The sequence below is a fragment of the Bradyrhizobium sp. genome (assembly GCF_004799405.1).
Taxonomy (GTDB): domain Bacteria; phylum Pseudomonadota; class Alphaproteobacteria; order Rhizobiales; family Xanthobacteraceae; genus Bradyrhizobium.
The window spans coordinates 1-55035 of the sequence record NZ_SSMW01000008.1 but is presented as its reverse complement, the minus strand read 5'-3'; the positions used below and the strand labels follow the sequence as shown (position 1 = coordinate 55035).

General features: G+C 63.5%; 60 protein-coding genes and 2 pseudogenes (1 of these 62 only partly in view). 36 read left to right on the top strand and 26 right to left on the bottom strand.

Features of this window, described 5'->3' with window-relative positions:
* Together E7813_RS02145 and cynS are read left to right on the top strand one after the other, a co-directional pair.
* A protein-coding gene (locus E7813_RS02145; RefSeq protein ID WP_291570382.1) for an ABC transporter ATP-binding protein crosses the window boundary here: on the top strand, positions 1–71 show its final stretch. Its footprint begins 868 nt before the window's first position; the window shows 71 of its 939 coding nt (coding positions 869–939); the start codon falls outside the window, past its left edge; its stop codon occupies positions 69–71.
* A gap of 62 nt (positions 72–133) precedes the next feature.
* Positions 134–622 (top strand): cyanase, encoded by a 489-nt coding sequence (gene cynS, locus E7813_RS02140; RefSeq protein WP_291570380.1) that lies wholly within the window; start codon positions 134–136, stop codon positions 620–622.
* A gap of 70 nt (positions 623–692) precedes the next feature.
* Here the strand turns inward: cynS and E7813_RS02135 are convergent, their stop codons facing one another.
* On the bottom strand, positions 693–1013 hold the full coding sequence (locus tag E7813_RS02135) for a DUF1476 domain-containing protein (protein ID WP_291570378.1): 321 nt from the start codon (positions 1011–1013) through the stop codon (positions 693–695).
* A gap of 307 nt (positions 1014–1320) precedes the next feature.
* Here E7813_RS02135 and purC point away from each other — a divergent pair, with 307 nt between their 5' ends.
* Genes purC through purQ form a run of 3 tightly spaced genes read left to right on the top strand, consistent with a single transcriptional unit; the run spans position 1321 to position 3054 of the window.
* A complete protein-coding gene (gene purC, locus E7813_RS02130; RefSeq protein ID WP_291570376.1) occupies positions 1321–2088 on the top strand; it encodes a phosphoribosylaminoimidazolesuccinocarboxamide synthase in 768 nt (255 codons plus the stop codon).
* 8 nt (positions 2089–2096) lie between these two features.
* A complete protein-coding gene (gene purS / locus E7813_RS02125) occupies positions 2097–2339 on the top strand; it encodes a phosphoribosylformylglycinamidine synthase subunit PurS (protein WP_213245996.1) in 243 nt (80 codons plus the stop codon).
* Between the two features lie 13 nt (positions 2340–2352).
* Positions 2353–3054: a phosphoribosylformylglycinamidine synthase subunit PurQ gene (purQ, locus tag E7813_RS02120; protein ID WP_291570375.1), complete on the top strand. Its 702-nt coding sequence runs from the start codon at positions 2353–2355 to the stop codon at positions 3052–3054.
* Between the two features lie 50 nt (positions 3055–3104).
* Here the strand turns inward: purQ and E7813_RS26100 are convergent, their stop codons facing one another.
* The 3 genes from E7813_RS26100 to E7813_RS02110 are packed head-to-tail and all read right to left on the bottom strand — an operon-like array spanning position 3105 to position 4106.
* Positions 3105–3452, bottom strand: a complete 348-nt coding sequence (locus tag E7813_RS26100) for a GNAT family N-acetyltransferase (RefSeq protein ID WP_363331145.1) — start codon at positions 3450–3452, stop codon at positions 3105–3107.
* On the bottom strand, positions 3404–3580 hold the full coding sequence (locus tag E7813_RS02115; RefSeq protein ID WP_291570373.1) for a hypothetical protein: 177 nt from the start codon (positions 3578–3580) through the stop codon (positions 3404–3406). The genes E7813_RS26100 and E7813_RS02115 overlap by 49 nt, the downstream gene beginning before the upstream one ends.
* A gap of 4 nt (positions 3581–3584) precedes the next feature.
* Entirely contained in the window at positions 3585–4106 is a 522-nt protein-coding gene (locus tag E7813_RS02110) for a PaaI family thioesterase (protein ID WP_291570371.1), read from the bottom strand.
* A gap of 181 nt (positions 4107–4287) precedes the next feature.
* Between E7813_RS02110 and purL the strand changes: the two genes are divergently transcribed.
* On the top strand, positions 4288–6495 hold the full coding sequence (gene purL / locus E7813_RS02105) for a phosphoribosylformylglycinamidine synthase subunit PurL (protein WP_291570369.1): 2208 nt from the start codon (positions 4288–4290) through the stop codon (positions 6493–6495).
* Positions 6496–6747: 252 nt separating this feature from the next.
* Here purL and E7813_RS02100 read toward each other — a convergent pair whose 3' ends face one another.
* Complete coding sequence (locus E7813_RS02100; protein WP_291570392.1) at positions 6748–7950, bottom strand: acyltransferase; 1203 nt, start codon at positions 7948–7950, stop codon at positions 6748–6750.
* Between the two features lie 172 nt (positions 7951–8122).
* Between E7813_RS02100 and E7813_RS02095 the strand changes: the two genes are divergently transcribed.
* On the top strand, positions 8123–8296 hold the full coding sequence (locus tag E7813_RS02095) for a DUF1328 domain-containing protein (RefSeq protein ID WP_291570367.1): 174 nt from the start codon (positions 8123–8125) through the stop codon (positions 8294–8296).
* A gap of 19 nt (positions 8297–8315) precedes the next feature.
* Here E7813_RS02095 and E7813_RS02090 read toward each other — a convergent pair whose 3' ends face one another.
* Complete coding sequence (locus E7813_RS02090) at positions 8316–8675, bottom strand: DUF427 domain-containing protein (protein WP_291570365.1); 360 nt, start codon at positions 8673–8675, stop codon at positions 8316–8318.
* A 182-nt stretch (positions 8676–8857) separates the two neighbouring features.
* Here E7813_RS02090 and E7813_RS02085 point away from each other — a divergent pair, with 182 nt between their 5' ends.
* Together E7813_RS02085 and E7813_RS02080 are read left to right on the top strand one after the other, a co-directional pair.
* A complete protein-coding gene (locus tag E7813_RS02085; protein ID WP_291570363.1) occupies positions 8858–9094 on the top strand; it encodes a BolA family transcriptional regulator in 237 nt (78 codons plus the stop codon).
* A 20-nt stretch (positions 9095–9114) separates the two neighbouring features.
* Positions 9115–10317: a low temperature requirement protein A gene (locus E7813_RS02080; protein WP_291570362.1), complete on the top strand. Its 1203-nt coding sequence runs from the start codon at positions 9115–9117 to the stop codon at positions 10315–10317.
* Positions 10318–10343: 26 nt separating this feature from the next.
* On the opposite strand, the gene egtD is transcribed toward E7813_RS02080, so the two are convergent.
* Together egtD and egtB are read right to left on the bottom strand one after the other, a co-directional pair.
* Positions 10344–11315, bottom strand: a complete 972-nt coding sequence (egtD, locus tag E7813_RS02075) for an L-histidine N(alpha)-methyltransferase (protein WP_291570361.1) — start codon at positions 11313–11315, stop codon at positions 10344–10346.
* Between the two features lie 47 nt (positions 11316–11362).
* Positions 11363–12637, bottom strand: coding sequence for an ergothioneine biosynthesis protein EgtB (gene egtB / locus E7813_RS02070; protein WP_291570360.1), 1275 nt, complete (start codon positions 12635–12637; stop codon positions 11363–11365).
* Positions 12638–12917: 280 nt separating this feature from the next.
* Between egtB and grxD the strand changes: the two genes are divergently transcribed.
* Both grxD and E7813_RS02060 read left to right on the top strand, forming a co-directional pair.
* On the top strand, positions 12918–13256 hold the full coding sequence (gene grxD / locus E7813_RS02065; RefSeq protein ID WP_291570358.1) for a Grx4 family monothiol glutaredoxin: 339 nt from the start codon (positions 12918–12920) through the stop codon (positions 13254–13256).
* Positions 13253–13801: an O-acetyl-ADP-ribose deacetylase gene (locus E7813_RS02060; RefSeq protein ID WP_291570391.1), complete on the top strand. Its 549-nt coding sequence runs from the start codon at positions 13253–13255 to the stop codon at positions 13799–13801. The genes grxD and E7813_RS02060 overlap by 4 nt, the downstream gene beginning before the upstream one ends.
* Here E7813_RS02060 and E7813_RS02055 read toward each other — a convergent pair.
* The gene (locus E7813_RS02055) at positions 13798–14406 is read right to left on the bottom strand and encodes a hypothetical protein (RefSeq protein WP_291570356.1); all 609 of its coding nucleotides are present in this window, start codon (positions 14404–14406) and stop codon (positions 13798–13800) included. The two genes, E7813_RS02060 and E7813_RS02055, sit on opposite strands and share 4 nt — an antisense overlap.
* 183 nt (positions 14407–14589) lie before the next feature.
* Between E7813_RS02055 and E7813_RS02050 the strand changes: the two genes are divergently transcribed.
* The 3 genes and pseudogenes from E7813_RS02050 (at position 14590) to E7813_RS02035 (ending at position 17943) form a co-directional block, all read left to right on the top strand.
* Positions 14590–15873 carry a serine hydrolase domain-containing protein gene (locus E7813_RS02050; protein ID WP_291570354.1) on the top strand — a complete coding sequence of 428 codons (1284 nt, stop codon included), beginning with the start codon at positions 14590–14592 and terminating at the stop codon, positions 15871–15873.
* A complete protein-coding gene (locus E7813_RS02045) occupies positions 15854–17149 on the top strand; it encodes a serine hydrolase domain-containing protein (RefSeq protein WP_291570352.1) in 1296 nt (431 codons plus the stop codon). Before E7813_RS02050 ends, E7813_RS02045 begins: the two co-directional genes overlap by 20 nt.
* A gap of 18 nt (positions 17150–17167) precedes the next feature.
* Positions 17168–17943: pseudogene (locus E7813_RS02035) on the top strand (class I SAM-dependent methyltransferase).
* A gap of 107 nt (positions 17944–18050) precedes the next feature.
* Here E7813_RS02035 and E7813_RS02030 read toward each other — a convergent pair.
* From E7813_RS02030 to murI, 5 genes are all read right to left on the bottom strand, one after another.
* Entirely contained in the window at positions 18051–19118 is a 1068-nt protein-coding gene (locus E7813_RS02030; RefSeq protein WP_291570350.1) for a threonine aldolase family protein, read from the bottom strand.
* 200 nt (positions 19119–19318) lie between these two features.
* The gene (gene rpsD, locus E7813_RS02025) at positions 19319–19936 is read right to left on the bottom strand and encodes a 30S ribosomal protein S4 (protein WP_291570349.1); all 618 of its coding nucleotides are present in this window, start codon (positions 19934–19936) and stop codon (positions 19319–19321) included.
* 224 nt (positions 19937–20160) lie between these two features.
* Positions 20161–20931: an acyltransferase gene (locus E7813_RS02020; protein ID WP_291570348.1), complete on the bottom strand. Its 771-nt coding sequence runs from the start codon at positions 20929–20931 to the stop codon at positions 20161–20163.
* Between the two features lie 180 nt (positions 20932–21111).
* Entirely contained in the window at positions 21112–21894 is a 783-nt protein-coding gene (locus tag E7813_RS02015; RefSeq protein ID WP_291570347.1) for an aldolase/citrate lyase family protein, read from the bottom strand.
* Positions 21895–21974: 80 nt separating this feature from the next.
* On the bottom strand, positions 21975–22772 hold the full coding sequence (gene murI / locus E7813_RS02010) for a glutamate racemase (RefSeq protein ID WP_291570346.1): 798 nt from the start codon (positions 22770–22772) through the stop codon (positions 21975–21977).
* Between the two features lie 136 nt (positions 22773–22908).
* Here murI and E7813_RS02005 point away from each other — a divergent pair, with 136 nt between their 5' ends.
* Positions 22909–23499, top strand: coding sequence for a cytochrome b (locus E7813_RS02005; RefSeq protein WP_291570390.1), 591 nt, complete (start codon positions 22909–22911; stop codon positions 23497–23499).
* Here the strand turns inward: E7813_RS02005 and E7813_RS02000 are convergent.
* Both E7813_RS02000 and purB read right to left on the bottom strand, forming a co-directional pair.
* The gene (locus tag E7813_RS02000) at positions 23468–24007 is read right to left on the bottom strand and encodes an MOSC domain-containing protein (protein WP_291570345.1); all 540 of its coding nucleotides are present in this window, start codon (positions 24005–24007) and stop codon (positions 23468–23470) included. The genes E7813_RS02005 and E7813_RS02000 overlap by 32 nt on opposite strands.
* A gap of 7 nt (positions 24008–24014) precedes the next feature.
* Positions 24015–25322 carry an adenylosuccinate lyase gene (purB, locus tag E7813_RS01995; RefSeq protein ID WP_291570344.1) on the bottom strand — a complete coding sequence of 436 codons (1308 nt, stop codon included), beginning with the start codon at positions 25320–25322 and terminating at the stop codon, positions 24015–24017.
* 403 nt (positions 25323–25725) lie between these two features.
* Here purB and E7813_RS01990 point away from each other — a divergent pair, with 403 nt between their 5' ends.
* From E7813_RS01990 to E7813_RS01980, 3 genes are all read left to right on the top strand, one after another.
* Positions 25726–26322, top strand: coding sequence for a TetR family transcriptional regulator (locus E7813_RS01990; RefSeq protein WP_291570343.1), 597 nt, complete (start codon positions 25726–25728; stop codon positions 26320–26322).
* 118 nt (positions 26323–26440) lie between these two features.
* The gene (locus E7813_RS01985) at positions 26441–27181 is read left to right on the top strand and encodes a metallophosphoesterase family protein (protein ID WP_291570388.1); all 741 of its coding nucleotides are present in this window, start codon (positions 26441–26443) and stop codon (positions 27179–27181) included.
* A gap of 3 nt (positions 27182–27184) precedes the next feature.
* Positions 27185–28636, top strand: coding sequence for a bifunctional serine/threonine-protein kinase/universal stress protein (locus E7813_RS01980; protein WP_291570342.1), 1452 nt, complete (start codon positions 27185–27187; stop codon positions 28634–28636).
* Here E7813_RS01980 and rpe read toward each other — a convergent pair.
* Entirely contained in the window at positions 28633–29334 is a 702-nt protein-coding gene (rpe, locus tag E7813_RS01975) for a ribulose-phosphate 3-epimerase (RefSeq protein WP_291570341.1), read from the bottom strand. The two genes, E7813_RS01980 and rpe, sit on opposite strands and share 4 nt — an antisense overlap.
* A 259-nt stretch (positions 29335–29593) precedes the next feature.
* Between rpe and E7813_RS01970 the strand changes: the two genes are divergently transcribed.
* Complete coding sequence (locus tag E7813_RS01970; protein ID WP_291570340.1) at positions 29594–30370, top strand: EF-hand domain-containing protein; 777 nt, start codon at positions 29594–29596, stop codon at positions 30368–30370.
* A 67-nt stretch (positions 30371–30437) separates the two neighbouring features.
* Here the strand turns inward: E7813_RS01970 and E7813_RS01965 are convergent, their stop codons facing one another.
* The 6 genes from E7813_RS01965 to E7813_RS01940 all read right to left on the bottom strand — a co-directional run bounded on the left by E7813_RS01965 (position 30438) and on the right by E7813_RS01940 (position 36570).
* Positions 30438–31433: a P1 family peptidase gene (locus tag E7813_RS01965; RefSeq protein ID WP_291570339.1), complete on the bottom strand. Its 996-nt coding sequence runs from the start codon at positions 31431–31433 to the stop codon at positions 30438–30440.
* A 64-nt stretch (positions 31434–31497) separates the two neighbouring features.
* The gene (locus E7813_RS01960) at positions 31498–32616 is read right to left on the bottom strand and encodes a branched-chain amino acid ABC transporter substrate-binding protein (RefSeq protein WP_291570338.1); all 1119 of its coding nucleotides are present in this window, start codon (positions 32614–32616) and stop codon (positions 31498–31500) included.
* Positions 32617–32745: 129 nt separating this feature from the next.
* Positions 32746–33492: an ABC transporter ATP-binding protein gene (locus tag E7813_RS01955; protein WP_291570337.1), complete on the bottom strand. Its 747-nt coding sequence runs from the start codon at positions 33490–33492 to the stop codon at positions 32746–32748.
* Complete coding sequence (locus tag E7813_RS01950) at positions 33489–34322, bottom strand: ABC transporter ATP-binding protein (protein ID WP_291570336.1); 834 nt, start codon at positions 34320–34322, stop codon at positions 33489–33491. The genes E7813_RS01955 and E7813_RS01950 overlap by 4 nt, the downstream gene beginning before the upstream one ends.
* Entirely contained in the window at positions 34319–35623 is a 1305-nt protein-coding gene (livM, locus tag E7813_RS01945) for a high-affinity branched-chain amino acid ABC transporter permease LivM (RefSeq protein WP_291570386.1), read from the bottom strand. Before livM ends, E7813_RS01950 begins: the two co-directional genes overlap by 4 nt.
* Positions 35624–35655: 32 nt before the next feature.
* Positions 35656–36570: a branched-chain amino acid ABC transporter permease LivH gene (locus E7813_RS01940; protein ID WP_291570335.1), complete on the bottom strand. Its 915-nt coding sequence runs from the start codon at positions 36568–36570 to the stop codon at positions 35656–35658.
* Between the two features lie 268 nt (positions 36571–36838).
* Between E7813_RS01940 and E7813_RS01935 the strand changes: the two genes are divergently transcribed.
* Positions 36839–36961, top strand: a complete 123-nt coding sequence (locus tag E7813_RS01935) for a hypothetical protein (RefSeq protein WP_291570334.1) — start codon at positions 36839–36841, stop codon at positions 36959–36961.
* 216 nt (positions 36962–37177) lie between these two features.
* Complete coding sequence (locus E7813_RS01930; protein ID WP_291570333.1) at positions 37178–37708, top strand: hypothetical protein; 531 nt, start codon at positions 37178–37180, stop codon at positions 37706–37708.
* On the opposite strand, the gene E7813_RS01925 is transcribed toward E7813_RS01930, so the two are convergent.
* Positions 37677–38069: a carboxymuconolactone decarboxylase family protein gene (locus tag E7813_RS01925; RefSeq protein WP_291570332.1), complete on the bottom strand. Its 393-nt coding sequence runs from the start codon at positions 38067–38069 to the stop codon at positions 37677–37679. The genes E7813_RS01930 and E7813_RS01925 overlap by 32 nt on opposite strands.
* A 47-nt stretch (positions 38070–38116) precedes the next feature.
* The gene (locus E7813_RS01920) at positions 38117–39475 is read right to left on the bottom strand and encodes a 3-carboxy-cis,cis-muconate cycloisomerase (RefSeq protein WP_291570331.1); all 1359 of its coding nucleotides are present in this window, start codon (positions 39473–39475) and stop codon (positions 38117–38119) included.
* A 178-nt stretch (positions 39476–39653) separates the two neighbouring features.
* Here E7813_RS01920 and E7813_RS01915 point away from each other — a divergent pair, with 178 nt between their 5' ends.
* The 10 genes from E7813_RS01915 to E7813_RS01870 all read left to right on the top strand — a co-directional run bounded on the left by E7813_RS01915 (position 39654) and on the right by E7813_RS01870 (position 48717).
* Positions 39654–40100, top strand: coding sequence for a carbon monoxide dehydrogenase subunit G (locus E7813_RS01915; protein WP_291570330.1), 447 nt, complete (start codon positions 39654–39656; stop codon positions 40098–40100).
* Positions 40101–40254: 154 nt separating this feature from the next.
* Positions 40255–40740, top strand: coding sequence for a (2Fe-2S)-binding protein (locus tag E7813_RS01910; RefSeq protein WP_291570329.1), 486 nt, complete (start codon positions 40255–40257; stop codon positions 40738–40740).
* Positions 40741–40779: 39 nt separating this feature from the next.
* Positions 40780–41586 carry a xanthine dehydrogenase family protein subunit M gene (locus E7813_RS01905; protein WP_291570327.1) on the top strand — a complete coding sequence of 269 codons (807 nt, stop codon included), beginning with the start codon at positions 40780–40782 and terminating at the stop codon, positions 41584–41586.
* 37 nt (positions 41587–41623) lie between these two features.
* On the top strand, positions 41624–42532 hold the full coding sequence (locus E7813_RS01900) for a MoxR family ATPase (RefSeq protein ID WP_291570325.1): 909 nt from the start codon (positions 41624–41626) through the stop codon (positions 42530–42532).
* Between the two features lie 127 nt (positions 42533–42659).
* Complete coding sequence (locus tag E7813_RS01895) at positions 42660–43859, top strand: VWA domain-containing protein (protein WP_291570322.1); 1200 nt, start codon at positions 42660–42662, stop codon at positions 43857–43859.
* A gap of 11 nt (positions 43860–43870) precedes the next feature.
* Positions 43871–44200: an XdhC family protein gene (locus E7813_RS01890; protein WP_079543614.1), complete on the top strand. Its 330-nt coding sequence runs from the start codon at positions 43871–43873 to the stop codon at positions 44198–44200.
* Positions 44197–44889, top strand: a complete 693-nt coding sequence (locus E7813_RS01885) for an XdhC family protein (RefSeq protein ID WP_291570316.1) — start codon at positions 44197–44199, stop codon at positions 44887–44889. The genes E7813_RS01890 and E7813_RS01885 overlap by 4 nt, the downstream gene beginning before the upstream one ends.
* Complete coding sequence (locus E7813_RS01880) at positions 44886–46514, top strand: molybdopterin-binding/glycosyltransferase family 2 protein (RefSeq protein WP_291570314.1); 1629 nt, start codon at positions 44886–44888, stop codon at positions 46512–46514. The genes E7813_RS01885 and E7813_RS01880 overlap by 4 nt, the downstream gene beginning before the upstream one ends.
* Before the next feature lie 115 nt (positions 46515–46629).
* Positions 46630–47019: a DUF4189 domain-containing protein gene (locus tag E7813_RS01875; protein WP_291570312.1), complete on the top strand. Its 390-nt coding sequence runs from the start codon at positions 46630–46632 to the stop codon at positions 47017–47019.
* A gap of 918 nt (positions 47020–47937) precedes the next feature.
* A complete protein-coding gene (locus E7813_RS01870; protein WP_291570310.1) occupies positions 47938–48717 on the top strand; it encodes a dienelactone hydrolase family protein in 780 nt (259 codons plus the stop codon).
* A gap of 48 nt (positions 48718–48765) precedes the next feature.
* Here the strand turns inward: E7813_RS01870 and E7813_RS01865 are convergent, their stop codons facing one another.
* Positions 48766–50304 carry a L,D-transpeptidase gene (locus tag E7813_RS01865; RefSeq protein WP_291570308.1) on the bottom strand — a complete coding sequence of 513 codons (1539 nt, stop codon included), beginning with the start codon at positions 50302–50304 and terminating at the stop codon, positions 48766–48768.
* 435 nt (positions 50305–50739) lie between these two features.
* Between E7813_RS01865 and E7813_RS01860 the strand changes: the two genes are divergently transcribed.
* From E7813_RS01860 to E7813_RS01840, 5 genes and pseudogenes are all read left to right on the top strand, one after another.
* Entirely contained in the window at positions 50740–51093 is a 354-nt protein-coding gene (locus E7813_RS01860) for a hypothetical protein (protein ID WP_291570306.1), read from the top strand.
* Between the two features lie 312 nt (positions 51094–51405).
* Positions 51406–52512, top strand: coding sequence for a hypothetical protein (locus E7813_RS01855; protein ID WP_291570304.1), 1107 nt, complete (start codon positions 51406–51408; stop codon positions 52510–52512).
* A 79-nt stretch (positions 52513–52591) separates the two neighbouring features.
* Positions 52592–52951, top strand: coding sequence for a hypothetical protein (locus tag E7813_RS01850; protein ID WP_291570303.1), 360 nt, complete (start codon positions 52592–52594; stop codon positions 52949–52951).
* Between the two features lie 116 nt (positions 52952–53067).
* Positions 53068–53475: pseudogene (locus tag E7813_RS01845) on the top strand (DUF2000 family protein); the annotation flags it as partial.
* Between the two features lie 174 nt (positions 53476–53649).
* Positions 53650–54813 carry an LLM class flavin-dependent oxidoreductase gene (locus E7813_RS01840; RefSeq protein ID WP_291570301.1) on the top strand — a complete coding sequence of 388 codons (1164 nt, stop codon included), beginning with the start codon at positions 53650–53652 and terminating at the stop codon, positions 54811–54813.
* Positions 54814–55035 lie beyond the last annotated feature (222 nt).

Below are 55035 nucleotides of genomic sequence, written 5' to 3'. Positions count from 1 at the left end.
CCGACGCGCGACATGAAGAATCACAGCAGGCGTCATGGCCGGGCTTGTCCCGGCCATCCACGTCTGCGTAAGGCGAGAAAGACGTGGATGCCCGGCACAAGGCCGGGCATGACGAGCGCAAGGGAGACCACACATGAAACGAACCGACCTCACGGAAAAGCTGCTCGACATCAAGCGCGAGAAAGGCTGGAGCTGGAAGCACATCTGCGAAAAGATCGGCGGTTATTCCGAAGTCCTGATCGTCGGCGCCATCCTCGGCCAGATGAAATTGACGAAACCGCAGGCGGCCAACGCCGCCGAACTGTTCGGGCTGTCGAAGTCCGAAACCGCGATGCTCAACGAGGTGCCGATGCGCGGCGAGGGCACCCCGATGCCGCCGACCGATCCCCTGATCTATCGCTTCTACGAGCTGGTGATGGTCAACGGGCCGGCCTGGAAGGCGCTGATCGAGGAGGAATATGGCGATGGCATCATGTCGGCGATCGATTTCGACATGGTGATGGAGCGCCTGCCCAATCCCAAGGGCGACCGCGTCAAGATCACGATGTCGGGCAAATTCCTGCCGTACAAATATTACGGCGCCAGCGGCAACGTGCCGGAGTATGGGTTCAAGGAGGGGTAAATAGGTGGACGCCATCCTTCGACGCGCGAGCCGACTTCGGCGAGCCTCGAAGGATGCTGTCGCGCACGCCTCACTTCCCCGCTTTCAGCTCCACGACGGCCTGCGCCATCAACTCACCCATCTTCAGGCCAAGCTCGGCGTCTGTGATGGCAATGCCTTTGGCGCCGAGATCGGCAGTCACCTTGCGGACCACGCCGTTGCCGCCTTCCTCGAAATCAGCCGCCACCACGTCTTTGGCGTAGGCGCTGGCGGCGTCGCCGGAGATGCCGAGCTTCCCGGCTACCCATAATCCGAGCAGCCGGTTGCGGCGGGCCTCGGCCTTGAATTTCTGCTCCTCGTCCAGCGCGAACTTCTTCTCGAAACCTTCTTCGCGCTTGTCGAATGTGGTCATATCAAGGGTTCCCGTCTCGGTGCCGAATCGGTGATGGCGGCCGCGTTGCGGCTGCCTGCTTCCATGCCTAGATAGCGAGAGTAAATGGTTAAAACAACGGCGGAAAAGCCGCAGGCCGAGCGGTAAAACTCGGTCCCGATCGGCCGGATCGATTGTGCTGGATAGGCCAATCGGTTAGGTTGCCCTCAGGCCCGGTTCTTGTTCTGTTTTCGGTTCCTGGCCTTCACGGCAGCTCCGTCGTGGGTCGTATCCTTTGTCATCGGAGCACACCAAATTCATGGATTTCAACAACACACGGTACATCCCTATGAGCCGTCGACGCCGCATTTATGAAGGCAAGGCCAAGGTCCTTTACGAAGGACCGGAACCGGGAACCCTGATCCAGCACTTCAAGGACGATGCGACCGCGTTCAATGCCAAGAAACACCAGGTGATCGAGGGCAAGGGCGTCCTCAACAACCGGATTTCGGAGTACCTGTTTCAGCACCTCAACGACATCGGGGTGCCGACCCACTTCATCCGCCGCCTCAACATGCGCGAGCAACTGATTCGCGAAGTTGAGATCGTGCCGCTGGAAGTGGTGGTGCGGAATGTGGCGGCGGGATCGCTGTCGCAGCGCCTCGGCATCGAGGAAGGCACCCAGCTGCCGCGCTCGATCATCGAATTCTATTACAAGAACGACCAGCTCAATAACCCGATGGTCTCCGAGGAGCACATCACCGCGTTCGGCTGGGCGACGCCGCAGGAAATCGACGACATCATGGCGCTGGCGATCAGGGTCAACGACTTCCTCACCGGGCTGTTTCTGGGCATCGGCATCCGTCTGGTCGATTTCAAGATGGAATGCGGCCGGCTGTTCGAGAACGAGATGATGCGAATCATCGTCGCCGACGAGATCTCGCCGGATTCGTGCCGGCTGTGGGACATCAAGTCGAACGAGAAGCTCGACAAGGACCGCTTCCGCAGGGATCTCGGCGGCCTTCTGGAGGCCTATACCGAGGTCGCCAAGCGCCTGGGCATCCTGATGGAGAACGAGCGTCCCGCGGGCTCCGGTCCGGTGCTGGTCAAGAGCTGAGGTTGACTGTGAAAGCGCGCGTCACCGTCACGCTCAAATCAGGCATCCTCGATCCCCAGGGCAAGGCCATCGAAGGCGCGCTGAAATCGCTCGGTGTCGACGGTGTCGCCAGCGTGCGCCAGGGCAAGGTGTTCGACATCGAGCTTTCCGGTTCCGACAAGGCCAAGGCCGAAGCGGCGCTGAAGGATGCCGCCGACAAGCTCTTGGCCAACACCGTGATCGAGAATTACCGGGTTGAGGTTCTGAGCTAGGCACGACGCGCCCATGAAATCCGCCGTTCTCGTCTTTCCCGGAATCAATCGCGAGCGCGACATGGCGCGAGCGCTGCGGCTGGCGTCGGGGCATGAGCCCGCGATGGTCTGGCACGCCGAAACCTCGCTGCCCAAGGGCACCGATCTCGTGGTGGTGCCCGGCGGATTTTCCTACGGCGACTACCTGCGCTGCGGCGCCATCGCCGCGCGCGCGCCTGTGATGGATGCGGTGCGCGGTTTCGCCAAAGGCGGCGGCCTTGTGCTCGGGGTCTGCAACGGCTTCCAGATTCTGTGCGAGTCTGGCCTGTTGCCCGGCGTGCTCATGCGCAACGCGCGGCTGAAATTCATCTGCCGCGACGTGCACCTGCGGGTCGAGCGCTCCGATACGCCGTTCACCCGCGGCTACAATGCAGGCCAGGTCATCCGCGTGCCGATCGCGCATGGCGAGGGCAATTACGAGGCGGATGAAGAGACGCTGAAGCGTCTCGAAGGCGAAGGACGCGTGCTCTACCGCTATAGTTCCGCCGAGGGCGCGATCGACGAACGCTCCAACGTCAATGGCGCCTCGCACGCGATTGCCGGCATCGTCAATGACAAGGGCAACGTGCTCGGCATGATGCCGCATCCGGAAAACCACGTCGAAGACATCATGGGCTGCACCGACGGCCGCGGCCTGTTCGCAGGCCTCGTGGCGCATCTGCAGCGCGCGGCGTAGCACCGGACGCGCGCCATCGAGTAACGCCGCGCCTCAAGGAGTTGGTGTCGTCAGCCGCTTTTCCATGAAGATGCTGGTCGCGACGGCCTCCCGGGACATCGCCGTGTAGTCGCCGAATGCCGTGCAGGGCCGAAAGCCGGCCCGTCCATAAAATCGCAATGCCGCCGCCTGCCGTTCTCCCGTCTCCAGGCGCAGGACGACAGTCCGGCGGCGCGCGCCTCGGTCTCGATCCGCGCCAACAAGGCCTGCGCCACGCCGCGTCCACGCACCGCCTCGCGCACATACATGCGCTTCACTTCGGCGAAATCAGCAAACAGGGCCATCCCGCCGCAGCCAACGGCAGCGCCGTTCAGCCGCGCCAGGAAGAAAAGAATGTGCGGCTGGAACAGCGCCTGCAACGCCAGCCCGTGCCGCTGCTCGGGCGGGTATTGGCCGCAAGCACCTGGTCGAGTTCGCCGATCAACAGGCGAACGTCATCGGTTGCCGTCGTCATCCGCTCGATGTCGACACCGGCGCGCTCGTTCATCCAATCACCCCACGCCGCCCTCCGATCCAGGCGGTGCTTGGCCGGCGTCGTCGCTTGCTGCCCGCGGCGTTCGCCGCTTGACCCGCTTGATGGTGCCGGAAAACGTGAACAGCGGCCGCTCGCCGGATTTGAGCAGGCCGCGCAGGAAGGTCATCGAGCCGCCGGCCCGCATGATTTCGCACGTGCCCTCGATCAACTCGCCCGCGCGCGCCGCGTCGAGGAATTCGCAGGCAAACGAAACAGTTACGCCCGGTCCCTGCAGTATCGGTGAAGCCACCGCGAACAGGCAGTAATCCGCGAATGTCATGAAGGCGCCGCCATGAACGTTGCCTGTGCCGTTGAGATGCTTCTTCTCGACCCGGAACGCGCAATGGATGCGGCCGTCGTCTTCCATCCGGTGCCAGAACGGCCCGTTGTTGGTCTCGAAATTGTCGCGGTTCCAGGTCCGCCACCCACTGAATTCGCCCTCGGTACCGACGTGCAGGTCGGGGCGGTTGAGGAATGCGTTTTTGGCGAGGTCGTCCACGCGCTGTGGCCCTTGGGTTGAGTGTGCTGGGCCCTTAAATCCGATCCGCCCGCGATGTGCAAACCGCCATCGCCCATCGTGCTCCCGCAAATCTATGGACAGCCGGAAATTGCGCCATAAAAGGCCTTTTCCAGCCCTTCCGATCTCCCTAATAAGAGACCTTGATCGCGCAAGAAGCCTCATGAACCAGCCGCAAATCACCCCGGAACTCGTCGCCAGCCATGGCCTGAAGCCGGACGAATACGAGCGCATCCTCAAATTGATCGGCCGGGTGCCGAGTTTCACCGAACTTGGGATTTTCTCGGCGATGTGGAACGAGCACTGCTCGTACAAGTCGTCGCGGCTGCATTTGCGCGGACTGCCGACCAGGGCGCCGTGGGTGATCCAGGGACCGGGCGAGAATGCCGGCGTCATCGACATCGGCGACGGCCTGGCGGTCGTGTTCAAGATGGAGAGCCACAACCATCCGAGCTACATCGAGCCCTATCAGGGTGCCACCACCGGCGTCGGCGGCATTTTGCGCGATGTGTTCACGATGGGCGCGCGGCCGATCGCTTGCCTCAACGCGCTGAGTTTTGGCGCGCCGGAACACCCCAAGACACGCCATCTGGTTGGCGGGGTCGTCGCCGGCATCGGCGGCTACGGCAATTCTTTCGGGGTGCCGACGGTCGGCGGGCAGGTGCGTTTTCACACCCGTTATGACGGCAACATCCTCGTCAATGCGATGGCGGTCGGCCTTGCCGATACCGACAAGATTTTTTACGCGGCGGCGTCGGGCGTCAACATGCCGATCGTCTATCTCGGCTCCAAGACCGGCCGCGACGGCATTCACGGCGCCTCGATGGCGTCGGCCGAATTCGACGACGACTCCGCCGAGAAGCGCCCGACCGTGCAGGTCGGAGATCCCTTTGCGGAAAAGCTGCTGCTGGAAGCCTGCCTCGAAATCATGCAAGCCGATTGCGTGATCGCGATTCAGGACATGGGCGCGGCGGGCCTGACCTGCTCGGCGGTAGAGATGGGCGCCAAGGGCGATCTCGGCGTCGATCTCGACCTTGACGCGGTGCCGACCCGCGAAACCGGCATGAGCGCCTATGAGATGATGCTGTCGGAAAGCCAGGAGCGCATGCTGATGGTGCTCAAGCCCGAGAAGGAGAAGCAAGCCGAGGCGATCTTCCGCAAGTGGGGACTGGATTTCGCGGTGGTCGGCTACACCACGCCGAGCAAGCGCTTCGTGGTCAAACACGGCGGCGACGTGATGGCCGATCTGCCGATCAAGGAACTGGGCGACGAGGCGCCGCTGTATGACCGGCCGCATGTGGCAACGCCGCTGTTGCCGGTGATCCATGCGCGCGAGGTGAAGCCGCCGCTGGGAATTCCGCAAGCGCTCGAAAAACTGATCGCGACGCCCGAGCTTTGCTCGAAGCGCTGGGTGTGGGAGCAATACGACCACGTCATCCTGGGCAATACCGTGCAGCGTCCCGGCGGCGACGCGGCGGTGGTGCGGGTGCAGGACGGGCCGAAGGGGCTGGCGCTGACGGTCGACGTGACGCCGCGCTATTGCGAGGCCGATCCGTACCAGGGCGGCATGCAGGCGGTGGCGGAAGCCTGGCGCAATATCACCGCGGTCGGCGGCCGGCCGCTGGCGATCACCGACAATCTCAATTTCGGCAATCCGGAGCGGCCGGAGATCATGGGCCAGTTCGTCGGCTGCCTGAAGGGCATCGCGGAAGCCTGCCGCGCGCTCGACTTCCCGGTCGTGTCCGGCAATGTCTCGCTCTACAACGAGACCAACGGCCGCGGCATCCTGCCGACGCCCTCGATCGGCGGCGTCGGGCTGCTCGACGATTTCACCAAATCCGCCACGCTGGCGTTCAAGGCGGAAGGCGAGGCGATCCTGCTGGTGGGCGAGACCCAGGGATGGCTCGGCCAGTCGGTTTACCTGCGCGACATCTGCAGCCGCGAAGAGGGCGCACCGCCGCCGGTCGACCTCGCCGCGGAAAAGCGCAACGGCGATGTGGTGCGCGGCATGATCCGCGCCGGTACCGCAACCGCCGTGCACGACGTCTCCGATGGCGGGCTGCTGGTTGCATTGGCGGAGATGGCCATCGCCGGCGGCATCGGCGCGCAGCTTTTGGCGGGGCCGGAATCGATCGTGCCGCATGCCTATTGGTTTGGCGAAGATCAGGCACGCTACATCGTCACGATGCCCGTCGAACAGGCAGGGCTGGTGCTGGCGAAGATGAAGGGCGCCGGTGTGCCATGCGTGCGTATAGGCACCACCGGCGGCGATGCCATCGCTATTGCCGGCCAGAGCGCGGTGCCGGTCAGGGCGCTGGCAGCGGCCTTCGAGAGCTGGTTTCCGGACTATATGGGCGGCAAGGCGTTCTGAACGAAGCTTGCCGTCAGGGCAGGTCTGAAACCATCACGAGCATCGTGAGGCTGATCGCGGTGGCGATCAAAATAGCGGATAATCCCATTCGAGCGTCCTTTCATGCTGGCCTTGGACACACCTCCCGGGAAAACCGATGCAGTTTTGATGCCAACTGTCCGAACACGATCCCGAAAAATCGGACCGGTTTTTCGAAAAACATCATGGCTGAACAAAAAGATAGCCGACGAGCCTGCGAAGCAGGATCAGATTCTAGAGCACATGGGTGGCGCCCGGGATCTTCCGCAAGGCCGCGGTTGCGGCCCAGCTCAAGGCCAGCGTCAGAATGAAGACGACGACCGCCTTGAGGATCGCACTCACCTGCATCACCGGCGCCAACGCGAAGTCGTGCAGCGCGTATTGCAGCCACAGCACCGGGATGTAGTGGATCAGGTAGATGCCATAGGCGCTGTCGCGCAGGGGATCGAGGATGCTCGAGCCGTCATTGTCGAAGCGCAGGAACAGCGCGAGGACATTGAGTGTCTGCGCCGCGCTGTAGCACGCGAATGCCAGCGAATAGGCCGTCTCCCACCACAACGGCTGATGGTTCACGTCGGGAAGCACCGAGTGTTTGATGTAGATCAGGCCGATGATGCAGCCATAGGTGGCGATGGTCGCCGCGAGCCATAGCGGCCAGCGCCGCGCCAGCCCGCCATCGCCGGCCAGCACCCCTTCGCCGAAGCCCGCCGCGCCGATGCCGACGCCGGCAAAGAAATACAGCAAATAAAGCAGAATGCGGCTGGCCTGGATCGCGAGCGGGCCGGCCGTGAACCAGCGCGATGCGCCGAAATAAAGCACCGGGGGGACATAGACGACGATTGATCCGATCAGCAGCGCCCAGAAGAACAATCCGGGCCGCGCAAAACTGGCGCGCGACAGCCGGCCGATGGCTTCGACGCATCCGGGGGCTGCGAGGTACACACCGGCGGCGATCACATCGAGCGCCAGCAACACCCAGACAAACCAAGCCGGTCCGCTTGGCCAGGGTCCGACGGTGACCGTCTTCCACCAGAATTCCGCAAAACTGTTTGCGCCGGATACGCGCAGATCGACCGCGTAATAGGCCACCGGCATCAGGATCAGCGCGCAGACGATAAAGGGCAGGCCGAGGCGCCACCAGCGGTCGCGCAGGAACCAGCCGGTTCCCTTGCGCTGCAGGCTGGGCCAGACAAACAGCCCCGACAGGAAGAACATCGCCTCCATGAAGAAGCTGTCGTTGAACGTCACCACGCCGTCGAAGCCCAGGAACGACTGGGGGTCGGTATGGCCGAAATAGGTGTAGGCGATCACCGAATGGTGGATCAGCACCAGCATGGTGATGAAGGTGCGGGCGCGGTCGAGCGCCGCGTTGCGCGCTTTGGCTTTTGGCGCGGCCCGCGTCTGCGCGGGCGCCACTGAACTGGAAATCGAGGTCATCAGCACGCCCGGCGGGGTGTTCTTCCCGATGTTGCCGCCGGGAACCCGATTCAGCAAGGGCAATTGTGGCGATGGCGCGCTTTCACCGCGATGGAACCAGCGCCATTGCTCGAAGTTAGATCAGCGATAAAGCACCGCCGATTCCGCGGGGCGCGAGGCTGGAGAGCGAGCGATGACAATCCTGAAATGGGCGCTGATCTTCTTCCTGGTGTCGGTTGTCGCCGGCATTCTCGGCTTCACCGGCCTGTCCGCCGCGTCGGCGGATATCGCCCGCTTCCTGTTTTATGTGTTCGTCGTGATCTTCCTCGTCCTGCTGATCCTCGGTCTCACGATCTTCAGGATATGACGAAAAACACAAGCGGCCCTCAGGCCCCTTCCTCGATCTTGACCTTGTCGGGATAGAACGCCAGGTGGCCGGAGATTTCCGCCATCGCCGGGAACGGCGTCTCATAGGTCCAGATCGCGTTTTCGATGGTCTTGCCGTCGGCCTTGATGCTGAAATAATTCGCATCGCCCTTGTAGGGGCAGTGCGTCACCCGCTCGGTGCGCGCCAGCAGGGCCAGATTGGCGTCCTGGCGCGGCACATACTGCACGGCCGGGTAGCTTGCTTCCTTCAGCGACAAAGCGTGGGTGGTGTCGGCGATCACGACGCCGCCAGCCGTGACGCGGACGCGCCTGGGGTTCGCCGTAATGGTGATGGGATGGTCGGGACCGGGAAGTTTCATGGTCACTCCTTCTTTGGTCAGCCCGTTGTGATCGCAAGGCACGATCCGGCCGCTTCGATGACGATTGGACCCCGATATAGTGCGAGAAAGCGTGACCTAGAAGGGCGTTCACGCTAAAGTTCCGGCACCGCCCGTGGCGAGGTCGCCACGATTAGAAACGCCGGTCTGGAGAACTGTTCGAAATGCCGATGGACGCCCGCGATATCGAATCGATGATCAAGGCAGCGATACCCGACGCCGAGGTGACGATCCGCGATCTCGCCGGCGATGGCGACCATTATGCGGCGACCGTGATTTCGGAATCGTTCCGCGGCAAATCCCGCGTCCAGCAGCACCAGATCGTCTACCAGTCGCTGCAGGGCCAGATGGGCGGCGTGCTGCACGCGCTGGCGCTGCAAACCGGGGTACCGGAGGGGTAGGTCCTCCGGGATACAGCGCGATGGCCGGGAACAACGAACGCGGCGCGCTGTTTCGCGAAATTCTGCCGCATCAGCACAGCCGCGTCACCTATGCCGAATTGCTGTTCGACCTGGTGTTCGTGTTTGCGGTAACGCAGATTTCGCACACGCTGCTGGGCCGCTTCACCCCGCTCGGCGCGCTGCAGACGACGCTGTTGTTCCTCGCGGTCTGGTGGGTGTGGGTTTACACCTCGTGGATCACCAACTGGCTCAATCCCGAACTGACCCCGGTGCGGGTGCTGCTGTTCCTGCTGATGCTCGGCGGCCTCGTGCTCTCGACTTCGATTCCAAAGGCCTTTGAGTCGCGGGGGCTTTGGTTTGCCGTGGCCTATGCCGGCATGCAGGTCGGCCGCACCATCTTCCTGTTGGTCTCGACCCCGCCGGGCCGGACGCTGGCGCGCATGAATGCGGTCCGCATCCTGGTCTGGCTGTCGATGTCGGCCGTGTTCTGGATCGCGGGCGGCTTTGCGCAAGGGTATCCGCGGCTGGTGCTCTGGTCGGTCGCGCTCGGCATCGAATATCTCTCGCCGGCGGTGAGGTTCTGGATCCCGAAATACGGCGCGTCCTCGGTGGCGGACTGGGTCGTCGAGGGCGGCCACATGGCGGAACGCTGTGCCGGATTCATCATCATCGCGCTCGGCGAATCCATCGTGGTGATCGGTGCGACCTTTGCCGATCTGGCCTGGACCCGCGATACCGTCGTTGCGTTCATGTCGGCCTTTATCGGCGCGCTCGCGATGTGGTGGATCTATTTCCACAAAGGCGCCGAGGCGGGCTCCGAGCAGATTTCAAACTCCGCCGAGCCGGGCCGGCTGGCGCGGTTGGCCTACACCTACCTGCATCTTTTGATCGTGGCCGGCATCATCCTGTCCGCCGTCGCCAACGAACTCGTGTTGACGCATCCGGCCGACCATTCCGATCCGAAGACGGTGCTCTGCGCGATCGGCGGGCCGTTGCTATTCCTGCTCGGAACCATCCTGTTCAAGCACAGCATTCGCGGCTGGCTTCAACCCTCGCATGGCGCCGGCATCGTCGCGCTCGGCGTATTGGCGTTTTTCGCAAGCGCGCTTTCGCCGCTGCTGCTGTCGGTCCTGACCACCGCGATCATGATCGTGGTCGCGGCCTGGGAGTCGATCTCGCTGAAGTCGGGCGCGGCCGGGCCGCCTCGATCCCAGGAGGCCTGAGCACGAGGAAACCTGGTTCGGGAAACTCAGTCGGCCGCCGCCAGCGCGTGAACCGAAAACATGCTGTTGTCGTCGGTCCACGATTCCCGCGTCTTCCAGCCCGAACCGCGCGCCAGCGCGGTGAACCGGTCGAGGCTGTATTTGTAGCTGCTCTCGGTATGGATGGTTTCACCGGCGCGGAACGAAAAACTCCGGCCGAGGATTCGCACGCTCTGCGTCTTCCTGCTGATCAGATGCATTTCGATGCGGTGACGGTCGCGGTTGTAGATCGCGCGGTGGGTGAACGCGGAAAGGTCGAAATTGCCGCCCAGTTCGCGGTTGATGCGCTCCAGCACATTGAGATTGAAGCGCGCGGTGACCCCGGCGGCATCGTTATAGGCCTCATACAAGACGCGCTCGTCCTTTTCGAGATCGACGCCGATCACCATCTGCGCGTCCTTGCCCAGAATGTCGCGGGCGCTGCGCAGGAAACGGCAGGCTTCGTGCGGCTCGAAATTTCCCAGCGTCGAGCCCGGGAAAAATCCCACCTTCGGCATCGCCTTGACGGCGTCGGGCAATGCGAACGGCGCGGTGAAATCCGCGGCGACCGGGTGGACGTCCAGATCGGGGAAGTCCTTGCGCAAGGCATCGGCCTGGGCGTTGAGGAAGTCACCCGAAATATCGACCGGCACGTAGGCGCCGAATGCGCAGATGTTCAGCAGCCGCCGCACCTTGGTGGTGGCGCCGGCGCCGAATTCCACCAGCGCGGCGCCCTTGGGGATAATGGCCGAAATCTCGCGGCCGCGGGCGCGCAGGATTCCAAGCTCGGTGCGCGTCGGATAATATTCCGGCAGTAGCGTGATCTGTTCGAACAATTCCGAGCCGGTGGCGTCATAGAAATATTTCGGCGACAGCCGTTTGGGGGTTTGCGACAAATCGCCGATCACGTCGCAGGCAAACGTCGAGGTCTGTTCATCGAAACGATGCGCTTTAGCCAAAGCCGCGGCGTGAACATTCATGACCGTCTCCCAAAGCGCGCTTCCCCGGCGCGGTTGAATTAAAAAAATTAGGTGGCGTAATCGGCGAGGCGCAATCCCGTGAATTGCCAGCGGTGGTGCGGATAAAAGAAGTTTCGATAGGTCACGCGGCTGTGGCCCGAAGGTGTCGCGAGCGAGGAGCCGCGCAGCACCAACTGGTTGACCATGAACTTGCCGTTGTATTCGCCGAGCGCGCCCTCGATGGCGCGGTAACCGGGATAGGAGGCATAGGCGCTGCGGGTCCATTGCCACACCACCCCGAAGGCGTCGTTGAGGTGGCCGCCGCGGCCTGCGACTTCCCATTCCATTTCGGTCGGCAAATGCTTGCCGCTCCAGCGCGCAAACGCGTCGGCCTCGTAATAGCTGACGTGGCAGACCGGCGCTGTGGGGTCGACCGGCTGCAAACTGCCGAGCGTCATGACCTGCCATTCGCCGTCGACCCGGCGCCAGTAGCCGGGCGCCTGCCATCCTTCGTTGCCGGCGGCGGCAAAGCCGTCCATCAGCCACAGCGTCGGCGTCGCGTAGCCGCCGTCCTGCATGAAGGCGAGCCATTCGGCGTTGGTGACGAGATTGCGCGCCAGCCTGACCGGGCCGACCAAAGCGCGGTGCGCCGGCTTCTCGTTGTCGAAATGAAAGGTGTCGTCGGCGTGTCCGACGGTGTGGATGCCCTCGTTGAGGGTGACCCATTCGCCGCCGGCGCGAGTTTCGTCGCCGCTGCGCGTGGAGGCCGGGAGGCGCCAGGCCGGATCGTAAGCCGGCGGAATCGGGTTTTGCGCAAAGGCGTGCAGGATGTCGGTCAGCATCAATTCCTGATGCTGCTGTTCGTGGTTGAGACCGACTTCCACCAATGGCGCGATCGCCTTGATCGTATCCTCGCCGGCCTCGTGAAAGAATTTCACGACGGCGGCATCGACATGGCGGCGATAGGCGGTGATTTCCTCAGCGCCAGGGCGGGTCAGATGGCCGCGCTGGTGGCGGGCGTGCCGCGGTCCGGCGCTGACATAGTAGGAATTGAACAGGAACGCATAATCCGGGTGAAACGGCTGGTAGCCCTTGCAGTGCTCGCCGAGCAGGAATTGCTCGAAGAACCAGGTGGTATGGGCGCGGTGCCATTTGGCGGGACTGGCATCCGGCATCGACTGGATCAGCTGATCCTCAGGCGTCAGGGGGCCGGCGCGGCGCTCGGTCTCGTTTCGGACGGCAAGGAAGGCTTCCACCAGATCCTGGGCCAGGCTGCCCGAATCGGAGAATAATGACGGGCAGGGGGCAGCGAGCGTGGCTGCAGCGGATGCTGGTTTCGTCACGATAGTCTCCGTTGGGGAGAGAACGTAGCTCTGGCGGACGGGTTCCCCGGCGTCTGTCCTAGATAGGGGCTCCCGGCGGGGATAAAAGCCTCTCCGAGGCTGGGATAAGGGTGCCCGCCGCCCACGCCGGCCCTTGGGTGATCCCGGCGGAAATGCCGCACGCATGCCAGCCTCCCGCCATTTTACTTTGGATGCACAACGGTTTGGGCTACATATATGACAGTGTCGGGGTTTAACGGGGATGCCGGCCCAAGGGGCCGTGCCTCAAAAGGACGCCAATATGAGCATCGAGCAATTCATCGACAATGAAGTGAAGTCGAACGACGTCGTGCTGTTCATGAAGGGGACGCCGCAGTTTCCGCAGTGCGGTTTTTCCGGTCAGGTGGTGCAGATTCTCGATCACGTCGGGGTCGGCTACAAGGGCCTGAACGTCCTGGAATCCGCCGAACTGCGTAACGGCATCAAGACCTATTCCAACTGGCCGACCATTCCCCAGCTTTACGTCAAGGGCGAGTTTGTCGGCGGCTGCGACATCATCCGCGAGATGTTCCAGGCCGGCGAGCTGCAGCAGCTTTTGGCCGACAAGGGTGTCACGGTCAGCGCGGCTGCCTCCGCCTGAACCTGACGGCGCGCCAGATCGGCACGGCGCGGCTGGAAGTCATTGTCGCTGACATTACGACGCTCCGCGTTGACGCCATCGTCAATGCCGCCAATACCTCCCTGCTCGGTGGCGGTGGCGGTGGCGTCGATGGCGCGATCCATCGCGCGGCCGGGCCTAAGCTTCTCGCCGAATGCCGCACGCTGCGGGGTTGCGAGACCGGCGGCGCCAAAATCACCAAAGGTTATCTGCTGCCGGCGCGTCACGTGATCCACGCCGTCGGTCCGGTCTGGCATGGCGGCGGCCGGGGCGAAGATGACGCGCTGGCGTCGTGCTATCGCCGCGCACTCGCACTTGGCCAGGACCACGGCCTTGCCTCGATTGCCTATCCGGCCATTTCCACCGGGGTCTATCGTTTCCCGGCCGAGCGCGCGGCACGGATTGCGGTCGGCGCGATCGCGGAGGCGCTGGCTGCGGCGCCCGCGATCAGCCGGGTTATCTTCTGCTGCTTTTCCGATGACAGCGCCAGGCTGCACGCGCAGGCATTTGCGGAGGTCGGCCGCTAGGATGGCTTTGCCGCCGGCCAGCCGATGATCCAAGTCAAGACCGGGAAGGGCGTAAAAAACTGCAACAGCAAAGCGGCGATCAGGATCGTGGCCGCATAGAACAACATTCCGCGCAGCAGGCGATGTGGCAGCGGCGGATACGGTGGCTGGTTATTGGGCGGCCACGCAAATCTCTCTTCCCAGTCGCGCTGGGGAATCTCCGGAGGCCGGATTCTCTCGAACGGCTCCCAGGCGCGGTAGGCCAGAATGCCGCGCTCGCGCGCGATGGCTTTTCTCAGATAGAGCAGGTTATGGCGTCCGGCAAAATCGACCACCGCCCGGGTCAAGAGGCGCAACAGCCACAGAACCAGCGAGCCCGCGAGATAGACATACGCAATCATGAAGGCGAATGTCAGCCAGGACCGGGTGAAGGATTTTACGGTAAAAATCGCCGAAACCGTTTCCACGGTGGACTCGACGAGCTTGTCGAGGCCGTAGAAGATCTGGCCGAATATCGATTTGTCGTCGGCGGCTTGCAGCCACAGGATCACGGCGATCACGATGGCGAATTGAACGAGGGGGAATCTGACAAGGCCTCGTATCGGAGCTGAAATCAGTTTGATCATCCGGTGAATGCTCCAGCAGACGGCTCGCACGGACCCGCCTCGGATATACCGGGGCGCTTGACGGATATAGCATGATTTGCCGCGGGCACCGGGATGACGCGGAATGGACGGGCTTGTTCCGGCCCTTGTGCCGGGTGAGCCGGCCGCTACACTCCACCTCAGGAAATCCGGGGAGGGATTGTGATGAATTCACGACATGCGCTGAGGTCGCTGATCTCTGGCGTGCTGCTGACCAGTGCGGTTTCGGCTTTTGCGGAAGGCACCTTCGACATTCCGGCGGGCGCGCATTTCAACCGGCAAAAACTCGAGAAGATCGGCGAGTTTTTCCGTAACGAAGTGGCGACCGGCAAGATTCCCGGCGCGATCCTGCTGATCCAGCAGCACGGCAAGCCGGTCTATCACGAATTCTTCGGCGTGCGCGACGTCGCGACCAAGGCGCCGATGACCGATGATACCATCTTCCGGCTGTTTTCGATGACCAAGCCTATCACCAGTGTGGCCGCGATGATGCTGTTGGACGAGCACAAGCTGAAGCTCGACGATCCCGTCGCGATCTATATTCCGTCGTTCGCCACCGCCAAGGTTGGCGTGGAAAAGAAGGCCGAGAACGGCGAGAAAGCCCTTGAGCTCGTGCCCTTGAAACGCCGGCTCACGCTCCAGGATCTGATGACGCAAACCGCCGGAATAACTTACGGCTTCTATGGCGACAACATGGTCCGCAAGGCCTATGCCGACGCCAGGATTTATGACGGCAATTTCACCAATGCCGAATTCGCCGAACGCATCGCGCGTCTGCCGTTGGCGGAACAGCCGGGCACGTTGTGGGATTACGGCCACGCGACCGATATTCTCGGCCGCGTCATCGAAGTCGCGTCGGGCGGAAAATCGCTTCTGCAGGTCGAAAAGGAGAAGCTGCTGGATCCGCTCGGCATGACCAGCACGAGTTTCTATGTGACCGATCCGGCCAAGCAGCAGCTGATCGCCAAGCCGACGGCGAAAGACAGCGACTTCCGCGTCGGCTTCGAAAGCAGCCCGGACGAGCCGATGAAGTGGGAATCCGGCGGCGGCGGCATGGTCACCACCATGGCGGATTTTGCCCGGTTTTCGCAGATGCTGCTCAACGGGGGGGAACTCGACGGCAAGCGATATCTCAGTCCGAGGGCGTTCGAGTTGATGTCGTCGGACCACATCGGGCCAGGTTCCGGCGTGGAGCGTGACTATTTTTATTTTCCCGGTGACGGCTTCGGCTTCGGGCTGGGTTTTGGCGTGCGTACCGATCCCGGCAACGCCAAGCCGCCGCCGCCGGGCTCATTGGGCGAGTTGAAGTGGGACGGCGCCAGCGGCTGCTATTTCGTGATCGACCGCAAGCAGGACATGTTTTTCGTGCTGCTGGAGCAGACGCCCTCGGAGCGCCAGCGCATCCAGAAGGCGGTGAAGCAGTTGATCTATGAAGCGATGGAGAACTGACGGCGCCGACCGAAGGGTTGCGACGGCGCTTGCGTTCCTGGTTGGCGCGGTCGCGTTGGGCTGGCCGAACGCCGGCCGCGCCGAATCTCAAGCGTTCGCTGCGAGATTCTCACAGGAAAAGCTGGCGCGCGTCGGCGATTATATCCGCAACGAAGTTGCGACCGGCAAAATCCCCGGCGCCGTCATCCTGATCCAGCAGCACGGCAGGCCGGCTTATTTCGAGAACTTCGGCGTGCGCGACCTCGAGAGCAAACGCCCGATGACGGCGGATACCATCTTCCAGCTCTATTCGATGTCGAAGCCGATAACGTCAGTCGCGGCGATGATGCTGGTCGAGGACGGCAAGCTTTCGCTCGGCGATCCCGTTTCGAAATATATCCCGGCCTTCGCCGATCTGAAGGTCGGTGTCGAGAAGCGCGGCGACAGCGGCAAGCCACAGCTTGCGCTGGAACCCGTCGACCGTCCGATTACCGTCGAGGACCTGCTGCGGCACACCTCGGGCCTCACTTACGGCTTCTATGGCGACAGCACGGTGCGGAAACTCTATGCCAACTCCGGTCTGTTCGACGGCGATTTCGACAACGCGCAATTTGTCGAGCGGATCGCGAAACTGCCGCTGGCCGAGCAGCCGGGAACGCTGTGGGATTACGGTCATTCGACCGACGTGCTCGGCCGCGTTATCGAGGTGGTGTCCGGGCGGTCGCTGTTCGCGTTTGAAAAGCAGCGCCTGCTCGATCCGCTGGGGATGGCCGATACCGCGTTCTACGTGGCGGATGCGGCGAAGCGGGTATTGATCGCCGAGCCGATGCCGGATGACCGCTTTCTCAGTCCCGTCGCCGGGATCCGGGATCCGATACTGCCGCGGCGCTGGGAATCCGGCGGGGCCGGCATGGTGGGAACCATCGGCGATTACGCGCGGTTCGCACAAATGCTGCTGAACGGCGGGATATTGGACGGCAAACGCTATCTCAAACCCGAAACCGTCGCCCTGATGACATCGGACCATATCGGACCGGAAACCGGAATCGCCCGCGATGATTCCTATTTTCCAGGCAGCGACAGCGGATTCGGACTTGGCTTCGCCGTACGGACCGTGCAACCAGCTGGCACACCCCTGCCGACCGGCGAATATCGCTGGGATGGCGTCGCCGGCACTTTCCTTTTTGTCGATCCGAAGGACGACATGTTCGTGGTCTTCATGGCGCAGACGCCGTCGCAGCGCGGACGGATTCAAACTGCGCTCAAATCGCTGATCTATGAGGCCCTCGATAAATAATAAAGCGGGAGAACAACCATGCTTACCCACGAAAATCGCGTACGCGACGAATTCACCCGCCAGGCCGAAACCTTTTCGACCTCCTCGGCGATCACCGACAAGGCGTTGACGGATCGTTTCGTCGTGGCACTGGGTGATGCGGGACACGGCTCGGTGCTCGACGTCGCCTGCGGTCCGGGCATTCTCAGTGCGGCCATCGCAAGATCGGCGCGCGATGTGGTGGCGTTCGATCTCACGCCGCAGATGCTGGCCAAGGCCAGGCAGCCGCCGGGATGAACAATGTCAGTTTCCGCGAAGGCAATGCCGTCGAGCTGCCCTTTGCAGACGATACATTCGATGCGGTCGTGACGCGGCTGTCTGTGCATCATTTCGACCGGCCTGGCCGCGTGATGTCGGAGATATTCCGCGTTGTCAGGCCCGGCGGCAGTTTTGTCGTCGCCGACGTGATCTCGTCCGAGGTGGCGGCCGAGTCGGAATTGCAGAACGCCATCGAAATCCTGCGCGATCCTTCCCATGTGCGGATGCTGCCGGGCTCGGACCTGACATCGCTGGTGAAGCAAGCCGGCTTTACCATCGAATCCGAAACCAGCTGGGACAAGCCGCGGGAGTTCGGCGAATGGATGGGCATCGTCAACGATCCCTCCCGGGTCCCGCCGCTTCGCGCGGTGGTGCGGGCGCTCGCGAAAGCCGGTGCGTCGGCCGGTATCGGATTGTCAGTTCATGGCGAGGAGATCAGGTTTTTCCACCGCTGGAATCTGATTGCGGCGAGGAAGCCTGGCGGCCAGAGTGGATAGGCTCTCGATAGCCCGTTGACAGCCGCTACTTCTAAAATCCTATAGATAATTCATGCACTGTCATTCCGGGCCCGCGCCAAGAGGCGCGTCCCGGAATGACGGTATACTTACGCGCTCCTTGCGATGTCGCGCACCAGCCCGACCGTCTCCTCGATCATGTCGGCCGTCACATCAAGATGAGTGCAGGCCCTGATACGGCCGTCCATCATCGCGAGCAGCACGCCGCCCTGGTGCAGTTTCGCGACCATGTCGGCCCCGGAGATGCCGGCGCCGTCGGGCTTGAAGAACACAAGGTTGGTCTCGGGATGCTGCACCTCGACGCCGGCGATTTGCGATAGTCCCCGCGCCAGCGCCCGCGCGTTGGCATGGTCCTCCGCCAGCCGGTCGACGTGATGGTCGAGCGCGTAAATGCAGGCGGCGGCGCAAATACCGGCCTGGCGCATCGAGCCGCCGAGGCGCTGCTTCCAGCGCCAGACCTCGTCGATGAATGCCCGCGAGCCCGCGATCACAGCGCCGACGGGAGCGCCCAGCCCCTTGGAGAAATCGAGCCAGGCCGAATCCCATCCTTTCGCCATGTCGATGGCGCTGATGCCGGTGGCGACGCAGGCGTTGAGCAGCCGCGCGCCGTCCATGTGGGTGATGAGGCCGGCGGACTTTGCGATTTCGACGACCTCGTCGAGATCGGCCTTCTTCCAGATCGTGCCGCCGCCGATATTGGCGGTCTGCTCGACGCTGACCACGGTCTGCGGCGGCTGGTAGCGAGTGCGCGGGTGAAGCGCCTTGCGAAGGGCATCGGGCGTGAACTGTCCATCGGCGCCGGGCAACGGCATGATCTGGAATCCGCCAAGGGCGGCGTGCGCGCCGCCTTCGCGGGCGATGATGTGCGCGGTCTCATGCGCCAGGATTTCGTCGCCGGGCCGGCAATGCGACAGGGTCGCCGCCACGTTGCACATGGTGCCGGACGGCATGAAAACCGCGGCTTCCTTGCCAAGCAGACCGGCCACCCGCTCGCACAGCAGGTTCACGCTCGGATCGTCGCCGATCTGCTCGTCGCCGACCTCGGCCCGCGCGATTGTCTCGCGCATGCCGGGCGTCGGGCGGGTCTGGGTGTCCGACAGCAGGTTGATGCGAACCGCCGGCTGCTTTGGATCGCGCGGGGCAGGGGTGTAGGTCATGGTAGGTACTCGCGATGCACCACGTGGTGGCCGGGCATTAGCGCGAAGCGCGTCTTCGCGCCAGATGTCCCGGCTTTCCACGTCTTGCTTGCTTCCGACAATAAGAGCGTGGATGCCCGGGACAAGCCCGGGCATGACGAAAGAAAAAAGGCCCCGGCAAAACCGGGGCCTTCGATCTCGGAATACGCCGAGGGCAAAGCTCAGCGCGAATAGAATTCGACGATCAGATGCGGCTCCATCTGTACCGCGAACGGCACATCCGACAAATGCGGGATGCGGGTGAACTTCGCCGTCATCTTGGAATGATCGACTTCAAGGAAGTCGGGCACGTCGCGCTCGGCAAGCTGGCTGGCTTCCAGCACGACCGCGAGTTGTTTCGAGGCTTCCTTGACCTCGACGACATCGCCGACCTTCAGCTTGAAGCTCGAGATGTTGACGCGGCGGCCGTTCACCTTGACGTGGCCGTGATTGATGAACTGGCGCGCGGCGAACATGGTGGCGACGAACTTGGCGCGATAGACCACGGTGTCGAGACGGCGCTCGAGCAGCCCGATCAGGTTCTCGCCGGTATCGCCCTTCATCCGGCCGGCTTCGACATAAATGCCGTGAAACTGGCGTTCCGAGATGTTGGCGTAATAACCCTTCAGCTTCTGCTTGGCGCGCAACTGCACGCCGAAGTCCGAGAGCTTGCCCTTGCGGCGCTGGCCGTGCTGGCCGGGACCGTATTCGCGTCGATTCACAGGGCTCTTGGGGCGGCCCCAGATATTCTGGCCCATACGGCGATCGATCTTGAACTTCGCCTCACTGCGCTTTGTCATCGCGTCCTCGACAGGTTTGAGTTTTGAGGAAACGCGCCCTCCTGTGCGCCGGGAATTTCCCGGTGCCGACAGGCCCACCCCTGAAAGCTTGAAGGGGACGAACCACGGGTCGCGAAACGCAACGCGGGCCGAAACCGGCCCGCGAGCAGGCGGTTTCTAGGGAGAAACCGACGTTATGTCAATGAAAGAGCCCGGCTTTTAGCGCCAAAATCGGCGTATCGCCGTCAGGTTTCGGCCGCATGAAGCTCCGCCTGCTGCCGCTGGTTGCGCAATTCGCCAGCGATTTCGGCATTCAGCACCTGTTCCAGCCGCGTCAGCGCCTTGGCGATCATGGCCGCATCGGTAATCCGATGATCCCAGCGTATCACGACGTCAATGGTCTGGTCCTGTTCCACCACGCCATAACTGAGGATAAACGGCCCTGGGCTGAGCGGATGAAGTTCGCCGGCCCCATAGGCGGCGACCGAGGTCACCCCGAAACTGCCGAACCAGTTGGCCCGCTGACGCCCGAAATTCCGGCCGAATAACCACATCAGACGGCGAAGCGGCAGCGGCAGCCGCGTCATCCGCAATATCTTTGTGAACGACGGTATCTGCTCGGCTGGGGCGTCTTTGGCTTGCCGGATCACCGCATCCACCATCGTCAACGGGAGGCCGTCGGCTTCGTTGACCTTCAGCATAAGGACGCAATCCCGGCCGTCTTCGATGCGCGCGATCGCAATCATGGCGATGCTGACCGGCAGTTCATAAAAGTGCGGCCACGGCCATTTGGAGTAGAGCGTGCGCAGCACTGGCTCATCTTTCGCCACCAGACAGAACGCCTTGACGAAGATCGCCGCCCAGCCGGGCCGCTGCACCGCAGCTGCGCGGGCTTCGAGCAGTTGACGAACGTCGAGAGGTCGCCGCAACGAAACAAAGGGCACACCGATCGACGCATGCATGAGATCGATGATGAAACGGCGCGGCATTGAGATTTTTCGAACCGTTCCGCGCATCGTTCCACTCAGTTTCCGCTAACAGCAACCGGCGGGCCTGATTGCCCGACCGCCGGTATCCGATCTAGCACGAACCGGCCGGCCCGAGGCCAGATGGTTCTATGGCGCGGGCGAGGCCAGCGGCCTGGTTTGGTGCAAGATATAAAATAAAGTATTTTCAATGGTTTGATGCCATAACCTTCAGCGTTTGATCCCCTCAAAACTCGCCGCGATGCCACGGGCAAACAGCGACCAGTCGAAACCAAGCGCCAGTGCCAGATAGCCTCGGTCGATCATCTGGTTGGCTTGTTCAGCGCTGCGCGCCACCCCGCCGATCGGAACGCCGCTCTTGAGAATGCCGGTTTCAGCGCGCGCCATCAGCGCAAGCACTTCGGGGTCGTCGGCGCGGCCGCATTTGCCGATGCTGGTTGCAAGGTCGCCGGGTCCGATCACCGCGACGTCGATGCCCGGGGTTGCCATGATCTCGTCGATGCGGTTGACGGCTTCGACATGCTCAATGGTGATCATGCAAATCATGTCGTCGTCGGCGCTCGCGATGTAGTCCGGCATCGAGACGCCCCAGCGAAACGGCGCGTGAAACGGCCCCCACAGCCGCTCGCCGCGCGGCGGGTAACGCACGCTGCGCACGGCTTTTTCGGCATCTTGGCGACTGCAGATCATCGGAAAATTGATTCCGAGCGCGCCGATATCCATCGGTGCCTTGGCGAGCCAGGGCTCGTTGGCGGCAATCCGTGCCAGCGGAACGCAGGGCGTGCCTGACGTGGCCGTTATCATCGCATGCGCCGAACCCATCTCGATCGGACCATGCTCGAGATCGATGATGATCCAGTCGAGCCCTGAACGCGCCATGATCTGCACGGTCTGAATGCTGGGAATTGTCGCAATGGCTCCAAACGTGGGGCGCCCCTCGCGCCATTGCTTGCGGAGACGATTGAGGGGTGGAGGCTTGGTGGTGGTGGTCAAATCGGGAACTCCGTTCGACGGCGTGACCGGTCGCCGGGAAGGCTAGCAGCGCGACAGGATGCGGAAAAGGCCGATGGTGATCAGGCCGGGATGCGGCCGCCGAAGAACGGCATCAGCGCCTGGCTCAGCGTGTGCGGCCGCCTCGAGGTGAAAATCATTTCGGCACCGGCATGATCGGCCTCGCCGCTGGCCGGCCTGAGCAAATCCGAAACCCGCCGGGCGATCGCAGGCGCAGGATCGATCCAGTCCACCGGCCATGGCGCGAGACGGACGAACCGATCCATCAGCAGCGGATAGTGGGTGCAGGCCAGCACGACCGTGTCGGTGCGCGCCGGATCGCCTGCGCCGTTTCCGACAAAACATGGCGCGAGTTCGGCAAATATCTCGCGATCGCCGACGTCGTTGCCGCTCAATGCCGCTTCCGCCAGCGCGGCGAGATCCGCCGAGCCTACCAGCGTGACTTCGCAGCCTTGTGCGAAATCGCGGATCAGCGCCTTGGTGTATTCGCGCTTGACGGTGCCCTTGGTGCCGAGCACCGAGACGCGCTTGGTTTTCGAACTCGCGCAGGCCGGCTTGATCGCAGGCACGGTGCCGACGAAGGGAAGCTGATATTTGGCGCGCAGGTGCGACATCACCAGGGTCGAGGCGGTGTTGCAGGCGATCACGACCAGGTCCGGAGCGTGGGCGGTGATCAGTTCGCCGATCAGCGGCACCACCCGGGCGATGATCTGGTCCTCGCTGTGGTGGCCGTAGGGAAAGAACGCGTCGTCCGCGACGTAAACATAATGCGCGTCGGGCCGTGCCCCGACGATTTCACGCAATACCGTGAGGCCGCCGAGGCCGGAATCGAACACGAGAATCGTCGGAGGTGCCGGCACGCCGCGATCCTAGCCGATCCGGGGTTACCATTCAGTTGTTTTTGGAATGATTCAAATCGCTTTGGCGACGGCTGAAAGCTATCAGGGCACGCCGCCGGACCGGCAGGCCGAGACTTTCCAAGAGGCCGCGCAAAACATGATTCGAAACACGACCTCGGGCTGGGGCAGCGTCAGCAGGTGGTTGCACTGGATTTTGGGCGCCGCGATCGTCGGCATGCTGGCCTATGGCTGGTGGATGAATCATATGCCGGCGCGCGCGGACCGGGTTATTTATCGCTCCATTCATGCCGATATCGGCTACGTGGTGCTCTTGCTGATGGTGGTTCGGCTGATTTGGCGCAGCGTCAATCCGGCGCCGGCGTTGCCGGCCGATACGCCGCGCTGGCAACGGATCGCAGCGCGTATCAGCCATTGGGCGCTGTATCTCGTCACCATTCTGGTAGCGACGTTGGGCTGGGCGCATTCCGGCGCACACAAGCCCGATTATGCCGACTGGTTCGGGCTGTTTCGCGTGCCGCAGATCACCTCGCCCGACAAGGCCGCTGCCGACGCCTTTGAAGAACGCCATATCTTCATGGCCTATGTGCTGCTGGCGCTGATCGCGATCCATTTCGCCGCGGCGTTATGGCATTACTTCATCAAACGCGATCGGGTCATGGCGCGAATGATCGACGGTGAGCCGGGACAGGAAGGCGCTACACCGGCAGCAACGGCCGATGCGGCGTAGCCGGTAACTCGACGCCGATTGCATCGGCCGGCCGAACGTCGCCGTCTGCGACCACGATGCTCATGATCCCGGCCTTGCGGACCAGGTTGCCGTCGGCATCCCTGTCCAGCGTTGCCGCCATCAGGCCTTTCCGGAAATGATCGATCTGGATGCAGGGATTGCGCAGGCCGGTGATTTCGACCACCGCGCTTGCGCCTAGATGCAGCCGCGTGCCGGTCGGCAGTGCCAACAGATCGATGCCGGCCGTGGTGATGTTCTCACCGAGGTCGCCGGGCTTTACCGCAAAGCCTTTTGCGCCCAATTCGTCGAACAGTTCGGCATGCAGCAAATGCACCTGGCGCAGGTTGGGCTGGGTCGGATCCTTGCGGACGCCGGAACGATGCTTGACCGTCTCGCCCAGATGGGCGTCGCCGTCGACGCCCAATCCGGTCAGCAGGCGAATACAAAGAGACGGTGTCTTGCTGAAGTGATGGCCGGAACGAAGGCTGACTGCGACGACGCTGCCCATCGGTCGACTAGCCTGTCCCGAACACGCGCTTGAAGATGGTGTCGACGTGCTTGAAGTGATAGCCGAGATCGAATTGCGCGGCGATCTCGGCGTCGGTGAGAAACTTCTTCACGTCGGGGTCCTTTTTCAACAGCGTCTGGAAATCGCCTTCGCCGCGCCACACCGGCATCGCGTTGCGCTGCACGAACTTGTAGGCGTCCTCGCGGCTGGCGCCTTTTTGCGTCAGCGCAGTCAGGATACGCTGCGAATGAACGAGGCCGCCGAGACGGTCGAGGTTCTTCTGCATGTTGGCAGGGTAGACCAGCAGTTTCTCGATCAGGCCCGCGAGGCGATTGAGCGCGAAGTCCAGCGTCACCGTGGCATCGGGCGCGATCATGCGCTCGGCCGACGAATGCGAGATATCGCGCTCGTGCCAGAGCACGACATTCTCCATCGCCGGCGTCACATAGGCGCGCACCATGCGGGACAGGCCGGTGAGATTCTCCGACAGCACCGGGTTGCGCTTGTGCGGCATCGACGAGGAACCCTTCTGGCCCTCCGAGAAAAATTCCTCGGCTTCCAGCACTTCGGTGCGCTGCAGATGGCGGATCTCGGTGGCGAGACGTTCGACCGATGACGCGATCACGCCCAGCGTGGCAAAATACATCGCATGGCGGTCGCGCGGGATCACTTGGCTCGAGATCGGTTCCGGCACCAGCCCCATGGCCTTTGCGACATGCGCTTCCACGCGCGGATCGATCTGGGCGAAAGTGCCGACCGAGCCCGAAATCGCGCAGGTCGCGACCTCCTTGCGGGCGGCGATCAGCCGCTCTCGGGCGCGAGAAAATTCCGCGTAAGCGAAAGCGAGTTTCAGCCCGAAGGTCACGGGCTCGGCATGAATGCCGTGGGAGCGGCCGATGGTCGGCGTCATCTTGTGCTCGAAGGCGCGCTTCTTCAGCGCCGTCAGCACCTTGTCGACATCGGCGATCAGGAGATCCGCCGCGCGGGTCAGTTGCACGTTGAGGCAGGTGTCGAGCACGTCGGAGGACGTCATGCCCTGGTGCACGAAACGCGCCTCGGGGCCGACGATTTCGGCGAGATAGGTCGTGAAGGCGATGACGTCGTGATGGGTCTCGCGTTCGATCTCGTCGATCCGCGCGACGTCGAAGGTCACATTCCTGGCCTTGGCCCAGATCGTCTTGGCGGCTTCCTTCGGGATCACGCCGAGTTCCGCCTGCGCGTCCGCCGCATGCGCTTCGATCTCGAACCAGATCCGAAAGCGCGTCTGCGCCTCCCAGATGGAAGCCATTTCCGGGCGGGTGTAGCGGGGGATCATCGAAGACTCGTGGGGCAAGGGATTACGCTGCGCTTTAGCAGAGCGGCCCGGGTCAGACAAACGCCGGCTCGGGCGGGTATTGCGCCAGCCATAGCGATGCGCGCGTTCACGAAATATTGACTGACAGATATTGTAATCTGTCAGTACGATGTGCTATATGCAATGGACGCCAGCGAGGCGTCACCGTGCGTCGGCGGCTGATCACCGCAGAACCCGGACTTGAAGAGGACTTAGCCATGACGATCGAGATCATTTATCTGACTGCACAAATCCAGCGCTGGCTGAACCAGCGCGTGGCCCGCCATCTTGCCGCTCAGGCCGAGAAGCTCGCCCGTTAGGTAGGGACGGCCATGACCCGCCACCAGATCGTAGAGCTCGATAGCGAGAAACAGACGGTGCGCAAATGAACGAAACCCTGGTTTTGACGCCTGAACGGATTCTCGAGGTTACCGAGGACGTGCTGCGGCGCTATGGGCTGGCGAAAGCCACGGTGGTAGACGTGGCGCGTGCGCTCGATGTCAGCCACGGCAGCGTCTACCGGCATTTTCCCAGCAAGGCCTCGCTGCGCGAGGCGGTGGCAAAGCGCTGGCTCGACCGCGTCAACGCGCCGCTGCAAAAGATCGCGGAAGGCGCCGGGCCGGCCCCGGCCAGGCTGGAGCACTGGCTGCGCACCATGATTGCGATCAAGCACAAGAAGGTGTGCGACGACCCCGAGATGTTCGAGACCTATCTGACGCTGGCGCAGGAGGCGTGCAAGGTGGTGAAGGCGCACAAGGACGGTCTGGTCGATCAGATTGCGCATATCCTGTCCGACGGCGTCGAGCAGAAGGTATTCGAGGTCGCCGACCTCAAGGCATCGGCACGCGCGCTGTTCGACGCCACCAGCCGCTTCCATCACCCCGCGCATGCCGAGGAATGGAACGATCCGGCGCTGCCGGCGCGGATCGACACCGTGATGGCGCTGCTGCTGCGGGGCCTCGAAGCGCCGCGTAAGCGCTGATCTTCCTCCCGCGCCGCGCGCGATCGCGCCGTGCGATTGCCTCCCTCCGCCGCGATGTTGTTTGATGTCCATCAAATCCGGTTCCAGCCGGGCCGTTATCGTGCGGGTGGAGGAAAGCGTGCTGCTGGCAATTTTTGCGGATATCCATGCTAATCGGCAGGCTTTCAGCGCCTGCCTCGATTTTGCGCGCGCGCACGGCGCCGAACGCATGATTTGCCTCGGCGATTACGTCGGATACGGCGCCGATCCGGAGTGGACGGTCGAGACGGTGATGGGCCTCGTCGACAACGGCGTCATGGCCGTGCGTGGCAACCATGACAACGCCGTCGGCACTGTTTCTGAAACGATGAACGCCGAAGCGCAGGCCGCGATCGAATGGACGCGCGGCAGGCTGAGCGCGGCGCAGCGGCGTTTTCTGGCAGAGTTGCCGCTGACGCTGCGGGAGGATGATCGCCTCTACGTTCATTCCGAAGCGAGCAGTCCGGCGAAATGGCGCTATGTCCAGAACAGGTCGGATGCCGCCTTGAGCATCTCGGCGACCAACGCCCACGCGACGTTTTGCGGCCATATCCACCGGCCGGCTCTCTATTCAATGTCTGCCGCCGCCAAGATGACGAGCTTCGTCCCGACATCGGGCGTTCCGGTGCAACTGCTTGGGGGAAGACGCTGGCTGGCTGTTCTGGGTTCGGTGGGACAGCCTCGCGACGGCAATCCTGCAGCCAGTTTTGCCATGTTCGACACCGGCTCCCGCGAAATCACCTATTGCCGCGTGCCCTACGACGCCGAAGCGGCTGCGAATCGAATTCGCGAAAATGGTCTGCCGCCCTGGCTGGCCGAGCGGCTGTTGGTCGGAAGGTGAGCGATGGTCAAACCCTCGAATGAACCGGGCGCGGTCATAGATGGCTTCACGCTCGGGGAGTGCGCCCATCGCGGCGGCATGGCGACGCTATGGACGGTGACGCGCCCTGACATCGCGGTGCCGCTGTTGATGAAGGTTCCCCGGGTCTCCGAGGGCGAGGATCCGGCCGCCATCGTCAGTTTCGAGATGGAGCAGATGGTCCTGCCGCGATTGTCGGGCCCTCATGTACCGCAATGTTTCGGCACCGGCGATTTCGCGCGGCAGCCCTATGTCGTGATCGAGCGCATCCCGGGCAAGACGCTGTACGGCCGGTTGAGCGATCTGCCGATCCCGTACCAGGAGGCGAGGGTGCTCGTCGGCAAGATCGCGAACGCGCTCGCCGACCTGCACCGGCAGAACGTCATTCATCACGATATCAAGCCGAGCAGCATCATGCTTCGCCCCTCGGGGGAAGTTGTTCTGATCGATTTCGGATTGTCGCATCACAATCAATTGCCCGATCTGCTGCAGGAAGAATTCCGGCTGCCGTTCGGCACCGCGCCGTACATGGCGCCCGAGCGGTTGCTCGGGGTGCGCGACGATCCGCGCAGCGATCTGTTTTCGTTGGGCGTGCTGCTTTACTTCTTCACCACCGGCGTGCGGCCGTTCGGCGAGACCGAGACCATGCAGGGCATGCGGCGGCGGCTGTGGCGCGACCCGCATCCTCCGCGCAAGCTCAGGGCGGATTATCCCCCTTGGCTGCAGGAGATCGTGTTGCGCTGCCTGGAGATCGAGCCGGCATGGCGCCAGCCTACGGCGTCGCAACTGGCATTCGAACTCGGGCATCCCGACCAGGTCAAACTGACCGCGCGATCGGAGCGCCTGAAACGCGATCCGATGAGCACCGTGCTGCGCCGCCGCTTCAATCGCGGCCTGACGCAGCCGAAACCGAAAGCCGATCTTGCGGCGCAACTGGCCTCGAGTCCGATCGTGGCCGTGGCACTCGATACCGGGGAGGGGTCCGGCGCCCTGAACGACGCCATGCGCGTCACCGCCGGCAGAATTCTCTCAATACTGCCGTCCGCGCGGCTGGCGTGCCTGAACGTGCTCAAACTCGGCCGCGTCACCATCGACAGGACGCTGGATGAGCAGGGCAACAACAAGCACATCGATCGGCTGGTCGCGCTCAGGCATTGGGCGCAGCCGCTGAAGCTGGATGACAGCAGGCTGACGGTGCATGTGCTCGAGGCCGTCGATCCCGCTGCGGCCATCCTGGAATTCGCCGAAGTCAACAATGTCGATCATATCGTCATCGGTGCGCGCCAGAATTCGCTGGTGCGCACGCTGCTCGGCAGCGTTTCCGCGAAGGTGGCGGGCGAAGCGGCCTGCAGCGTTACCGTGGTGCGAGCGCCCCGGCTGGCATCGCGCCACCAAGCGGAAAGTGCCAACGATAAGCCGCTGGAGGCGAGAGCCTAGATCGCTTCTCCGCGCGCCGTTGCCGCAGCACCGCGGATCGCGGAGATATTGGCCTTGTAAGACGCCATGGTGCCGCCCTTGAACACCGCGGAGCCGGCGACGAAGGCGTTGGCGCCGGCGGCTGCCAATTGGCCGGACACCGCCGGGGTGACGCCGCCGTCGACCTCGATGTCGATCGGCCGGCCCGCGGTCATCGCCCTGAGGTCGCCGATCTTGCCGAGTGCCGATGGGATGAAGGCCTGGCCGCCGAAGCCGGGGTTGACCGACATCACCAGCACCAGGTCGATCATGTCGATCACATATTCGATGGCGCTGATCGGCGTGCCCGGATTGAGCGAGACGCCGGCCTTCTTGCCGAGCGCGCGGATCGCCTGCAGCGAGCGATGCAAATGCGGACCGGCTTCGGCATGCACCGTGATGTGATCGCAGCCGGCCTTGGCGAAGGCTTCGAGATAGGCGTCGCAGGGCGCTATCATCAGATGGGCATCGAAGATTTTCTTGCTGTGCGGACGCATCGCCTTGATGACATCGGGGCCGAAGGAAATGTTGGGAACGAAGTGCCCGTCCATCACGTCCAGGTGAATCCAGTCGGCGCCGGCTGCATCGACGGCGCGCACCTCTTCGCCAAGCCTGGCGAAATCCGATGCCAGGATCGAGGGCGCGATGACGAGGGGGCGTGGCGCAAATTGTTGAGACATACAGGCTTTCCCGAGGCAATTCGAGGCGTGCCGGACGGCTTCGCGTAACATGCGCCAAGCCCGGCGGCAATGCGCGGCAAAGCAAGGTTTCGGGGGCGGAAAAATCTGCCGCAACGGCATCAATTGCCGGGGAGGCCGGGCCGTTCGACCAGCGAAAAGCCCTCATTTTATTGATTTTTTCATCATGGCACGGCGTTTGCTGATCGCTCGGCGTGGGAAGCAAGGGCCGCGCTGTGCGGCATTGGTCGGAGTTCTCGCCATGATGTTTGCACTGGGCACCGTGTCCTCCGCGCTGGACGCCATCAAATCGCTGACCTCGTCGAGTTCGTCGTCCGGGCAACCGGCCGGAGGCTTTGGCGAGCCCGCAACAAACCCGTTCGATCTCTCCAGCAACGCTCCGGTCGCGTCAATCGTTGTGCCGGCTTCGGGTGGGCTCTCGCAACTGGCGCCGGCGACCATGAGCGAGCTGCTGGCGGCGCAAGGCCAGTGGTCGACATCGGCATCCGCGCCGACCGGCCCGTGGGGCGCGCTGCAGGACCTGTTCTCGAAGATCGACGCCAACGGCGACGGCGGGATCAGCAAATCGGACTTTGAAAACGCGCTTGGCGCCGGCGGTACCAACCTCGCGCAGGCCGACGAGGTCTTCAGCAAGCTCGACACCAATGGCGATGGCACGGTCAGCCTTGGCGAATTGTGGTCGGGGCTGAAGGGCAAAGGTTTTGATGGGGACCACCATCATCAGGTCTCCGGCGCCAGCACCGGCGGCGGCCAGAGCACGACCGGCGGACCAAGCTCCGATCCGTTGCTGCAGGCGTTGACCGGCGCATCCGCCACCTCGGTCACCAACAGCAACGGCTCGACCACGACCTCGTTGACGTTTGCTGACGGCTCGGAGGTGACGATGACGCTGCCCGCGGCGACCACGGTCACCAGCACCGCGATGTCGTCCTACAACCTTCTCGAGCAAATGATTCAGCGCGAGGCGCAGGCGGTTTCATTCTCGGTTACCACCCCGTCGTTTTCGTTCACCGCCTGAGACGGTTTTTCGACCTAAACGCTTGCGAATATCACGATCGAAGAATGCGCCGCATAAGAGTTGGGTGCTATCCGAACCGGTCCCTCCACGCCGGCAGCGCGCCGGGGAACGGCAATGCGGTCGCCGCGTAGACGCCGCGGGCGATGGCACGGGCGGTGACATTGGCCGCGGCCATTCCCAGTTCGGTGAGGCCGGCCAGCGGATCGACGGGCTTTTCGCCGGTAGCCGCGGCGAACACCACATCGCCATCGAGTGGCGCATGCACCGGATAGATCGCGCGGGCAAACCCGGTCTGCGCGATCATCGCCAGCCGCTTGGCCTGGGCCTTGGTCAGTAGCGCGTCGGTCACGACCACCGCCAGCGTGGTGTTCTCCACGGCGGTTGCCGCCGCGCCGCCCTTGATACGCATGGTCAGCATCTGCGGCGTGAACGCGACAGGCAATCCGCGTCCGCCATATTCGCCGCCGATCTCGAATGGTGCCGCCCAGAACCAGGGCCCGTCGCCGACCGTGACGGAGCCTACGGCATTGACGACGACCAGCGCCGCGACCCTGACGCCGCCTGGTGTCGCCGCCGATGCCGAGCCGATCCCGCCCTTGAAGTTCGCGGTGGTGGCGCCGAGCCCGGCGCCGGTGCTGCCGAGCGCGAAATCGGTGCCGGTGGCGGCCGCCGCCGCATAGCCGAGATCACGGTAGGGCGAAAAACGCCCCCAAGCCTTGTCGCCGCCGTTCAGAAGATCGAACAGGATCGCGCCCGGCACGATCGGAATGACGGCGTCGCGCACCACAAAGCCGCGGCCCTGTTCGGCGAGCCAGGCCTGCACCCCGCCTGCGGTATCGAGCCCGAATGCCGAGCCGCCGGACAGCGCGAGGGCGTCGATCCGCTCCACGGTGTTGGCGAGGTCGAGCAAGGAACCTTCGCGCGTACCCGGACCGCCGCCGCGGACATCGATCGCCGCCACAGTCGGTCTGTCGAAAATGATTGCGGTGACGCCGGACGCGAGTTTTGCGTCATCGGCATGCCCAACGCGAACGCCCGATATATCGGTGAGGAGGTTGTTCAAGTTGCTCTTTCTTCGACCTCTCCCCGCGAACGGGGAGAGATCGAGAAATCGCCGCTGCGCCGTCCTACGAGCCCTTCGGGTTGATCTCGGTGTAGCCGCCGTTGGCGTCCCACCTGTAGACGACGTAGTCGATCAGTTTGATATCGCCCTTGGCGTCGAATTCCATCTTGCCGATCACGGTATCCCAGGAGCCGGCCTTGATGGTGTCCATGACTTTCTTCGGATCGGTGGTGCCGGCTTTTGTCGCCGCCTGTGACCACACCTGCATCGCGGCATAGGTGTAAAGCGTGTAGCCTTCGGGATCGATATTCTTGGCCTTGAACTTCTCGACGATGGCCTTGGCGGTCGGCTTGTTGCGCGGATCGGGACCGAAGGTGAACAGCGTGCCCTCGCCGGCAGGTCCGGTGATCGAGGCGAACTCCTTGTCGGCCAATGCGTCGCCGGCCATCAGCACGGTTTTCATGCCCTGGTCACGCATCTGGCGCAGGATCAAGCCTGCTTCCTGATGGTAGCCGCCGACAAAAACCAGATCGATGTTTTCGCGCTTCAAACGCGACACGATGGCGTTAAAGTCCTTGTCGCCCTTGTTGTAGGATTCGTGCATCTTTTCGGTAAAGCCGGCCTTGTTGAGCGCCTTCTTGGTCTCGTCGGCGAGACCCTTGCCGTAGGTGGTCTTGTCGTCGAGGATGGCGACGTTTTTGCCTTTGTAATTCTTGATGATGTACTCGGCCGAAACCAGCCCCTGCTGGTCGTCGCGGCCGCACACGCGCGCCACGTTCCACAGGTTGCGTTCGGTGAACAGCGGATTGGTCGAGGCCGGCGTGATCTGCAGGACGTTGCCTTCGGCATAGGCTTCCGACGCCGGGATCGACGACGACGAACAATAATGCCCGGCGACGAACGGGATCTTGGCGCTGGCGATCTTTTCCGCCACCGAGCGCGCCTGCTTCGGATCGCAGGCATCGTCCTCGACGTCCAGCGCCAGTTTTTTGCCGAGCACGCCGCCGGCGGCGTTGATATCGGCGACCGCCTGTTCGGCGCCATTCTTCATCTGGCGGCCGAATGCGGATTCGCCGCCCGTCATCGGGCCCGCCACGGCGATGGTGATGTCCTGTGCCAGCGCTGCCGTCGATAGCGCCAACGATGCGCCCAATGCCAGGCCGATGAGCTTCAATGATTTCATGTGGAGTCCTCGCGGTGATCGTTACGGAAAGTGCCCGGCAGACCGCCGGGATCGAAAATCGCGCCTATTGTCGGCTGATTTTACCGCGAAGTCATCGGCAATTTTGGGGCAAATCCGCTCCCGAAGAACTCACGCCCGTCTGCCGCCCTCCAGATAGGCGGCGCGGATTTCCGGGCGCTGCAGCAGTTCGGCGCCGGTTCCGGCAAGCGTAATCAGCCCGTTGACCATGACATAGCCGCGGTGCGCCAGCCGCAGGGCGTGGTTGGCGTTCTGTTCGACGATCAGCACGGTGAGGCCGTCCTGCCGGTTCAGCGTCCGGATCGCGTCGAAAATCTGCCGGGCGATCAGCGGCGCCAGCCCCAGCGAGGGCTCGTCCAGCATCAACAGGCGAGGGCGGCTCATCAAGGCGCGGCCGATCGCCAGCATCTGCTGTTCGCCGCCGGACAGGGTGCCGCCGCGCTGGGCCATTCGCTCCTTGAGGCGGGGAAACAGCGTCAGTACGCGCTCGAGCCCGGCGGCGCGGTCGGCTTCGCCGCTGTCGGTGGCGTCGGCGCCCATCTGCAGGTTTTCCGCCACACTCATGCGCGGGAAAATCCTGCGCCCCTCGGGCGCCTGGGCGATGCGCAGTCTCGCGATCTGATGGGTCGGCAGATCGGTGATATCGCGGCCATCGAACAGGATCCGGCCCGCACGCGCGCGAGGTTTGCCGAAGATCGTCATCATCAGGGTCGATTTGCCGGCGCCGTTGGCGCCGATCAAGGCGACGATCTCGCCGGGGTTGATGTCGAGATCGACGCCCTTCAGCGCCTCGATCTTGCCGTAGGCCGCGCGCAACGACCGGATCGCGAGCAGAGGGCTTGCGGATGTCGCGGTCACGCTCCGCTCTCCATCACCGCGATCGCTTCTTCCTCGTCGGCGCCGAGATAGGCCGCGATCACCCTGGGATCGTCGCGGACGTCCTGCGGGGTGCCCTCGGCGATCTTGACGCCGTAGTCCATCACCACGACATGATCGGAAATCTCCATCACCACCGACATGTCGTGCTCGATCAGCAGGATCGAGGTGCCCTGGTCGGCGCGGATCGAGAGCAACAGCTCGCTCAGCGCGGCACTTTCACGCGTGTTCAGTCCGGCGGCCGGCTCGTCCAGGCACAGCAACGCGGGCTCGGTGCACATCGCGCGCGCGATTTCGAGCCGACGCTGATCGCCGTAAGGCAGGTTGCCGGCGGCGTCGTCGGCGCGGTCGAGCAGTCCGATGCGGTCGAGCCAGAGTTGCGCGAGGTCGATCGCGCGTTTCTCCGCGGCGCGCCACGACGGCGCGCCGATCAATCCCAGAAACGTCAGTCCCGAGGCGAGCATCAAGGCATTGTGCTGCGCGACCATCAGGTTCTCGAGCGCGGTCATGCCGGGAAACAGCCGGATGTTCTGGAAGGTGCGCGCGACCTTCGCCAGCTTGGATATCCGGAAATCGTTCAGCCGCTCGAGCTGGAAGGCGCGGCCGTCGTCATGGATCAGCCGCATCATGCCCGAGGTCGGCTTGTAGAAGCCGGTGATGCAGTTGAAAACGGTGGTCTTGCCGGCGCCGTTCGGTCCGATCAACGCGGTGATCTTGCGCCGCTCGGCGCCAAACGACAGGTCGTTGACGGCGACGATGCCGCCAAAGCGCATCGACAGGCGATCGACGGTGAGGATGGAATCGCCGCTCATCCGTGCCCCTCCTTGACGAGATCGGACGAGATCGCCTGGCTATGCCTGAGGAAGACGGTCGGCGCACGATGGCCGATCAATCCGCGCGGCCGCCAGATCATTAACAGCACCATCGCCACGCCGAATACCAGCATGCGATATTGCTCGAGACCGCGAAACAGCTCGAAGCCGCCGATCATGGTCAGCGCGGCGAGGGCGACGCCGAGTTGCGAACCCATGCCGCCGAGCACGACAATCGCCAGCACCAGCGCCGATTCCTGGAAGGTGAAGGATTCCGGGCTGATGAAGCCTTGCCGGGTGGCGAAGAACGCGCCGGCGAAGCCGCCGAACATGGCGCCGGTGGCGAACGCCGTCAGCTTGGTCGTGGTGATATTGATGCCGAGCGCGCGGCAGGCGACTTCGTCCTCGCGCAACGCTTCCCAGGCGCGGCCGATCGGCAGTCGCCGCAGCCGGATCGTCACCCAGTTGGTGAGCAAGGCAAGCCCCAGGATCAGGTAAAACAGAAACACGATGCGGTGGGTCGGCGAGAACTCGATGCCGAGTTTTGCGGCAAGGCCGTCGGGGCCGGGGACCAGCGGGATGCCGAAAAATGTCGGGCGCGGAATCCCGGAAACGCCATTGGGGCCGCCGGTCAGGCTTTGCCAGTTGATGATGACAAGGCGGATGATCTCGCCGAACGCCAGCGTCACGATGGCGAGATAGTCGCCGCGCAGCCGCAGCACCGGAAAACCGAGCATCATGCCCCAGAACGCGGCGAGAATGCCGGCCAGCGGCAGGCAGACCCAGAACGACAGCCCGAAATTGGTCGCCAGCAGCGCGTAGGAATAGGCGCCGACCGCATAGAACGCGACATAGCCGAGGTCGAGCAGTCCGGCGAGGCCAACCACCACGTTCAACCCCCATCCCAGCATCACATAGGTCAGCACCAGGATGCCGAGATCGAGGATGTAGCGCTGGTCGTAGAAAATCACCGGCACCAGGAACGTGAAGATCAGCAGCACGGGTGCGATGCCGCGGCGCGCGACCGCGAGCGTGCTTTGCAACCGCGGCGGAATGATCCTGATGGTGCCGACCGGTCCCCACCACTGCCGCAGCAATTCGACGATGATGCTGCCGCCGAACACGGCGGCAACCATGGCGGCGAGGTCGCCGAATCTCGTCCAGTAGATCAACTGCCCGGTGGGCCCGGCTTCGGTGCGGATGCCGATCATCAGCGAAAACAGCACCAGTGCGACGAGCGCGCTGATCAGGGCCTTCTTGAGGATGAAGGCGATGCCGGGCGCGCGCGGGATTTGCGTCAGCGCGGGCGCAGCTGTTGTCACGCCGTCGCCCATCAAACTTTTTCAACTTCGGGCCGGCCCAACAGACCCGTGGGCAGGAAAATCAGCACGATGATCAGGATCGAGAACGCCGCGACGTCCTTGTACTCGACGGAGAAATACGCCGACCACAGCGTCTCGATCAGCCCGATCGCAAGCCCACCCAGCATCGCGCCGGGCAATGAGCCGATGCCGCCGAGCACCGCCGCGGTGAATGCCTTGATGCCCGCGACAAAGCCCATGTAGAAATCCACCAGCCCGTAATACAGCAGGTACATCATGCCGGCGACCGCGGCGAGGGCGGCGCCGATCACGAAGGTCATGGAGATGGTGCGGTCGACGTCGACCCCGAGCAGGGCCGCCATGGTCTGATCCTGTTCGCAGGCGCGCATGTCGCGGCCGAGCCGGGTTCGCGCCACCAGCCAGGTGAAGATCGCGAGCAGCACGATGGTGGTGACGACGACGATGATCTGCACGTTGGACAGCCGGACCACGAAACCGTTCTGTTCCAAGAGCGTGTAGCCGCCGGTGATGATCGGCGGCACCGGCTTGACCCGCGCGCCCTGCGCCACTTGCGAATAATTCGACAGCACGAACGACATGCCGATGGCCGACAGCATCGGGGCTAGGCGGAACGAATGCCGCAACGGCCGGTAGGCGATGCGCTCCACCGTCCAGCCATAAAGTGCTGTGATCGCCATCGACACCAGAAGCACGATCAGCAGGATCACGGGAACCACGGTCAGCCCGATCGAGACCAGGATCAGGAACGAGATCAGCGCGATGAAACCGCCGATCATGAAGATATCGCCATGGGCGAAATTGATCATGCCGACGATGCCATAGACCATGGTGTAGCCGATGGCGATCAGGCCATAGATCGAGCCCAGGACGATGCCGTTGATCAGTTGCTGGGCGAAATAATCCATGCGCTGCCGCTGTCTGGAGGATTTTCCGGCAAATTACGCGGCGATGGCCCCGGCAGCCGGAACGACGCGTCGTCTCATTTTCTAACAGCGGGAACCCGGTGCGGCAACAGCGTGAGGTGCGGCTTAAAGGGCTTGTACAGGGCTAGTTTCAGGCCGGTTCCGGCAGCCGCCTCACTATTTGATGATCGCCCCGGAACCGAAAGTTCCCTTGAAACCAATTCCCGGGTTTCCGGTTATCCCGCCGTTACGTGCAACAAGGGAGATCGCGATGTCCAACCCGAACCAGAATCCGGGCCAGCAGAACCAGAACCCGGGTCAGAAGCCCGGCCAGCAGCAGCAGGATCCGAGCCGTCAGGGACAGCACAATCCCGGCCAGAAGGGCGATCGCTAGTCGAAGCTAACTAAAGCGAGAGCAAGGAAAGTCCCGCCGCAAGGCGGGATTTTTCTTTTGCGGGTTCCTGTCATCCCGGCGAACGCCCGATGACATTGCCCCCTGGCGATTAAGGTAAACAAAGGGTTTAAATTGCCCGCCGCAGTTTAAGCGAGTTACCTCGCTCCCCGAAGCCGCCGCTCCGTTGGGATGCGTAGCGGACAAGCGGGAAGCGACATGTCCATAAACTCCACCAACTGGCGGATCAGCACATTCAACGGCGCGCTGCTGGCGGCCTATTTCATTCCGACCTGGACCATCGTCGCCTTCAGAATCATGATTTCGCCGATCCACGGCTTTTATGAGCGGCCCAATATAGCGGTCGCGTTGTTCGTCAGCGATTATCTGCACGCGGGGGCAATGACCACGGTCCGTCTCGCCTGGCTACTGGCATTGGGCAAGCTCACCGTGGTGGCGTTTTTTGCGATCTTCCTGGTTTTCATCACCCGCGCCGCGATCCGCAAGGCAGGCGGCTGCGACGAAGCGCTGGCGATGGCGCTTGCCATTGGCAGCACCATCAGCTTCGCCAGCATGGTAATGGCATCGCGGGTGGGCGAGACCGCGGCACTTCGGTTGCATGCGACGGAATTGCTGATGCTGGTCGGCACCGCGATCGTGCTGCTGGTCGAACGTCCCGCCCAACCGCGGATCGAGCGCAGCGCGGCATCGGGCGGATCTATCCCTTCGGCAGCCCCAACTCCGCTATGACGGCGGACGCCTCCTTGACGGCGTGGTTGGCGGCGGGCACGCCGCAATAGATCGCCTGCTGCAGCAGGATTTCCTTGATATCGTCAGGCGCAAAACCGCCTTCCGTAAGCGCTGCCCGCACGTGAAGGCGGAATTCATCCCATTGGCCGAGCGCGACCAGGGTGCCGATCACCAGCACGCGCCGCGTGCGCTGGTCGAAATGCGGCCGGGTCCAGATTTCACCCCACGCATAGCGCGTGATCAGGTCCTGGAAATCCGAGTTGAACGAATTCCGGTTGGCGACGGATTTGTCGACCCAGGCGTCGCCAAGCACCTTGCGGCGCTGGACCATGCCGCCATCCCTGCGTTTTTGATCGTCCATTGAAAGTCTTTCCTCCTGTCGTTGCTTTGCTTTTGCAATGACGACATTCATGTTTTCTGATCGAGCGAAGCAAGCAGCCGGTCGATCAGCGCCTGCGAGACGCCCTGATAGGCCATCGGCTCGAACAGTTCGGCGATTTTCTTTGTACTCAGATGCGCGGTAACTTTTGCATCCTTGGCCAGGACCTCGCGCAGGTCCTTCTTGCCGGCAACGGCTTTTTTGCTGGCGGCCTCGACCAGATCATGGGCCGCGCTCTTGCCGATCTTCTCAGCCAGCGCAAACGTTACCGCCTCGGCCATGATCAGGCCGCGGGTGGCGTCGAGATTGACGCGCATGCGCGCGGCATCGACTTCCAGTCCCTCGGCGATATCGACGGTGGCAGCGAGCGCGCCCGAGGTCACAAGCTGCAGCATCGGCAGGGTCGGCCATTCCGCGTGCCATGGCCCGGCGCTGCGCTCGTGATCCTGCACCTGGGCGGCGAAAATCGTCGCCGCCAGATTGGGCGCCATGGTGGCTGCCGCCAGCGCGGTTGCGGCCGCAACGGGGTTGCGCTTGTGCGGCATGGTCGATGAGCCGCCGCGGCCTTCGCCCGAGGGCTCGAACGCCTCGGCGACATCGGTCTGCATCATCAGCGACACGTCGCGCGCGATCTTGCCGCAGGTGCCCGCCAGAATCGCAAACACCGAAGCGGCTTCCGCGATGCGGTCGCGATGGCTATGCCACGGCGCCTCCGGCAGCGGCAGCTTGAGCTGCTGCGCGAGTTTCTCGGCGACCAGCCATCCTTTGTCGCCGAGCGCGGCCAGCGTTCCCGCAGCACCGCCGAACTGCAGCGCCAGCGTCTCGCCGCGCAATCGACGTAGTCGCGAGCGCGAACGATGCAGCGCCGCGGCATATTCGGCGAGCTTGAGTCCGAACGGCATCGGCAGCGCGTGCTGCAGCCAGGTGCGCGCCACCATGGCGGTATTGCGATGTTGCCGCGCCAGTCCGGCAAAGCCCGCGATGGCGCGGTCGAGATCGCCCACCAGCGCGTCGATCGCCGCGCGCAAGGTCAGCATCGTCGCGGTATCGATCACGTCCTGGCTGGTGGCGCCCCAGTGCACGTAACGCGCGGCCTCCGCGTCGGCCCGGGCGACCTCCGCCGTCAGCGCCTTGACCAGGGGAATCGCAAGGTTGCCGGACCGCGTCGCGGCCTCGGCCAGCGCTGCCAGATCGAATGCGCTTGCCTTGCAGGCTTTCGCGATCGGTCCGGCGGCGCTTGCCGGGATGACGCCGACCGACGCTTCGGCGCGCGCCAGTGCGGCTTCAAAATCCAGCATGTACTGCAGATAGGCCGCATCGTCGCAGATCGCGCGCATGGCGGCGCTCGACAGCATGGGCGCGAGCAAAGGCGAAAGCGAAGTGCTCATGATGCGCGCGACCTAATCATCCCAGGCTGCCCCTGCCAATCCCAAAGCACGGATTCCGGGCCGTTCGCAGTGTGTTGCGCTGCGAATATGCATCGCTCGTCATCCGTTCGTCCTCTTCCTTTTAGGGCGTCCGTGCTTTACTTGGGAGTCAAGACGGGCGAGGCGAGGAGGAATTCCCATGGCCATGACGATGAACGGCGAAGTCCAGCTTGCGGCGTCGCGTGAGGCGGTGTGGGCCAAGTTGAACGATCCGGCAGTGCTCAAGACCTGCATTCCCGGATGCGAAGAATTGGACAAGACCGAAGACAACGGTTTTCGCGCGGTCGCCAAGATGAAGGTCGGGCCGGTGTCCGCCCGCTTCAAGGGCCGGGTGACGCTGAGCGATCTCGATCCGCCCAACGGCTACAAGATTTCGGGCGAAGGCGAGGGCGGCGTCGCCGGCTTCGCCAAGGGCGGCGCCACCGTGGCGCTGGCCGACAAGGACGGCGGCACGCTGTTGACCTACAACGTCGAGGCGCAGATCGGCGGCAAGCTGGCCCAGCTTGGGCAGCGGCTGATCAACGGTTCAGCCAAGAAACTGGCCGACGAGTTTTTCGCCAATTTTGCCAAAGCTGTACAGGGTTAGGCCGGTGCAAGAATAGCCAGGATCACGCAAACGTCGAATTCGGGGCGTCAGCCATGAGGTTGCTCATTGCCGGGATGGCCCATATTATGCCCTTGGAATGATTTACTGACTGCGCTGCCGTGCAATGCGGCGATGCAGATGAAGAGAGTGCTGAATGGCCAAGATTTCCCTGATCGTGAACGGCAATCCCGTCAAAGACAACATCGATCCCCGCACCCTCCTGGTGCAGTTCCTGCGCGAAAATCTGCGGCTGACCGGCACCCATGTCGGGTGTGACACCTCGCAATGCGGGGCCTGCGTCGTGCACCTCGACGGCAAAGCGGTCAAGTCCTGCACCACGCTTGCGGTGATGGCCGATGGGCACGAGATCAGGACCATCGAGGGTCTTGCCGCCGACGGCGCGCCGCTGCATCCGATGCAGGAGGCGTTCCGCGAGCATCACGGCCTGCAATGCGGCTTCTGCACCCCCGGCATGATCATGACCGCGGTCGATATGGTCCACCGCAAGGGCCATGACCTCAGCGATCACACCATCCGTGAAGAGCTGGAAGGCAATCTCTGTCGATGCACCGGCTACCAGAATATCGTTTTATCGATCGCCGCCGGCGCCAAGGCGATGGCGAACTCCGATCTCGCGTAACGACGCACGGCGGCCAAGGAATACTGATCAGGATACTTCATGTACGATTTCAAATATCATCGTCCGGCGACCGTGCGGCAGGCCGCCAACCTCCTGCTCAAGAACGAGGACGCCAAGGTCATCGCCGGCGGCCATACCCTGCTGCCGGTGATGAAGCAGCGTCTCGCCAGTCCGCCGCATCTGGTCGACCTCTCCCATATCGAAGGGCTCGACGGCATCGAGATGAAGGGCCGCTCGCTGGTGATCGGCGCCACCGCCAGGCATGCCGATGTCGCCAGTTCGGCAATTGTCGGCGAGGCGATCCCGGCGCTGGCCGAGCTTGCCGGACTGATCGGCGATCCGGCGGTGCGCCATCGAGGCACCATCGGCGGTTCGCTCGCCAACAACGATCCGACCGCCGATTATCCCGCCGCGTGCCTTGCGCTTGGCGCCACCATCGTCACCAACAAGCGACGCCTGAAGCCGGAAGAGTTCTTCCAGGGACTGTTCACGACGGCGCTGGCGAGCGACGAGATCATCACCAGGGTGATGTTCCCGGTGCCGAAGAAGGCCGCCTACGTCAAATTCCGCAACCAGGCCTCGCGCTATGCGCTGGTCGGGGTGTTCGTCGCCAAGCGTCCGTCGGACGTGCGCGTCGCCGTCACCGGTGCCGGCTCCGAGGGGGTGTTCCGCGTCACTGCGTTCGAAGAGGCGCTGAAAAAGCGCTTCTCGCACAAGATGCTCGATGGCCTGACGGTGCCTGCCCAGGGACTGAACAGCGACCTGCACGGCAGCGCCGAATATCGCGCGCACCTGATCGCGGTGCTGGCGCGCCGCGCCGTCGAGGCTGCGACCGGCAAAGCCTGACCTTGCCAATCTCTGGCGCATCCGGACTGGATATCTCATGAGTGCATCGGCATTGCCAGCGTCCGTCGATGCGATGCTCGCGCTTCTGACCTCGCGCGGCTATCTGGCGGAGCGTTCGCTGGCGACGGTGACGTACCTGTCGCTGCGGATGGGGCGGCCGCTGTTTCTCGAGGGCGAGGCCGGCGTCGGCAAGACCGAGATCGCCAAGGTGCTGGCGGCGGCACTGGGACGAAAGCTGATCCGGCTGCAATGCTATGAGGGCCTCGATGTCGCCTCCGCCGTCTATGAGTGGAACAGTGCGGCGCAAATGATCGCGATCCGGCTTGCGGAAGCGGCCGGCGATACCGATCGCGAGCAGTTGTCCAGCGACATCTTCGCCGAACGCTATCTGATCAAGCGGCCGCTGCTGCAGGCGCTGGAGCCCGATGTGGCCGGCGCGCCGGTGCTGCTGATCGACGAACTCGACCGCGCCGACGAGGCGTTCGAGGCGTATTTGCTGGAAATTCTCAGCGACTTCCAGGTCACCATTCCCGAACTCGGCACCGTCAAGGCACAGCAGCCGCCGATCGTCATCGTCACCTCGAACCGCACCCGCGAAATTCACGACGCGCTCAAGCGCCGCTGCCTGTATCACTGGGTGGATTATCCCAGTGCCGAGCGCGAACTCGCGATCGTCAAATCCCGCGTGCCCGGTATTTCCGCAAAACTGTCGCAGCAGGTAGTCGGCTTCGTGCAGGCGCTGCGCGAGCAGGATTTCTACAAATCGCCCGGCGTTGCCGAAACTATCGACTGGGCCACCGCGCTGACCGAACTCGACGCCCGATCGCTGACCCCGCAGGTGGTCGGCGATACGCTCGGCGCGCTTTTGAAATACCAGGACGACATCGCGCGGATGCAGGGCGACACGCTGCAGAAGGTCTTGAAGGAAGCGACCGGCGAGAGTTGACGCGCGTCGCCCGTCATTCCGGGGCGCGCGTAGCGCGAACCCGGAATCCATAACCACGATCGGGGAGTATGGATTCCGGGCTCGCGCCAAAGGGCGCGCCCCGGAATGATAAGGAGTAAGTTGTCTGATGCCCATCAATCACCTTGATCCCCCGACCGGCCTGATCGCCGACAATGTCGTGGGCTTTGCCCGCGCGCTGCGCGCGGCCGGAATTCCGGTCGGTCCGGGGGCGGTGATCGATGCGATGAACGCGTTGCAGGCGATCGAGATCGGCAACCGCGCCGATGTCTTCACCACGCTGGAGTCCGTTTTCGTCAAGCGCCACGAGCATATGCTGATTTTTGCGCAGGCGTTCGAGCTGTTCTTCCGCGCCGCCGAAGACTGGAAACACATGCTCGATTCGGTGCCGCTGCCGGATCACGCCCGGAAAAAGCCGCCGCCGGCCTCCCGCCGGGTCCAGGAAGCGCTGTCGCAACCGCAGATGAGCGAGGTGCCGCAGGCCCGGGAGCAGGAGCTCAGGCTGTTGGTGTCGGACAGGGAAGTGCTGCAAAAAAAGGATTTCGCGCAGATGAGCGCGGCTGAAATCGCGGAAGTGACCCGCGCGATCGAACAGATGAGGCTGCCGCAGGCCGAATTGCGCACCCGGCGTTATCAGCCTGACAAGCGCGGCTTGCGGCTCGACATGCGCCGCACCCTGCGCGGGTCGTTGCGAACCGGCGGCGACATCATCTATATCCATCGTCTGGGGCGGATCGACAAGCCGGCGCCGATCGTGGCGCTGCTCGATATATCGGGGTCGATGAGCGAATACACCCGGCTGTTCCTGCATTTCCTCCACGCCATCACCGATGCGCGCAAGCGCGTTTCGGTGTTCCTGTTCGGCACGCGGCTGACCAATGTGACGCGCAGCCTGCGGGCGCGGGATCCCGATGAGGCGCTGGCGCGTTGCTCGTCGACGGTGCAGGACTGGGCCGGCGGCACCCGCATCGCCACCTCGCTACACACCTTCAACAAGCTGTGGGGCCGGCGCCTGCTCGGGCAAGGCGCGATCGTGCTGTTGATTTCCGACGGGCTGGAGCGCGAGGCCGATGCCAGGCTGGCGTTCGAGATGGACCGGCTGCATCGGTCGTGCCGCCGCCTGATCTGGCTCAATCCGCTGTTGCGTTACGGCGGCTTCGAGGCCAAGGCGCAAGGCATCAAAATGATGCTGCCGCACGTTGACGAATTCCGCCCGGTGCATAATTTGAGTTCAATCCAGGGGCTGGTCGCGGCACTTTCGTCCGCCTCGCCGCCGCACCATGTTAGCCGTATCCGCCCCGCAGCTTGAAAGAGGCTCCCATGCTCAATCGCGACGAAGACATTCTGAAAGCGGCTGAGGACTGGCAAAAGGCCGGCCACGGCGTGGCGCTGGCCACCGTGGTCGAGACCTGGGGCTCGGCGCCGCGGCCGGCGGGCTCGAGCCTCGTGATCAACGACGACGGCACCTTTCTCGGCTCGGTCTCCGGCGGCTGTGTCGAAGGCGCGGTTGTCACCGAAGCGCTGGATGTGATCGCCAGCGGCCAGCCGAAAATGCTTGAATTCGGGGTCGCCGACGAGACCGCCTGGAATGTCGGCCTATCCTGCGGCGGCACCATCCGGGTGTTCGTCGAGAAAGTCGGCCAATCGTGAAACTGGAGACGCTGGCAGAGGTCAATGTCGAGCGCGCGGCGCGGCGGCCGGTGATCGTGGTCACCGACACCGCCAACGGCGAGCAGCGACTGGTGAAGGCAAAGGATATCGCCGCCGATCCGCTGCGCGCCGAGCTTGCCAAACAATTGCGCATGGGCAAGAGCGGCATGATCGAGGCCGCGGGCAAGAAACTGTTTCTCAATGTCTATGCACCGACCGCCAAGCTCGTCATCATCGGCGCGGTTCATATCAGCCAGGCGCTGGCGCCGCTGGCGCGCTCGCTGGACTATGACGTGACGGTGGTCGATCCGCGCACCGCCTTTGCCAGCCCCGAGCGATTTCCGGACGTGCCGCTGATCGCCGAATGGCCCGACGTGGCGCTGCCGCCGCTCAATGTCGATCACTACACCGCGTTTGTCGCGGTGACCCACGATCCCAAGATCGACGATCCGGCGCTGCTGCACGCTTTCGAGCGCGATTGCTTCTACATCGGCGCTCTCGGGTCGCGAAAAACCCATGCCAAGCGCGGCGAGCGCCTCAGGGCGCAGGGCGCCAAGGAAGCCGATATCGCCCGCATTCATGCGCCGATCGGCCTCGACATCGGCGCGGTATCGCCGTCGGAAATCGCAGTCGCGATCATGGCCGAGATCACCGCGCAGTTGCGGTTGCCGAAAGAGAACGCAGCATGAAATTCGGTCCTGCCAGCCCGGCGGACGCGATCGGCGGCGTCACCGTGCATACGCTTCGGCAAGGGCCGCTGGTGCTCAAGAAAGGCACCACGATCGGTCCTGCCGAGGTCGAGGCGCTGACCCAGGCTGGCGTCAGGGAAATCGTCGTGGTGCGGCTCGAGGACGGTGATGTCTCCGAAGATGTCGCGGCGGCCAGCATCGCGCAGGCGGTGGCCGGCGATGGCATCAAGGTCGAGCGCGCCTTCACCGGCCGCGCCAATCTGTTCGCGGCCAGGGCCGGCATGCTGGTGGTGGACCGTGCGGCGGTCGACCGCATCAACGGCGTCGATGAAGCCATCACATTTGCGACCCTTGCCGCCTACAAGCCGGTGGTCGAAGGCGAGATGGTCGCGACCGTCAAGCTTATTCCGTTCGGCGTCGAGGCAACGCTGCGGGATGCGGCGGTTGCCGCGGCAGGCAAAGACGTGTTGTGGATCGCGCCTTACGTCATCAAGCGCGTCGGCATCGTCTCGACCCTGTTGCCGGGGCTGGCGCCGAAGGTGGTGGATAAGACCTTGCGGGTCACCGCGGAGCGGCTGGCCCCGGCCGGAGCCGGCATCATCGCCGAGCGGCGCGTGCCGCATGACGAGGTGGCGCTGGCTACAGCGATCAAGGAATTGCTCGGGCTTGGCGCCGAACTAGTGATCGTGTTCGGGGCTTCCGCGATTGCCGACCGGCGCGACGTTATACCGGCGGCGATCTCCGGCATCGGCGGCGACATCGAGCATTTCGGCATGCCGGTCGATCCCGGAAACCTGCTGCTGATCGGCAACGCCGGCGGCGTGCCGGTGCTGGGCGCGCCCGGTTGCGCGCGCTCGCCGGTGGAGAACGGATTCGACTGGGTGCTGATGCGCCTGTTGGCGGGGCTCAAGGTCACGCGAGCCGAACTCACCGGCATGGGCGTCGGCGGGCTGCTGATGGAAATCGTGACGCGGCCGCAGCCGCGCACCAACCTTGGCGCCGATGGCGATCGCCAGGTCGCCGCGATCATCCTGGCGGCGGGGCGTTCGACCCGGATGGGCGGCTCCAACAAGCTGTTGGCCGAACTCGGCGGCAAGACCCTGGTGCGGATCGTGACCGAGCAGGTGCTGGCTTCGAAAGCGCAGGGCGTGATCGTCGTGACCGGTCATCAGGCCGAGCAGGTCGAGAAGGCGCTGCAAGGCCTCAAAGTGAAATTCGTGCGCAATCCCGATTTCGCCGGCGGGCTTGCGAGTTCGGTCAAGGCCGGCATCGCTGCGGTGCCCGCCGATGCCGCCGGCGCCGTGATCTGCCTCGGCGACATGCCGCTGATCGATGCCCGCCTGATCGACCGGCTGATCGAGGCGTTCGCGCCGGATCGCGGCAATTTAATTGCGGTGCCTGTCAGCGATGGCAGGCGCGGCAATCCCGTGTTGTGGTCGCGGCGTTTTTTCAGCGAGTTGATGACGCTCGACGGCGACATCGGCGCCCGGCATTTGATCGCCAGGCACAGCGAGGCGGTCGCCGAAGTCCCGGTCGAGGGCCATGGCGCTTTTTTGGACATCGACACCCCGCAGGCACTCGCCGATGCGCAGCGGAGCAAGCGCCAGCCTGAGCGTTTGTCGTAAGGCGCGGCCCCCAAGCCTTTATCCGACTCCGGGAAACCGTTTTCAAACCTCTCGTTCACCAAGTTGAAACGTCCCCTCGGGTAGATTCGCGCTTGCATGCCTCGGGGAGGGGATCTTGACGTCTTTTACTACTGCACAACGCCGCGCCTTGTTTGTTTTCGCGCTGACCTTGGCGATATCCGGCTCGCGATTCGTCACCGAAGCGTGGGCGGTGGGCGCGCTTGCGGTCGGCAAATGCGGCGCTTACGGCCAGGCCTTTGACCATGCCGCCGAGGCCGGCGCGCTCGCCGCGGCCCGCAAGCAGTGCAAGGGCGAATGCACCACGGTGACCATGAAACGCGCCTGCGCGGCATTGGCGGTCGACATGGCCGATCCCTGCGGCGCCCACGGTTACGCGGTCAAGCCACGGATTTCGAGTTCGCTGAACGCGGCGACGCGCAAATGCTATGAATTAGGCGGCAAGGAATGCGTGATCCGCGCCTGGGTTTGCGACGCCAAGGGCTAGCTGCAACAGACCGGTCAGGCAATGGCCCTTGCATTTGCGCGAGGGCCTTTTCTTTTGGTTTCCGGGACCGGGTTCGTTCGTATGTCGAAGGCCGACTACGCTTCACGCGCCTACCGGGGGGCGGGCGCGGGAGTCCCGGGGGCGGCGTACGGGGGAGGCTGGGTCAAGGTCGATCCGCTCGGCGAAGGATTGATCAGGCTGTTGCCGGACGGATTTAGATAGCTGGGGGTGGCGGCGGGGGCGCTGCCTGCTCCATTGCCCAGGCCGGTTGTCCGGTTGCTTGTCGATCCGGTGGTGGTGCCGCTTGTTGAACTGCCGCCGATGGAAGTGCCTCCGCTCTGCGCAACTGCGAACGTGCTTGAAAGTGCGAGTGCCGCGGCGATCCCGATACTGGCAAACCTCATGGTGTTCTTCCTTTCCTGGCGATGAAGGCAAAAGCTTCCGCGTGGAGATAGGTTCCGCATCGAACCATCAACTGGGTGTGTCCTCGGTCGAAGGCGCGCTGTTGGGGCATTTTCGGGAAGTCCACGTCCACTGGAGCTGTGCCTTTACTCTTCCGGTGGGTGGAACAAATCGCGGTAGTCGGTTGTTTTGGGAGGAGGAAGCCAGATCAGGGAATTTCAAATGCCCTGTACGCGACCCATCAGGCGCTTTTACCTGACACCGCCCGCCGTTCCGACATTCCTGATTTCGGTGTTGTTGGCCGTGGTGGCGTTGCTTGCGGTATATGGGCACTTCCCGCAGCTGCACAGCATTGGAGGGTTCACCCTGCTTTTGATTGCCTACGTTGTTCTTCTCCTGGGAACGCTCTTGCGCGGGATTTGAGCCTCCCGGTAGATCTACGCCAATATGTTTGTGCCAAATTCGCAGGAGGTCAGCATGCGAACGGTTATGTTGGGGGCAATTTGCGCCATTGCAATGGTCGCGAACGCAAACGCTGCGATCAGGGAAGAGCCGGTCACCTATACGGACGGTGAGGCCACCATGAAGGGCTTCGTCGTGTACGACGACGCCACCCAAGCCAAGCGGCCCGGGATCGTCATGGTGCATGAATGGTGGGGCATCACCCGGCATATCCATAACGAGGCGCGGAAGCTGGCGCAGCAGGGCTACACGGCCTTCATCGCCGACATGTACGGCGACGCCAAGACCGCCGACAATCCGAAGGACGCCGGCGCGCTGTCGGGTTCGGTGATGAAGAACCCAACGGTGATGGAGTCGCGCTTTAACGCAGCGCGGGAGCAACTCGCGAAGCAAGCCTCGGTCAATCCCCAGCGGATCGGCGCCGTCGGTTACTGCTTCGGCGGCGCCGTCGGTTACTGCTTCGGCGGCGCGGTCGTGCTGAACATGGCGCGCGCCGGCGCTGACCTCGCCGCCGTTGCGGGCTATCACGCATTGCTTGGTCTCAATACCCCGGCGCCGGCGCCGGGAGCCGTCAAGGCCAAGATCCTCATCCTCAACGGCGCCGACGATCCTTTCGTCAAGCGTGAGGAGTACGACGCGCTCAAGAAGGATTTCGACGCGGCGAAGATCGATTATCGGGTCATCAAGTATCCCGGCGCGGTGCACGCGTTCACGAACCCCGAAGCCACCGAACTCGGCAAGAAGTTCAACCTGCCGCTCAGATACGACGCCAAGGTGGATGAGGAAGCGACGGCCGAAGCGACCAAGTTCCTTGCCGCCGACCTTCAAAAATAGCCAGAAAGGCCACCCGCTGGGTGGCCTTTTCCATCGGTGGCCCGCGCCTCACCACCAGTTCGGTTGCGCCTGACGATAGTATTGGCCGCCGCGCGGCCGCGGATTGCCGGTTTGCGGGTCCGAATTGCGCTGGAAAAAGAAGCCAAAGCCGCCGTCACCCCAGGAATTGCCGCTCGCAACCAGGGCGTCGGTGGTCGGCCGGCGCGTCACAAAGCCGCCCTGCGGCTGGTTGTTGAGCACCGCGACGAACTCGGTGCGATAGTTGGTCTCGCGGCTCAGCGGCTCGTCCGAGACGATGATCGAGGATCGCGGCAACGCGGTCGGCGCGATGCGGTCGAGCACATCCTGCGGGACGGTGATGCGGTCGAGCGCGTCCTTGGCGTCGTCGCCGTTGTCGATGGTGACCGCGGTCCAGCGCAGGCCGGCGTCGTTGCGCGCCATCGCCGTGAACACATGCGTGCCGATCGGTTTGTCGGGATTGCGGATCGTGAGCGGAACCTCGATGGTGGCATCGAACACCTCGCCCCCGTCCGCCCACGGTTTATGCGTGTTGCGCCGGACGTAAAGCTTCTGCGTCGCGCGACTGATGTAGACCGAGACCGGCACGAGCGCGAGCTTCGCGTCGTTCGCCGCCCTGGCGGCGTCGGTCTTGCCGGTCGCGGCCGTCTTGGCGGCTTCCTTCGCGGCGGCGGCGGCGTCGAGCTTCGACTTCGCGTCGGCCTTGGCGGTGTCGAGCTGCGTCGCCAGGTCCGCGGCCTTGGGGACGGCCTTCTGCTTCAGGTCCTCCGCCCGCGCCTTGGCCTGGTCCGTCTTTGCGGCGGCGAGCGCCTTGTCGGCGTAAGCGAGTTCGGTCTCGGCGCGGGTCTTGAGCCATTCCAGCTTGCGCAGCGAGGCCGCGAGCGACGCTGTCTCGCGCGCTGCAGTCGCTGCGGCTTTCTTCGCCTCGTCGGCCGTCCTGGCGGCCTCGGTGGCCTCGCGGGCGAGCGTCTCGGCACGCGCCGGAGCAGCCGCGACGGCTTCCGCGTTCGGCACGAACAGCGCCGGGTGGGAAAACTCGACCGGGGCCGCGTCGTTCGGCGCGATGATCACCCGCATCCCGATCTGCGTCCTGTCGAACAGCTTCTCCGCAAAACCGTAGGGCATCCGCACGCAGCCGTGCGAGGCCGCATAGCCCGGCAGCGGCCCGCCGTGCAGCGCGATGCCGTTCCAGGTGATGCGCTGCATGTTCGGCATCCAGGCGTCGTCGTACATGCTCGAATGGTGGTCCTTGTCCTTCTCGACGACGGCGAAGACGCCGGCCGGCGTCTCGCGACCCGTGGTGCCGGTCGACACCGGCGCGCGCAGGATCCAGCCGTCGGCGTCGTAGAAAGTGACCTGCTGGCTCTTTATCGACACAATCGCCATGATCGGCTCGCCAGCATCGCGCGGCGCCGTCGCCTCGGTGGGCGGCGCGGGGCGCGCCTGTTTCGCCACCGCGTCGGCGGTCAGCGCCGTCAGCGCGGCCATCGCCGCGAGCGTCACAATGGCGACAGGCCCCCAACGCCGCATCGCCGCGGTGGATTGCGCCGTCGTAAATGGATTCGCCATGCCGTGCCCCGGTTGCAATGCCCGTCCGCGCTTGCGTCGATCAAGTGCCAGATCGCGATTTCTGGATCAACCAACCGCCGCCACCATCCGCGCCGCCAATTCGCTCCAAGGACTATCGGCATGTTCCAGTGGCAAATCTCTCATATACGACAGCCCGCGCAGGAGGAAGGGTGGCTCGCGCCTGAATTGACACGGAACAGAAACAGAGCCGCTTGACTTGTGCCATTCGGCCGGCAAAATCACGCTCTCCGCGAAATCCGGTCCTGCATACCCGTCGGGACGAAAGTGCCAGTCAAAATCCAGGCGATTTGGGAGAGCGTTTTGCATAAATGGCAGCGATCGGTCCGCACGTTGGGTGCGCTTGTATTTTGTTACGCTTTCGGCGGCCTCGCGGGGCAGCCGGCTTACGCCGATGGCTCCGTGTCATCCCTGCGCATGGGCAACGGCGCGCCCACTCCAGCGGTGTTTGCGCAATTCCAGGCCGTCATCCAGCAGTATAATGCCTCGGGCGAGCGCTTCCGCATCGACTCTCACTGTCAATCCGCCTGTACCATGTTCCTTTCGATACGCAATGTCTGTATCGCGCCAGGCGCGACGCTGTTGTTTCACGCCGGCGGCTCGATGCAAAAGGGCATTATCAGCCCCGCCCGCACCCAGGAAATGCTCAGCACCTATAACGCCGCCTTGCGCCAGTATGTCACCGACAACCATTTCATGGACACGTTCGCCTTTCATCCGATTTCAGGTAGCGAAATCATCAGGCGCTTTGGCTACCCGGCCTGCCGGTAGGCACGAAAGCCAGGCGGGTTGCTGGCTTTGCCGAACCAGGCCCTGGTAGCCGGCACGTGCTGAGGCCCGACCCCGGTCGTGAGCTTCAGGCCGCGAAAGCCGCGAAGCATGCCGCCGACTACTGGCGGCATGCTTGTACGAAAGGTGCCGTCGCCCTATTTTTGCCGCCGCCGACCTAGAACATCTTCGGCAAGTCCAGCCGACTGGCCAAGCGCCACTATGGTCGGTCCGTCCGCTCAGGCTGGAACTCTTCTTGGCGGGCTACGACACTCAGGCACGGCAGCGTAGAAATGGCGATCAAGAGCAGGACTGATGACGGATCCTCAGATGACGCCTGAGATGCCCGATGTCGCGGAAACGGTGAAGTTTCTGCGACGTTTCGCCGACCTGATGTCCAATGGTCAAAACGCGAAATATCTGCATGGCGCGGCCGTTCTGCTCGAAACCCTGACCGACCGCGCAACCGCAGCCTTGGAGGAGGGGCAGCTTTGGCAGTACAAGTACGAAACTGCGATCCAGCACGCCGATGCGTTGGAAGCCGAATGCGACGCGCTCAAGCACGACATTGAAGGGCACGTCAATATCACATCTGCGATCCTGAGCGAACGCGACGCGCTCAAGTCGGCGCTGCAGGCACAGGAAGCGGAAACAGACGAGCTTCACGCCGCGTGGGGCCGTGAACGCGGCGAACACGCGGAAGCGCAAGCTAGAGCCGATGCGGAGTTTCGCGCTGCATTCGATCGCGAGCGCGGCTCGCTCAAGTCGGCGCTGGAGGCGCGCGGCGATGAACTTGGGCAGCTTCGCGGTGATTTGGCGCGCGAACGCGAGAATCGCGTGGCAGAATCGAAGGCCCATGAAAGCGAACTGTCTGAACTTCGTCTCGCCTTTGACCAGGAGCGCGCTGAATTGAAGCTCCAGCAACAGATGCTTGGCGATGAACTGGCGACAATTCGCGCTGCAAGTCGCAGCGAATACGACGCGCTCAAGATGAAGATCGCCGACCTTGAAACCAAACGTGCCGAGCTTCGCTCCATATTCGACCAGATCGGCAATCTGCGAAATCAGGCGCTCGGACATGGCAGCAGCGGCCGCTCCATTTCAGCCATCTCCCGGCTGGGCACGGAACTCAGTCCGCTTGCAGCGCAGCGGATCGACCCGGATCCTGCAGCGGGCGAAACCAATGCCGTCGTGCCGAAAACCACGCTACGTCAGGTCCGCGCTCAGTTTGAGTATCTTGCCAGGGAATTCATCGCGCTCGGAGATATCGCTTCGCAGGTCATGTGTGAGTTGGGGGCATACACCATGGATCTGGCCCTGGATGCCGGCGGAGAGATCGATGCTTTGCCGGTTACCGACGCAGCGCTGAAGATTCTCACTCCCCCGGCTTCGACTGCCCCGGTGATTGCACACACGCCGTGAGTGTCGTCGCATCCGTTGCGCTGGACCGCGCACTCAGATTTGAATCGCGTCGCCGCAGCCGGCCGTCTATGCTGTGCTCATGTCGCGCCTGATGTTTCTGTCGATTGCTGTCGTCCTGTCGCTGCTGCCGGCCGTCGCGCCGGCTGCGCCGGCTCACAGCCGGCCGGCGCCACGCTGGCACGGCTACGGCTTCCTGCCCGGCTATCACCAGCCAACGAATAACAGCCTTCCGCCCTACGCCCAGAAAGCCGCGGTCTCGCGCATGGCGCGCCATAACCGGCGCCCCTGGTATATCGATCCAACCCCGAGTTATTACGGCTACGACGGCGACTGGCACTATTTCGGCCGGCCGGGCTTTTACGATGGTCGCTACAATGGCGGCAGCTTCGGTCCTTGCTGGACGCGTACGCCGATCGGCCCGGTCTGGAATTGCGGCTGACAACCCTTATTGGTTGAATATCGCGCGCCCGTGCATCCGCCTGCCGGCCACGGCCGCTGTCGGCGAAGCGACGCTGCGACACAAAATTCGAATCCCGATCACCAGCAGGGGCCATCATGCAATTCGACACCAAGATCGCGGTCGTGATCCGGACCGACCTCGAAGCGTGGCAGAAGCTGAATGTCGCCGCGTTCCTCAGCGGCGGCATCGCAGCGGCGTTTCCCGAATGCATCGGCGAACCCTATGAGGACGGCTCAGGCACCAAATATCAACCGCTGATCGGCCAGCCCATCCTGATCTACGGCGCCGACCGGCCGGCGCTGAGCCGCGCGCTGGAGCGGGCGCTGGCGCGAAACGTCAAGCCCGCGGTCTATACCGAGGACATGTTCAGGACCACGCATGATGCGGCCAACCGGGCAGTCGTCAAAGCGGTGATCCGCGCCGAACTCAATCTGGTGGGTCTCGCCGTGCGCGCCGAGCGCAAGGTGATCGACAAGATCGTCGACGGGTTGAAGTTTCACAGTAAAGCCGAGCCGGACCAAACGACTGCCCGCGATCGGCCGAGGGACGGCTTTCTCGACCCCGGTCACCGAGGGGGATGACGCGCGATATATTGGTGTTGATGACCGGCTCGCCTAAGATGGTCAGCGTCCGCTGGGTGATGACCCACGACCAGATACGGACGGGAGGGAAGCAAAATGAAAGCATCGATATTTTGCCTGCCGAGCGTCGGCTCGCGCGCCGAGATCGAGGCCGGCATGGCCGCGACCAGGCCGGAGCTCTACCAGCGCATGCTGAGAGAGCTGACCGAACTGGTCAAGCTTGCCGACGACCTCGGCTACGATTCGGTGAGTTTTACCGAGCATCACTTTCACATCGAGGGTTTTGAGGTTTCCAACAACCCCGTGCTGCTCGATCTCTACTTCGCGATGCAGACCAAGCGCATCCGCGTCGGCCAGCTCGGTATCGTGCTGCCGGCCGCCAACCCGATCCGCGTCGCCGAGGATATCGCGATGCTCGATCACATGACGGGAGGGCGGGCCTGCGCCGGCTTCGCCCGCGGCTACCAGCGGCGCTGGGTCGACGTCATGGCGCAGCAGACGCACGGCGTCTCCGGGACCTTGCCGCATCAGCATGATGCGATCGATCAGGCCAACCGCGAGGCGTTCGAGGAGAACTGGCAGATCATCAAGAAATGCTGGACCGAGGAGATGCTGACGTTCAAGGGCAAGTACTGGAAGATACCGGCCGGCGCAACGCCCTGGGATCTGGAGACCACGGTGAAATACGGCAAGGGCGTCGAGAACGGCATGCTGACGTCGGTGGGCGTGGTACCGAAGCCGCTGCAGAAGCCGTATCCGCCGGTGTTCCTGCCGTTCGCGTCGTCGCCGGGTTCTATTCGCTGGGCCGCGCAAGAGGGCGTTACCGCGATCCTGCCGCCGATGCATGAGGCCTACGCGTCACCGCTGTACGACCTGTATGCCGAGGTGTCGGGAAAGCCGCGCGGGCAGGGCACCGGCCTGTTGCGCGATGTCATCATCGCGGACACCGACGAGGAGGCCATGGCGTTGTGGGAGGACTCCGGGCGTTTCTCCGGCAAAGCGTGGTTCGAGCCGTTTGGCTTCCGCCGCGGCCTGATGGACCCGGTGACGAAGAACTTTGCGACCGCAAAGGAATCGATCGACCTCGGCTACGCCCTGGTCGGCACCGTCGATACCGTGACGCGCGCGCTCGAGGCCAACATGAAACGGCAGCCGGTCGATTGGTTGTTCTGCTACACCTACAACGCGCTGGTCCCGCACGGCAAGTTGATGAAATCGACCGAGGCGTTGTGGACCAAGGTGCTGCCGAACTTCATGTGAGTCACCGGAATGCCCGTCTTCGGTTTCCGTCGTTGGCACTTTGCGGACTTCAGGCGATGTCCGACTTGAGTCCGCTTTCGGGAGAATGGCGGAAGTCGCGCTTCAGGGCCATGAGGTCCGCTTTTGATGCTGTGGACGGCTCCTCCACCGGCACATCGGTGCCATGGATGTGGGGGCTGTTAAGGCTCCCACGATTCAAAGGAGCGAGCCATGCAGACGATC

Coding starts and splice junctions, on each gene's coding strand:
- purC (WP_291570376.1), top strand. CDS start 1,321: ATGAGCCGTCGACGCCGCATTTATGAAGGCAAGGCCAAGGTCCTTTAC.
- E7813_RS02095 (WP_291570367.1), top strand. CDS start 8,123: ATGACAATCCTGAAATGGGCGCTGATCTTCTTCCTGGTGTCGGTTGTC.
- E7813_RS02100 (WP_291570392.1), bottom strand. CDS start 7,950: ATGACCTCGATTTCCAGTTCAGTGGCGCCCGCGCAGACGCGGGCCGCG.
- E7813_RS01905 (WP_291570327.1), top strand. CDS start 40,780: ATGTACGATTTCAAATATCATCGTCCGGCGACCGTGCGGCAGGCCGCC.
- E7813_RS02085 (WP_291570363.1), top strand. CDS start 8,858: ATGCCGATGGACGCCCGCGATATCGAATCGATGATCAAGGCAGCGATA.
- purB (WP_291570344.1), bottom strand. CDS start 25,322: ATGATCCCCCGCTACACCCGCCCGGAAATGGCTTCCATCTGGGAGGCG.
- E7813_RS02055 (WP_291570356.1), bottom strand. CDS start 14,406: ATGATCAAACTGATTTCAGCTCCGATACGAGGCCTTGTCAGATTCCCC.
- grxD (WP_291570358.1), top strand. CDS start 12,918: ATGAGCATCGAGCAATTCATCGACAATGAAGTGAAGTCGAACGACGTC.
- E7813_RS01940 (WP_291570335.1), bottom strand. CDS start 36,570: ATGGATTATTTCGCCCAGCAACTGATCAACGGCATCGTCCTGGGCTCG.
- E7813_RS01865 (WP_291570308.1), bottom strand. CDS start 50,304: ATGGCGAATCCATTTACGACGGCGCAATCCACCGCGGCGATGCGGCGT.
- E7813_RS01910 (WP_291570329.1), top strand. CDS start 40,255: ATGGCCAAGATTTCCCTGATCGTGAACGGCAATCCCGTCAAAGACAAC.
- E7813_RS01870 (WP_291570310.1), top strand. CDS start 47,938: ATGGTCGCGAACGCAAACGCTGCGATCAGGGAAGAGCCGGTCACCTAT.
- E7813_RS01930 (WP_291570333.1), top strand. CDS start 37,178: ATGTCCATAAACTCCACCAACTGGCGGATCAGCACATTCAACGGCGCG.
- E7813_RS02005 (WP_291570390.1), top strand. CDS start 22,909: ATGATTCGAAACACGACCTCGGGCTGGGGCAGCGTCAGCAGGTGGTTG.
- E7813_RS02000 (WP_291570345.1), bottom strand. CDS start 24,007: ATGGGCAGCGTCGTCGCAGTCAGCCTTCGTTCCGGCCATCACTTCAGC.
- egtD (WP_291570361.1), bottom strand. CDS start 11,315: ATGAATGTTCACGCCGCGGCTTTGGCTAAAGCGCATCGTTTCGATGAA.
- E7813_RS02090 (WP_291570365.1), bottom strand. CDS start 8,675: ATGAAACTTCCCGGTCCCGACCATCCCATCACCATTACGGCGAACCCC.
- E7813_RS01950 (WP_291570336.1), bottom strand. CDS start 34,322: ATGAGCGGCGATTCCATCCTCACCGTCGATCGCCTGTCGATGCGCTTT.
- E7813_RS02020 (WP_291570348.1), bottom strand. CDS start 20,931: ATGCGCGGAACGGTTCGAAAAATCTCAATGCCGCGCCGTTTCATCATC.
- E7813_RS01890 (WP_079543614.1), top strand. CDS start 43,871: ATGCTCAATCGCGACGAAGACATTCTGAAAGCGGCTGAGGACTGGCAA.
- E7813_RS01840 (WP_291570301.1), top strand. CDS start 53,650: ATGAAAGCATCGATATTTTGCCTGCCGAGCGTCGGCTCGCGCGCCGAG.
- E7813_RS01850 (WP_291570303.1), top strand. CDS start 52,592: ATGTCGCGCCTGATGTTTCTGTCGATTGCTGTCGTCCTGTCGCTGCTG.
- E7813_RS01895 (WP_291570322.1), top strand. CDS start 42,660: ATGCCCATCAATCACCTTGATCCCCCGACCGGCCTGATCGCCGACAAT.
- E7813_RS01925 (WP_291570332.1), bottom strand. CDS start 38,069: ATGGACGATCAAAAACGCAGGGATGGCGGCATGGTCCAGCGCCGCAAG.
- E7813_RS01860 (WP_291570306.1), top strand. CDS start 50,740: ATGGGCAACGGCGCGCCCACTCCAGCGGTGTTTGCGCAATTCCAGGCC.
- E7813_RS01900 (WP_291570325.1), top strand. CDS start 41,624: ATGAGTGCATCGGCATTGCCAGCGTCCGTCGATGCGATGCTCGCGCTT.
- E7813_RS01990 (WP_291570343.1), top strand. CDS start 25,726: ATGAACGAAACCCTGGTTTTGACGCCTGAACGGATTCTCGAGGTTACC.
- E7813_RS01880 (WP_291570314.1), top strand. CDS start 44,886: ATGAAATTCGGTCCTGCCAGCCCGGCGGACGCGATCGGCGGCGTCACC.
- E7813_RS01855 (WP_291570304.1), top strand. CDS start 51,406: ATGACGGATCCTCAGATGACGCCTGAGATGCCCGATGTCGCGGAAACG.
- E7813_RS02030 (WP_291570350.1), bottom strand. CDS start 19,118: ATGACCTACACCCCTGCCCCGCGCGATCCAAAGCAGCCGGCGGTTCGC.
- E7813_RS01920 (WP_291570331.1), bottom strand. CDS start 39,475: ATGAGCACTTCGCTTTCGCCTTTGCTCGCGCCCATGCTGTCGAGCGCC.
- E7813_RS01970 (WP_291570340.1), top strand. CDS start 29,594: ATGATGTTTGCACTGGGCACCGTGTCCTCCGCGCTGGACGCCATCAAA.
- E7813_RS01915 (WP_291570330.1), top strand. CDS start 39,654: ATGGCCATGACGATGAACGGCGAAGTCCAGCTTGCGGCGTCGCGTGAG.
- E7813_RS01960 (WP_291570338.1), bottom strand. CDS start 32,616: ATGAAATCATTGAAGCTCATCGGCCTGGCATTGGGCGCATCGTTGGCG.
- cynS (WP_291570380.1), top strand. CDS start 134: ATGAAACGAACCGACCTCACGGAAAAGCTGCTCGACATCAAGCGCGAG.
- E7813_RS02115 (WP_291570373.1), bottom strand. CDS start 3,580: ATGAACGAGCGCGCCGGTGTCGACATCGAGCGGATGACGACGGCAACC.
- purQ (WP_291570375.1), top strand. CDS start 2,353: ATGAAATCCGCCGTTCTCGTCTTTCCCGGAATCAATCGCGAGCGCGAC.
- E7813_RS01935 (WP_291570334.1), top strand. CDS start 36,839: ATGTCCAACCCGAACCAGAATCCGGGCCAGCAGAACCAGAACCCGGGT.
- purL (WP_291570369.1), top strand. CDS start 4,288: ATGAACCAGCCGCAAATCACCCCGGAACTCGTCGCCAGCCATGGCCTG.
- E7813_RS02050 (WP_291570354.1), top strand. CDS start 14,590: ATGAATTCACGACATGCGCTGAGGTCGCTGATCTCTGGCGTGCTGCTG.
- E7813_RS02135 (WP_291570378.1), bottom strand. CDS start 1,013: ATGACCACATTCGACAAGCGCGAAGAAGGTTTCGAGAAGAAGTTCGCG.
- E7813_RS02080 (WP_291570362.1), top strand. CDS start 9,115: ATGGCCGGGAACAACGAACGCGGCGCGCTGTTTCGCGAAATTCTGCCG.
- E7813_RS01980 (WP_291570342.1), top strand. CDS start 27,185: ATGGTCAAACCCTCGAATGAACCGGGCGCGGTCATAGATGGCTTCACG.
- rpe (WP_291570341.1), bottom strand. CDS start 29,334: ATGTCTCAACAATTTGCGCCACGCCCCCTCGTCATCGCGCCCTCGATC.
- rpsD (WP_291570349.1), bottom strand. CDS start 19,936: ATGACAAAGCGCAGTGAGGCGAAGTTCAAGATCGATCGCCGTATGGGC.
- E7813_RS02045 (WP_291570352.1), top strand. CDS start 15,854: ATGAAGCGATGGAGAACTGACGGCGCCGACCGAAGGGTTGCGACGGCG.